Origin of the sequence: Rhizobium sp. BK098 (genome assembly GCF_014193155.1) — a bacterium.
In the GTDB taxonomy this organism is placed as follows: Bacteria; Pseudomonadota; Alphaproteobacteria; order Rhizobiales; family Rhizobiaceae; genus Rhizobium.
The window spans coordinates 1-55,907 of the sequence record NZ_JACHYY010000014.1 but is presented as its reverse complement, the minus strand read 5'-3'; the positions used below and the strand labels follow the sequence as shown (position 1 = coordinate 55,907).

At 57.9% G+C, this 55,907-nt stretch carries 57 protein-coding genes and 1 pseudogene (1 of these 58 running past the window's edge); 26 read left to right on the top strand and 32 right to left on the bottom strand.

Annotated features, from left to right (window positions below):
- A protein-coding gene (locus FHT73_RS26230) for a YqaA family protein (RefSeq protein ID WP_183715897.1) crosses the window boundary here: on the bottom strand, window positions 1-375 show its 5' portion. The gene continues 219 nt to the left of window position 1, outside the view; 375 of the gene's 594 nt are visible here — the first part of the coding sequence; its start codon is at window positions 373-375; its stop codon lies off the left edge, out of view.
- A 347-nt stretch (window positions 376-722) separates the two neighbouring features.
- Here FHT73_RS26230 and FHT73_RS26225 point away from each other — a divergent pair, with 347 nt between their 5' ends.
- Window positions 723-1,400 (top strand): response regulator transcription factor, encoded by a 678-nt coding sequence (locus FHT73_RS26225; RefSeq protein WP_183715895.1) that lies wholly within the window; start codon window positions 723-725, stop codon window positions 1,398-1,400.
- Window positions 1,387-2,745, top strand: a complete 1,359-nt coding sequence (locus tag FHT73_RS26220) for an ATP-binding protein (RefSeq protein ID WP_183715893.1) — start codon at window positions 1,387-1,389, stop codon at window positions 2,743-2,745. The genes FHT73_RS26225 and FHT73_RS26220 overlap by 14 nt, the downstream gene beginning before the upstream one ends.
- A gap of 200 nt (window positions 2,746-2,945) precedes the next feature.
- On the opposite strand, the gene FHT73_RS26215 is transcribed toward FHT73_RS26220, so the two are convergent.
- The 6 genes from FHT73_RS26215 to FHT73_RS26190 form a co-directional block, all read right to left on the bottom strand.
- Window positions 2,946-4,112, bottom strand: coding sequence for a glycosyltransferase family 2 protein (locus FHT73_RS26215; RefSeq protein ID WP_183715891.1), 1,167 nt, complete (start codon window positions 4,110-4,112; stop codon window positions 2,946-2,948).
- Between the two features lie 259 nt (window positions 4,113-4,371).
- Window positions 4,372-6,288 (bottom strand): glycosyltransferase family 39 protein, encoded by a 1,917-nt coding sequence (locus FHT73_RS26210; RefSeq protein WP_183715889.1) that lies wholly within the window; start codon window positions 6,286-6,288, stop codon window positions 4,372-4,374.
- A gap of 239 nt (window positions 6,289-6,527) precedes the next feature.
- Entirely contained in the window at window positions 6,528-7,133 is a 606-nt protein-coding gene (locus tag FHT73_RS26205; protein ID WP_183715887.1) for a dual specificity protein phosphatase family protein, read from the bottom strand.
- Window positions 7,134-7,233: 100 nt separating this feature from the next.
- The gene (locus tag FHT73_RS26200; protein WP_183715885.1) at window positions 7,234-7,605 is read right to left on the bottom strand and encodes a response regulator; all 372 of its coding nucleotides are present in this window, start codon (window positions 7,603-7,605) and stop codon (window positions 7,234-7,236) included.
- Window positions 7,606-7,746: 141 nt separating this feature from the next.
- Window positions 7,747-9,048 (bottom strand): ATP-binding protein, encoded by a 1,302-nt coding sequence (locus FHT73_RS26195; protein ID WP_183715883.1) that lies wholly within the window; start codon window positions 9,046-9,048, stop codon window positions 7,747-7,749.
- Window positions 9,045-9,704 (bottom strand): response regulator transcription factor, encoded by a 660-nt coding sequence (locus FHT73_RS26190; RefSeq protein WP_183715881.1) that lies wholly within the window; start codon window positions 9,702-9,704, stop codon window positions 9,045-9,047. The genes FHT73_RS26195 and FHT73_RS26190 overlap by 4 nt, the downstream gene beginning before the upstream one ends.
- A 1,187-nt stretch (window positions 9,705-10,891) precedes the next feature.
- Here FHT73_RS26190 and FHT73_RS26185 point away from each other — a divergent pair.
- Window positions 10,892-11,434: a phosphatase PAP2 family protein gene (locus FHT73_RS26185; protein WP_183715879.1), complete on the top strand. Its 543-nt coding sequence runs from the start codon at window positions 10,892-10,894 to the stop codon at window positions 11,432-11,434.
- 242 nt (window positions 11,435-11,676) lie between these two features.
- The gene (locus tag FHT73_RS26180; protein ID WP_183715877.1) at window positions 11,677-12,054 is read left to right on the top strand and encodes a hypothetical protein; all 378 of its coding nucleotides are present in this window, start codon (window positions 11,677-11,679) and stop codon (window positions 12,052-12,054) included.
- Between the two features lie 324 nt (window positions 12,055-12,378).
- Here the strand turns inward: FHT73_RS26180 and FHT73_RS26175 are convergent, their stop codons facing one another.
- The 7 genes from FHT73_RS26175 to FHT73_RS26145 all read right to left on the bottom strand — a co-directional run bounded on the left by FHT73_RS26175 (window position 12,379) and on the right by FHT73_RS26145 (window position 18,984).
- Window positions 12,379-13,170, bottom strand: coding sequence for a hypothetical protein (locus FHT73_RS26175; protein ID WP_183715875.1), 792 nt, complete (start codon window positions 13,168-13,170; stop codon window positions 12,379-12,381).
- A gap of 36 nt (window positions 13,171-13,206) precedes the next feature.
- The gene (locus FHT73_RS26170) at window positions 13,207-13,461 is read right to left on the bottom strand and encodes a hypothetical protein (RefSeq protein ID WP_183715873.1); all 255 of its coding nucleotides are present in this window, start codon (window positions 13,459-13,461) and stop codon (window positions 13,207-13,209) included.
- 484 nt (window positions 13,462-13,945) lie between these two features.
- Complete coding sequence (locus FHT73_RS26165) at window positions 13,946-16,462, bottom strand: ABC transporter permease (RefSeq protein ID WP_246712233.1); 2,517 nt, start codon at window positions 16,460-16,462, stop codon at window positions 13,946-13,948.
- 131 nt (window positions 16,463-16,593) lie between these two features.
- Window positions 16,594-17,268 (bottom strand): ABC transporter ATP-binding protein, encoded by a 675-nt coding sequence (locus tag FHT73_RS26160; RefSeq protein ID WP_183715869.1) that lies wholly within the window; start codon window positions 17,266-17,268, stop codon window positions 16,594-16,596.
- A complete protein-coding gene (locus FHT73_RS26155; RefSeq protein ID WP_183715867.1) occupies window positions 17,261-17,923 on the bottom strand; it encodes an ABC transporter ATP-binding protein in 663 nt (220 codons plus the stop codon). Before FHT73_RS26155 ends, FHT73_RS26160 begins: the two co-directional genes overlap by 8 nt.
- 12 nt (window positions 17,924-17,935) lie before the next feature.
- On the bottom strand, window positions 17,936-18,538 hold the full coding sequence (locus tag FHT73_RS26150) for a hypothetical protein (RefSeq protein ID WP_246712232.1): 603 nt from the start codon (window positions 18,536-18,538) through the stop codon (window positions 17,936-17,938).
- A 230-nt stretch (window positions 18,539-18,768) separates the two neighbouring features.
- A complete protein-coding gene (locus FHT73_RS26145; protein WP_183715865.1) occupies window positions 18,769-18,984 on the bottom strand; it encodes a hypothetical protein in 216 nt (71 codons plus the stop codon).
- A 357-nt stretch (window positions 18,985-19,341) separates the two neighbouring features.
- On the opposite strand from FHT73_RS26145, the gene FHT73_RS26140 reads away from it, so the two are divergent.
- The 9 genes from FHT73_RS26140 (at window position 19,342) to FHT73_RS26100 (ending at window position 27,632) form a co-directional block, all read left to right on the top strand.
- Complete coding sequence (locus tag FHT73_RS26140) at window positions 19,342-20,355, top strand: ABC transporter substrate-binding protein (RefSeq protein WP_183715863.1); 1,014 nt, start codon at window positions 19,342-19,344, stop codon at window positions 20,353-20,355.
- Window positions 20,356-20,712: 357 nt separating this feature from the next.
- Complete coding sequence (locus FHT73_RS26135; protein WP_246712231.1) at window positions 20,713-20,862, top strand: hypothetical protein; 150 nt, start codon at window positions 20,713-20,715, stop codon at window positions 20,860-20,862.
- Between the two features lie 769 nt (window positions 20,863-21,631).
- Window positions 21,632-22,072: an acetyl-CoA carboxylase biotin carboxyl carrier protein subunit gene (locus FHT73_RS26130; RefSeq protein ID WP_183715940.1), complete on the top strand. Its 441-nt coding sequence runs from the start codon at window positions 21,632-21,634 to the stop codon at window positions 22,070-22,072.
- Window positions 22,072-23,463, top strand: a complete 1,392-nt coding sequence (locus FHT73_RS26125) for an acetyl-CoA carboxylase biotin carboxylase subunit (protein ID WP_183715861.1) — start codon at window positions 22,072-22,074, stop codon at window positions 23,461-23,463. The genes FHT73_RS26130 and FHT73_RS26125 overlap by 1 nt, the downstream gene beginning before the upstream one ends.
- Window positions 23,460-23,885: an acetyl-CoA carboxylase gene (locus FHT73_RS26120; protein WP_183715859.1), complete on the top strand. Its 426-nt coding sequence runs from the start codon at window positions 23,460-23,462 to the stop codon at window positions 23,883-23,885. Before FHT73_RS26125 ends, FHT73_RS26120 begins: the two co-directional genes overlap by 4 nt.
- Window positions 23,882-24,589: a 5-oxoprolinase subunit PxpB gene (gene pxpB, locus FHT73_RS26115; protein WP_183715857.1), complete on the top strand. Its 708-nt coding sequence runs from the start codon at window positions 23,882-23,884 to the stop codon at window positions 24,587-24,589. The genes FHT73_RS26120 and pxpB overlap by 4 nt, the downstream gene beginning before the upstream one ends.
- The gene (locus FHT73_RS26110) at window positions 24,586-25,581 is read left to right on the top strand and encodes a biotin-dependent carboxyltransferase family protein (protein WP_183715855.1); all 996 of its coding nucleotides are present in this window, start codon (window positions 24,586-24,588) and stop codon (window positions 25,579-25,581) included. The genes pxpB and FHT73_RS26110 overlap by 4 nt, the downstream gene beginning before the upstream one ends.
- Window positions 25,582-25,612: 31 nt before the next feature.
- Window positions 25,613-26,380, top strand: a complete 768-nt coding sequence (locus FHT73_RS26105) for a 5-oxoprolinase subunit PxpA (protein ID WP_183715853.1) — start codon at window positions 25,613-25,615, stop codon at window positions 26,378-26,380.
- A 46-nt stretch (window positions 26,381-26,426) separates the two neighbouring features.
- The gene (locus FHT73_RS26100; protein ID WP_183715851.1) at window positions 26,427-27,632 is read left to right on the top strand and encodes a pyridoxal phosphate-dependent aminotransferase; all 1,206 of its coding nucleotides are present in this window, start codon (window positions 26,427-26,429) and stop codon (window positions 27,630-27,632) included.
- A 66-nt stretch (window positions 27,633-27,698) separates the two neighbouring features.
- Here FHT73_RS26100 and nac read toward each other — a convergent pair whose 3' ends face one another.
- Entirely contained in the window at window positions 27,699-28,604 is a 906-nt protein-coding gene (gene nac / locus FHT73_RS26095; protein ID WP_183715849.1) for a nitrogen assimilation transcriptional regulator NAC, read from the bottom strand.
- A 243-nt stretch (window positions 28,605-28,847) separates the two neighbouring features.
- On the opposite strand from nac, the gene FHT73_RS26090 reads away from it, so the two are divergent.
- The 6 genes from FHT73_RS26090 (at window position 28,848) to FHT73_RS26065 (ending at window position 33,558) form a co-directional block, all read left to right on the top strand.
- Window positions 28,848-29,627, top strand: a complete 780-nt coding sequence (locus FHT73_RS26090; RefSeq protein WP_183715847.1) for an SDR family oxidoreductase — start codon at window positions 28,848-28,850, stop codon at window positions 29,625-29,627.
- Window positions 29,624-30,331, top strand: a complete 708-nt coding sequence (locus FHT73_RS26085) for an amino acid ABC transporter permease (protein WP_183715845.1) — start codon at window positions 29,624-29,626, stop codon at window positions 30,329-30,331. Before FHT73_RS26090 ends, FHT73_RS26085 begins: the two co-directional genes overlap by 4 nt.
- Window positions 30,328-31,086 carry an amino acid ABC transporter permease gene (locus tag FHT73_RS26080; RefSeq protein WP_183715843.1) on the top strand — a complete coding sequence of 253 codons (759 nt, stop codon included), beginning with the start codon at window positions 30,328-30,330 and terminating at the stop codon, window positions 31,084-31,086. The genes FHT73_RS26085 and FHT73_RS26080 overlap by 4 nt, the downstream gene beginning before the upstream one ends.
- The gene (locus tag FHT73_RS26075) at window positions 31,083-31,853 is read left to right on the top strand and encodes an amino acid ABC transporter ATP-binding protein (protein WP_183715841.1); all 771 of its coding nucleotides are present in this window, start codon (window positions 31,083-31,085) and stop codon (window positions 31,851-31,853) included. The genes FHT73_RS26080 and FHT73_RS26075 overlap by 4 nt, the downstream gene beginning before the upstream one ends.
- A gap of 95 nt (window positions 31,854-31,948) precedes the next feature.
- Window positions 31,949-32,785, top strand: a complete 837-nt coding sequence (locus FHT73_RS26070; RefSeq protein WP_183715840.1) for an ABC transporter substrate-binding protein — start codon at window positions 31,949-31,951, stop codon at window positions 32,783-32,785.
- Window positions 32,786-32,883: 98 nt separating this feature from the next.
- On the top strand, window positions 32,884-33,558 hold the full coding sequence (locus tag FHT73_RS26065) for a 4-carboxy-4-hydroxy-2-oxoadipate aldolase/oxaloacetate decarboxylase (protein WP_183715838.1): 675 nt from the start codon (window positions 32,884-32,886) through the stop codon (window positions 33,556-33,558).
- A gap of 290 nt (window positions 33,559-33,848) precedes the next feature.
- Here FHT73_RS26065 and FHT73_RS26060 read toward each other — a convergent pair whose 3' ends face one another.
- The 5 genes and pseudogenes from FHT73_RS26060 to FHT73_RS26040 form a co-directional block, all read right to left on the bottom strand.
- Window positions 33,849-34,232 (bottom strand): type II toxin-antitoxin system VapC family toxin, encoded by a 384-nt coding sequence (locus FHT73_RS26060; RefSeq protein ID WP_183715836.1) that lies wholly within the window; start codon window positions 34,230-34,232, stop codon window positions 33,849-33,851.
- Entirely contained in the window at window positions 34,229-34,486 is a 258-nt protein-coding gene (locus tag FHT73_RS26055; protein WP_112339682.1) for a type II toxin-antitoxin system prevent-host-death family antitoxin, read from the bottom strand. Before FHT73_RS26055 ends, FHT73_RS26060 begins: the two co-directional genes overlap by 4 nt.
- A gap of 343 nt (window positions 34,487-34,829) precedes the next feature.
- Window positions 34,830-35,903, bottom strand: a pseudogene (locus tag FHT73_RS26050) (Do family serine endopeptidase); the annotation flags it as partial.
- 69 nt (window positions 35,904-35,972) lie between these two features.
- Window positions 35,973-36,482, bottom strand: coding sequence for an Hsp20/alpha crystallin family protein (locus FHT73_RS26045; RefSeq protein WP_183715832.1), 510 nt, complete (start codon window positions 36,480-36,482; stop codon window positions 35,973-35,975).
- Window positions 36,483-36,579: 97 nt separating this feature from the next.
- The gene (locus FHT73_RS26040; RefSeq protein WP_183715829.1) at window positions 36,580-37,056 is read right to left on the bottom strand and encodes an Hsp20 family protein; all 477 of its coding nucleotides are present in this window, start codon (window positions 37,054-37,056) and stop codon (window positions 36,580-36,582) included.
- Window positions 37,057-37,282: 226 nt separating this feature from the next.
- Between FHT73_RS26040 and FHT73_RS26035 the strand changes: the two genes are divergently transcribed.
- The gene (locus FHT73_RS26035; protein ID WP_183715826.1) at window positions 37,283-37,504 is read left to right on the top strand and encodes a hypothetical protein; all 222 of its coding nucleotides are present in this window, start codon (window positions 37,283-37,285) and stop codon (window positions 37,502-37,504) included.
- Window positions 37,505-37,540: 36 nt separating this feature from the next.
- Here FHT73_RS26035 and FHT73_RS26030 read toward each other — a convergent pair whose 3' ends face one another.
- From FHT73_RS26030 to groES, 5 genes are all read right to left on the bottom strand, one after another.
- Window positions 37,541-39,751 (bottom strand): amylo-alpha-1,6-glucosidase, encoded by a 2,211-nt coding sequence (locus FHT73_RS26030; protein WP_183715824.1) that lies wholly within the window; start codon window positions 39,749-39,751, stop codon window positions 37,541-37,543.
- A gap of 12 nt (window positions 39,752-39,763) precedes the next feature.
- Window positions 39,764-40,858, bottom strand: coding sequence for a glycosyltransferase family 4 protein (locus FHT73_RS26025; protein ID WP_183715823.1), 1,095 nt, complete (start codon window positions 40,856-40,858; stop codon window positions 39,764-39,766).
- Window positions 40,859-40,945: 87 nt separating this feature from the next.
- Window positions 40,946-41,368: a hypothetical protein gene (locus tag FHT73_RS26020; protein ID WP_183715821.1), complete on the bottom strand. Its 423-nt coding sequence runs from the start codon at window positions 41,366-41,368 to the stop codon at window positions 40,946-40,948.
- A gap of 95 nt (window positions 41,369-41,463) precedes the next feature.
- Complete coding sequence (groL, locus tag FHT73_RS26015) at window positions 41,464-43,092, bottom strand: chaperonin GroEL (protein ID WP_183715819.1); 1,629 nt, start codon at window positions 43,090-43,092, stop codon at window positions 41,464-41,466.
- Between the two features lie 54 nt (window positions 43,093-43,146).
- Window positions 43,147-43,461, bottom strand: a complete 315-nt coding sequence (gene groES / locus FHT73_RS26010; protein ID WP_183715817.1) for a co-chaperone GroES — start codon at window positions 43,459-43,461, stop codon at window positions 43,147-43,149.
- 277 nt (window positions 43,462-43,738) lie between these two features.
- Between groES and FHT73_RS26005 the strand changes: the two genes are divergently transcribed.
- Window positions 43,739-44,011, top strand: a complete 273-nt coding sequence (locus tag FHT73_RS26005; RefSeq protein WP_183715816.1) for an usg protein — start codon at window positions 43,739-43,741, stop codon at window positions 44,009-44,011.
- Between the two features lie 46 nt (window positions 44,012-44,057).
- On the opposite strand, the gene FHT73_RS26000 is transcribed toward FHT73_RS26005, so the two are convergent.
- Window positions 44,058-44,818, bottom strand: a protein-coding gene (locus FHT73_RS26000; RefSeq protein WP_183715814.1) for an IS5 family transposase whose coding sequence is annotated in 2 segments (ribosomal slippage) — window positions 44,058-44,494 and window positions 44,494-44,818 — 762 coding nt in all. Because the reading frame shifts where the segments join, the coding sequence is not laid out codon by codon here.
- A gap of 498 nt (window positions 44,819-45,316) precedes the next feature.
- Here FHT73_RS26000 and FHT73_RS25995 point away from each other — a divergent pair.
- From FHT73_RS25995 to FHT73_RS25980, 4 genes are all read left to right on the top strand, one after another.
- Window positions 45,317-45,649, top strand: coding sequence for a hypothetical protein (locus FHT73_RS25995; protein WP_183715812.1), 333 nt, complete (start codon window positions 45,317-45,319; stop codon window positions 45,647-45,649).
- A 293-nt stretch (window positions 45,650-45,942) separates the two neighbouring features.
- Window positions 45,943-46,308, top strand: coding sequence for a hypothetical protein (locus tag FHT73_RS25990; RefSeq protein ID WP_183715810.1), 366 nt, complete (start codon window positions 45,943-45,945; stop codon window positions 46,306-46,308).
- Between the two features lie 107 nt (window positions 46,309-46,415).
- Window positions 46,416-46,742: a colicin immunity protein gene (locus FHT73_RS25985; RefSeq protein ID WP_183715808.1), complete on the top strand. Its 327-nt coding sequence runs from the start codon at window positions 46,416-46,418 to the stop codon at window positions 46,740-46,742.
- 154 nt (window positions 46,743-46,896) lie between these two features.
- Entirely contained in the window at window positions 46,897-47,589 is a 693-nt protein-coding gene (locus FHT73_RS25980) for a hypothetical protein (RefSeq protein WP_183715806.1), read from the top strand.
- A gap of 591 nt (window positions 47,590-48,180) precedes the next feature.
- Here FHT73_RS25980 and FHT73_RS25975 read toward each other — a convergent pair.
- The gene (locus tag FHT73_RS25975; protein ID WP_183715804.1) at window positions 48,181-48,999 is read right to left on the bottom strand and encodes an alpha/beta hydrolase; all 819 of its coding nucleotides are present in this window, start codon (window positions 48,997-48,999) and stop codon (window positions 48,181-48,183) included.
- Window positions 49,000-49,270: 271 nt separating this feature from the next.
- Between FHT73_RS25975 and FHT73_RS25970 the strand changes: the two genes are divergently transcribed.
- Entirely contained in the window at window positions 49,271-50,152 is an 882-nt protein-coding gene (locus FHT73_RS25970) for a LysR family transcriptional regulator (protein ID WP_183715801.1), read from the top strand.
- A 508-nt stretch (window positions 50,153-50,660) separates the two neighbouring features.
- Here FHT73_RS25970 and FHT73_RS25965 read toward each other — a convergent pair.
- The 5 genes from FHT73_RS25965 to FHT73_RS25945 are packed head-to-tail and all read right to left on the bottom strand — an operon-like array spanning window position 50,661 to window position 55,687.
- Window positions 50,661-52,046 carry an ATP-binding cassette domain-containing protein gene (locus FHT73_RS25965; protein WP_183715799.1) on the bottom strand — a complete coding sequence of 462 codons (1,386 nt, stop codon included), beginning with the start codon at window positions 52,044-52,046 and terminating at the stop codon, window positions 50,661-50,663.
- Window positions 52,043-52,789, bottom strand: coding sequence for an ABC transporter permease (locus FHT73_RS25960; protein WP_210290492.1), 747 nt, complete (start codon window positions 52,787-52,789; stop codon window positions 52,043-52,045). The genes FHT73_RS25965 and FHT73_RS25960 overlap by 4 nt, the downstream gene beginning before the upstream one ends.
- Window positions 52,790-52,818: 29 nt before the next feature.
- Complete coding sequence (locus FHT73_RS25955) at window positions 52,819-53,763, bottom strand: ABC transporter permease (protein WP_348648164.1); 945 nt, start codon at window positions 53,761-53,763, stop codon at window positions 52,819-52,821.
- Window positions 53,760-55,262 carry an ABC transporter substrate-binding protein gene (locus FHT73_RS25950; protein ID WP_210290491.1) on the bottom strand — a complete coding sequence of 501 codons (1,503 nt, stop codon included), beginning with the start codon at window positions 55,260-55,262 and terminating at the stop codon, window positions 53,760-53,762. The genes FHT73_RS25955 and FHT73_RS25950 overlap by 4 nt, the downstream gene beginning before the upstream one ends.
- A gap of 35 nt (window positions 55,263-55,297) precedes the next feature.
- Window positions 55,298-55,687: a hypothetical protein gene (locus tag FHT73_RS25945; RefSeq protein ID WP_183715795.1), complete on the bottom strand. Its 390-nt coding sequence runs from the start codon at window positions 55,685-55,687 to the stop codon at window positions 55,298-55,300.
- Between the last annotated feature and the right edge of the window lie 220 nt (window positions 55,688-55,907).

The window sequence follows — 55,907 nt, the reverse complement described above, 5'->3', positions numbered from 1 at the left end:
CACAACCTTGATCGGCGGGAAATGTGTGAATCCAGAGCTCAAAAGAAGAATGGCGATCCATCGGGTGTCGACATAGGAACGCAAATGTTCAAAAGCATCCTGCTTTCCATAGAAGGCAAGCACCGGTCGAGCAATTGTTTCATAGGCGTAAAATCCCATCAGCCAGCCGGCAATTCCGCCCGCGACGGATGCAACCGTCGCGATGGTCGCCAATCGATAGCTTCGGCTGGGTCGAGCCAATACCATTGGAATAAAGAGCACATCGGCGGGCACCAGGAAAATGGAACTCTCGACAAAGGCTATCGCGGCGAGCCAGGCTTCCGCTGACCTGCTTGTGCTTAGAGCAGCTGCCCACCCATAAAGTCGCTGTAGCATTTTCTTCTTTCGACGTGTTCGCCGCTCGGACGCCGAGGCCTGCCGCTCATGAAAGAGGCGGCGAGACCTCTGGGCAGTGAGCCGATTGGCCTTTGATCACAGGATGATACGTGTGAGCGCGAAGATCGCTGACGTGATGCGGATCAGGCAAGCCGGGCATGCAGATTCTCGCGACGCTATGGTATTCTTCTTACAGGAACTTTGCTTGCAACTTACCGTTCTGTAAGAATGACCTATGGTCGCGTGGCGATCTTACGCTTTTGTAATATGCCGTTCAGGCAGCGGACATTTTCTTAAGGCAAATATCGCGGGTAAAGCAGTAGCACAGATGAGGGCCTTGGCTGGTCATGAAGATTCTCCTGGTGGAAGACGATCCGAGAACCGCGGACTATATCGCGCGTGGGCTCAACGAGGCCGGTCATAGCTGCGAGATCATCAAAGACGGCATCGATGCGCTTTTCCAGATCACCAGGGAGCCATACGACGTTCTCGTTATCGATCGGATGATCCCCGGCCTGGATGGGCTCTCGCTGGTGAAAGCGGCGAGGGGGGCGAGAGTCAAGACACCGGCTCTATTCCTGACATCGCTGAGCGGCGTTGACGATCGGGTCGAGGGCCTTGAGGCCGGTGGCGACGACTATCTCACAAAGCCATTTGCATTTTCCGAACTCATGGCACGCTTGAATGCACTTGCACGCCGACCGCCGGTCCAGGACCAGAAGACCGTTCTAAAAATCGCGGATCTGGAACTCGATATCGCCAAGCGCCAGGTCCGAAGACAAGGAGCTTCCATTGACCTTCAACCCCGTGAGTTTACCTTGCTGGAAGTTCTCATGCGTGGTGAAGGACGCGTTTTGACGCGAACGATGCTTTTGGAGCGGGTCTGGGATTTCCACTTTGATCCGAAGACCAGCGTCGTCGAAACCCATATCAGCCGGCTGCGGGCAAAGATCGACAAGCCGTTCGATGTGCCGCTTCTCCACACTGTCCGAAATACCGGATATTGCATCCATGCGCCGCGGTAGGTTGCTGCGCAGCACGCCGTTTCGGCTTGCGCTTTCTTTCGGGCTCCTCTTCATCGTCGCCTTTCTCATTACCGGGCTGGTTGCATATGGCCTTATGAAGCGCGAGCTCGCAAGATCGCTCGATGTCTCGATCAAGGATACATATTCAGTCGTCGCGTCGACTTTTTCCACGAACGACCTCGAAGACCTCGTTGCAGCGGTATCGACCTATTCGACCCTGAAGCGGCCGGAAGACCAAGTTTTTCTCCTGATCAATCCAAAGGGGGAAAAGCTTGCAGGCAACGTCAGTGCCGCGCCGATGGCGTCAGGCGTTTCGACCATAGCCGCAGCGCAGCTGGGCCTGGAAGACGGAGATCCTGTCAGGGTCATGGCCGGCAGCGTTGGCGGCAACAATTTGATTGTTGGTCAAAGCTTTCGTGAAATCGATCGTATCGAGCAAATCGCACTGATGAGCTTTTCCTGGGCCTCGATCATCATTGTGGCAACGGTGATTTTAGGAGGGACCTTGCTTGCAAGGCGCACGCAACGGCGGCTTGATTCCATTGAGCAAACCATGGTGGAAGTCTCTGCTGGAAATCTTTTGCGGCGAATCCCCATCCGCGGCAACGGCGATGACATCGACGTTGTGTCCGCGCATATGAACCAGGCTCTTGTGCGCCTTTCGGGGCTTGTCGAAGGGATGCGCCAAGTCAGCGCGGATATCGCGCACGATCTGAAGACGCCGCTCAACCGTCTGGGCTTGACGATCGAGCAATCGCTTCAACGGCTGGAAGAATCCAAAGACGTGGAGGACCTCATGTTCGACGCCAGAGATGAGATTGCCAGGATCAACGCGACATTCGAGGCTCTGCTTCGGATTTCGCAAATTGAAGCCGGGGCGCGGAAAACACGTTTCAAATCGGTGAACCTCTGGGAGGTGATGAAATCGGTTGCAGAGATCTACGGCGATGTCGCCGAAGATAACTCGCAAACCTTGAAACTAGCGCCCTTCGACGGCGGTGCTTGCGTGATCAATGGAGACTGGGAATTGCTCACCCAGCTCTTCGTCAACCTCGTCGAAAATGCGATAACCCATTGTCCACGCGATACCATGATTGTCCTGTCGCTCACGTATGAAGCGAACTTTTATCGCGCCAGTGTCAGCGACAGCGGAATGGGCATACCTGAAGGGGAACGCGAGCTCGTATTTCGACGTCTCTACCGGCTCGATAAAAGCCGAACGACGCCAGGCAGCGGATTAGGCCTCAGTCTTGTCAAGGCGATTGCTGATCTTCACGCGGCTCGCATTGAGCTTGAGGATAATAGACCGGGGCTGCTGGTCGCATTATATTTTCCAAAGGTTTGATCCGATCGTCGTTCATTCCGCTTGAGGTCATACCGCCGGGGCCAAAGGCGATCGCATGATCTCGCGCGCCTCATATTGACTAAGAAACCTGCGCTGCAGAGTGGAACCGTTACCGCATTCCTCAGCGCCGGCTCAAGATAAACACGAAGATCTTAAGAGAGGTGAGTATGGGCGATCTCCGCGTATTTGCGATCTGCAAGTCAGCCCGGACGTCGCCAGGTGATCATGGAGCTGGTAATATAGTTCCAGCCGGCACCGATGATGGCTCCCGCCAGACCGGCGAGCCACCATCGTGGCTCCTGGCTGTAAAAAAGCGACGACACTCCGGTTCCCGCGAAAATTCCGATGCTGCAGAGCGTGGAAAACAACATCAAACCTGTCAGAAAACGCACGCCGCCACGGCGCCGATCTCTGTATGTGATCGCATTGTTGAACGTATAGTTCGAGATGACCGCGGCCAACATGGCGGTAGCCTGGCTCACCGAAAACGCCAGCCCCCCGAGCAGCAGCAGCCGCAAAATGGTCAGGTGAACGACAAGGCCGCTCATTCCGACCAATCCGAATAATAGCATTCGTGAAGAAATAATATCGCCGGACCATTTTGCGACGAGGAGCCCGATGTACTCGAATATCACCGATGCATCGAGTTTGCTCTCGCCGTGAATCCGTGGCCGAAACACGTATGAAACCTCCCCTAATTTCAAAGGGGCGGGCGACGACGCTATAATATCCAGCAAGATCTTGAAGCCTTGCTGCGAGAGTTTTGGCGCAAGCTCCTCAATCAGCGCTCGCTTGACCATGAAGAACCCGCTCATCGGATCAGAGGTCTCGACATTCAATAGACGCTTTGCGATGCGGACGGCTATATGGCTCCCTGCCTGCCGGATGCGATTGAAGCCCTCCTGCGACGAGCCTTCTCCGCCATATCTGGTTGCGACCACCAAGTCGGTACAATTGCTTCGCATCATGGCGAGCATGTCCACCAGCCGCGTTTCATCATGCTGCAGATCGGCGTCCATAACCGCGACGATAGGCGCCGACGTCGAAAGCATGCCCTCCAGACACGCGCCTGCAAGTCCGCGTCGATGGATCCGCCGTATCCCTCTGATGCGCCGGTCGCCTAGAGAAAGGCTTCGCACGACATCAACGGTCTTGTCGCTTGAATCGTCATCAACAAAAATCACCTCCCATGCGATACCGACAAGCGCGGCACGAAGGCGTTCGATAAGCGGAACAATGTTCTCGCGTTCATTGAAGGTGGGTATAACAATGGAGAGCTCAATGCCGTCTTGTTGCGGGATTTTGCACTTTATGATTGCCCTGTCCCCAGGCCACGAGCCGAGGGGAGCCAAACGAGATGAAGTCATAGGCGTCTAATATTCCATGAAAGGAAGGGCGAGTATGATGTCGACGAATTCGCGGAAGGTTCGAGCCGAATACGTGCGACCGCTTCAGCGGCTCACGACCCAACTTCCTTTCACAAATCTTCGCCGCTCATTGGCTCGCCATGACACCGGAGCGACTTCGATGTAATTAATATGACATAACCACCTGACAATACTCTGAATTTGCATGGAAACTCTATATCCGCCCGCCCGCAGAACATGTAGCCGGCGCAGAAAACTCCTAACTGCCGGACGACGAAGTGCACCGTCCGCCAGCACTCTCGCATCCACTGAGATTGTAACCGATGCGATAGTAGAAGCTCCCGACGATGGCGCCATTCTTTCGCACGACCTGCTCCTGAATGTTGCTCAGCGATGAAAAGTATTGAGGCAGGTCGTCTTGCTGCAACTCGCTTCGTTTCAGGGAAACGAGCACTGCCGTACTTCCCAGCAGGGTTTCGGCCGGATACCATACGTCGTACATCAGGCTGCTGCCCCCGATGGCGCTCAGCCCTACTGAATTGGCTCGAATGCCCTGTGCTTGGCGCCCATAGAAGGCCAATTCGCTGGCAAGGAAGTACTTGTCCATACCAATCAGCACAACGGGAGCCGCGCTCTCTTTGGCTGCCGCGGCCTCCACCGCGTTGACCGCCTGGCCGAATTCGCTCCAGGCGACCGGCAAAGTGCGGATATTATGAATATAGCCGATTCCAGGGAAACCCAGAACCACGTAGTGAAATAGGAGCGCGTAAACGGCGGTTGTGATTCCGATCGTTGGTATCCATGCGCGTCTCAGGCGCTTTTCCAACCAGGTGTCTTTTCCCGTTGCTCCAATAAGCATGGATGCGACGAAGGGTAGGACCGCGAGCCACAGAGGTCCGGTCCAATTCGGTTTGTTCTCGTGGAAGAGGCTAAACAGGACAAATATGCTGAGCGGGATAAGTGTGAAGAGGAGTATGAAAAGCACCCTCGCTGTGGCAGGTCGTGATCGAGCCGCCGCCAGATTTGCCTTCAAGCTGGCCGCGGTGGCAATGAAGCCAGTTGGCGTCAAGAGGACAGCGACACTGACGATGAGAGATGGCAACGTGAATTGAAATGCCTCATCAACGCGTCTCGATCCTTGGAACGCAAATGACATCCATTGGTGCGTGGCGTTCCAATATAGAACGGGTGAAAAGAACAAAATGGAGATCGCTGCGCCAAGATATGGCTCTTTTCGACCGAGCCATTGCCGCGATCTGTGGTCTATCAGAATCAACAGCAATGCTGCTGGCCCCAAAAGTAGGATCGTATATTTCGACAATAGGCCGATGCCAAACGACAAGCCGGCGCCGAGCCACGCAAGACGCTTCTCACCAATGAGAGCTCGCTCCAGAAAATACAGCGTGGCCACCCAGGCTGCAGCCAGCGGCGCGTCTGGCATCATCAGAAAGCCGGTTGAAAAATAAAATGGGAGCACGGCAACCAGCAGAGCGCACGCTATTGCCGTCGCCTTATCGAAGAGATTCCGCGCGAGATAGAAGGAAAAACCGGCGGTCAATAGCCAACAAATATATGCGCCGATGCGAACACCGAACTCGTTATCTCCAAAGAGCGTGGTTCCCAGCCAGATCAACCATGCGACCATCGGCGGATGATCAAGATAACCGATGTCTAGATGCTGCGCATAATTCCAATAATAGGCCTCTTCAGGCAGAAGGTTGGCGAAACCGAGAAATACGAGGCGAAGTGAAAGAAGATAGATGATGATGCCGACCGCCGCGAACAGCTTTCGCCTTTCAACGGATATGGTCGGCCATAAGAAAAGCGTGTCGCCCAGCAAACCAATGGCAGCACTTGCAAGCACCACGGAGGCGCCGGAAAGAGCGACCGGAAGATTGAGGGTTGTCATTGCGACAACGAAGATCCCGCCTCTCAGACTAAGCGTCAAAATTCTGAGCAAAAGGAAAACTGTCAATTGCTGTGAGCTGGTATTGCTGTTGACAGTGGTATCGATCCGGCCCAAGCACCCTGTTACAAGACAGACAAAGTATAACAGGTTGCTACAGACGAAGCTCAAAACGTGAGCTTTCATTGGATCGATGCCAATTCGGATCAATACTAGGAAAGCCATAAGGTCGAGAAGCGCACAGATCATGCTAACGACAAAGAGGCGCATGACAGGCTGCTTGGGTGTGGCCACTAGAGCTTGAACTTGACGCACGATACTATCCGATCTCTAATTCTTATTTTGTTGTCAATGATCAAATGCGCGCCGGCCAGCTCTCAAGCAAGCAATGTCGTTGCATAACGAGCAGTCAAATACAGCCCAATGCATCTCTCAGCCGCGGCGATGACTCCCAAACTGCCATTGGCTTTCCGTTTCACACATTCGGTTTGGAGACGGCCCGATCGTAGCTATCGCAAAGTAGCACCGCTTGCGAGTTCGCCCGGCACCTGGTTGTTGTATCGAGCCTCGAAATCGCGCCAGCTCCTATCCATGGCATAGGCGGCTGAAACCAGGGGTATACCCACATGTCCATAATAGAAGGATAATTGACCTTCAGCTCGGGCTTCATCCAGCCCGGCAATTTTTCTGACATAAAGCGCGGCGGCCAAACCGCTACGATCAGAACCCGAGAGGCAGTGAATAAGGATCGGTTTCTGGGCAGAGGCCATCAGCTCGACGAGTCGCTGCGCCCTTTCAGGCGAAATAGCTTTCGTGGCCGACATACCGAAATCGATATGCGTTATGCCAAGGCCGCGAACTGTCGAAACCTCGTCGTCATACCACACGGTACCTGGATGCGCTCCGCGCAGATTAATGACTGTCTTGATTCCGTGTGCCTGTATATAAGAGGCGAGCTCGTCGGATGTCGGCTGAGCTGAGCGGTAAAATTGATCATCAATCACTGAATGAAAGTTACCGGTGACGTGCAAGAAGCCGGCATAGGCTGCGCAACTTCCGCCAAGGATTCCAATCGTGCCGAAGGCAGCGAGGACGACCTTGCGAAATACAGTCATTGCTCGTCAACCGTTCTCTCTGTGATTTTTCCATGACATGCCGAAAGAGCCTGACAGGCGCCTGAACAAAGCCGTTTAAAAACGCGAAAATTGTCGGTGCTCAAGAGCCAGGCGAATGTCGCTCGGGCGGAAAGCCAATCCCCCCGCCTCGTAGTAGGCTGATCCAGTGGGTCAATTTTTCCAGGCGAAAGGGCTTGATCAGATAGCCAGCAGCGCCCAATCGCTTCGCCTCGAGCCGATCGGACAGCTGATCCAAAGCCGACATAATGATCGTTGGGCACCGGACCAGTCCGTTGCGCAACAGATCGAAACCGTCGCCGTCCGGAAGCTGTCGGTCAAGGCAAATAATATCGAAAGACACTTGGCATAAAATATCCGCGCCAAGCCGATAGCCGGTCACCCACGTTACTTCCCATCCCATCGACGACAGGTGGTCCTGAAGAGCATCGCCCAACAGAATGTTGTCTTCCACGAGCAGTATCCGCAAACTGATACTCCCTTCATGCAGATACCAATGCTCCAGTTTACTGACATGCACATGAATCTCGTCGAATCATGCGTTGGCTCCAGCGGGCTTCCATTTTTCAGCCGATCGATTGGGACGTCTTCGGTTTTACGCGGCAGGAAATCCGACGGTGACGACAAGACCAGGTCCGTCGGTGCGATTCATCAGTTTCAGGGACAAGCCATATCGTCCGCATATGGCCTCTACGATTGCAAGACCGAGGCCCGTGCCCTCGTTTCGGCCCGAGCCGCGATAAAATCGCTCCGTAAGCCGCGGCAACTCATGGTCCGGAACGCCGGGGCCATTGTCGGAGACCATCAGTAGCGGAGATGCTCCGCCTTCTACCGTAATGTCCACTGCTCCCCCGTTCGGAGTGTAACGCACGGCATTGTCGATGATTGTCTCGATCAATGTATTCAGGTCTTCGCTATCGATCCGAACCCGGGCCCCATCGGCCAGGGCTGCAAAGCCGAGATCGAGCTGTTTCTCCTCGGCGGCGATCAGCAGCCCTGAAACCACGTCCTTGACCGTCTCCGCCAGATCAAGAACGTGGGTTGGACCCGCCTGGGGTACTCCCTCATATCTGCTAATCTTGAGAAGTTTATCGGTCAGGGCGGATACGCGTCTGGCGCCTGCACGTAGTTCGGAGAGCCGTTCCTCAAGATCAGGTCCCTTGGCCTGCGACAAATTGCCAATCTGCAGTGTCAATGCTGAAAGCGGCGTCCGCAATTCGTGCGCAGCATCCGAAAGAAACATCTGTTGCTGTCGAAATGCGACAGCAAGACGGGCTATAAGCTCGTTCATCGAACGGACGAACGGCCAGACCTCACGAGGCATCGTGCTCAGATCGACTGGAATTGTGTCTGCCGTTGCTTTCAACGAAAGCTCTTTGCCAAGATGTTCCAGATTGCGAAAAATACGCCCTGTTACAAAGGCGACAAGAATCCAGGAAAGAGGAATGGCCACCAGAAAGGGAATGGTAGCCCTCGCCGCGGCATCGGCAGCCAATTCCTTGCGGACAGCAATCTGCTGTGCCACTTGCACGCTCCTCTCCGGCGTGACCATTGAAAAGACCCGCCAATCCCTCTTTCCATCGGAGAATTCGGAAAATCCCGTCTCTTTCCGATCTGGAATGGCGATGGATTTGTCGGAGCTTTTGGCCGCGCGACCGTCCGCGTAGTTCACTTTGATGACATAATCGTCTTCGCTGTCGTGGGGAGGCAGGGCGGCCCGATCGGGTGCGATGAAGGTCAGGTCGCCGACATAGCGGGCGATCTGACGTTGCTGCAGATCGAGAAACTCACTGCTTTCGTTCATTGTGAACGCATAGGATACCGCCCCGAAGACGAAAGCAATGACGGTGAAAAGGATGGATAGCGAGCTTGCCGTTGCGGTGCGAAGCGAGATCATGACTTTGGAACCATCCAACCGGCACCACGGACATTGCGGATGACTTGTTTGTCAAAGCGCCTGCGAATGTAGAAGATCAGGACTTCAACCGCATTGCTTTCGACCTCCTCTCCCCAGCCGTATATTTTTTCTTCCAGCTGCGACCTTGATAATATCACGCCGGGCCGTTCTAGAAGCGCCCGCATGAGCGCAAATTCACGGTAGGGAAGGACTTCTGTCACGCTGTTGTAGGAAAGCTCGTGTGTAGCGAGATCGAGAACAACGCTTGATGTTCCGATCTTCGACGTGGCATGACCTGCCCGACGTCGGATGACGGCTCGAAGGCGAGCAATGATCTCCGACGGCTCGAAAGGCTTGAGTACGAAATCGTCCGCTCCGAGATCAAGTCCCTTCAACCTGATATCGAGATCATCGCGTGCGGTGATGACGACAATCGGTACGCTCGACCCTCGAAGGCGCGCGTCATGCAACAAGGTCAAGCCGTCGGGCGCGGGCAAAGATAAATCCAGGAGAACTGCCGCATGTGAATCATCTCTCATCGCCTCCTCGGCCAACCGACCGTCCGCGACCCAATCGACCGACATGCCGACATCCGTCAACGCACGTCGCAGGCCGAATGCCAGCATGGGATCATCTTCCACAACGAGAATTCTCATCTGCACTCAATCTCCCGCGCGCTGTCCGAGCTCATGAATTCGAGAATTTGGTTCAGAGTTGGCGCCAATCAAAATCACTAAGTCGCATCTAAGTATCGGATGCAATTTTTCCTCCGCTTGCGACCCGGCGCAAGACTTATACCACAATGTTCGCACAGCTGACTCGAGCCTCTGCGCGTAACGGCTTGCTGGTGAAGGACTTACCGGGAAGGCAGCGCGCCGCGATCAGCGCGGCGATATGCTACGCCTTTGGGTCAGCACTCAGTTCATTTGGAGCCGACGCCATGCGGCCGGATGTTACTGAAGTGGGGATCGGCGGCAAAGGTGATGCACGCCGGCGGAAACGCCGGGACCGTTCGCGCTGATGCTCGCCGGTGATCGGGCAAATAGCAGGCGGCGCGGACGAGGACGGAGTTACAGTGTCAATCGTTTCGCGCCGCCATTCTTCTGTCCTGATCGAGCAGGACGTCGCGGTCGAAAAGGGATCGCCGAAAATTCCATTCATCAATGTGAACCGGAGAAGGCTATGGCCAAGCGCGAACAATACTGCGTATCGCAGGACCGCGCCCGCAAGCTTAGCACCGGCGCGCATTGTCGACAGCTACTGATGGCCGCTCTCGAACTCTGTCTATGTCTACGACACAATAGCGATGAATCTGATTGGCAGCCACGGCAACCTTCATACGGCGGCCAACAGGATGCGGCGCGAAACTTAACGTAGAATTATGCGCGTCCAAGCAGCCTTTCGTGGATAGAGACCCTAAGTTTTCTCTAATTATCTGGAATGACCATGTGCCTTGAATTGATAATGGCGGAGATCCATACCGGTTTATGGCAGGCAATGAATTCAAGACCGAGGCATCGAGCTGCAGCAATCTCCCGAGAAGACGGGAAGCACTGCGAAAATTGTTGAGAAACGACCCTTCTCGAGCCTCTTCCTCACATGGAAACATCAGTTCGCCCGTGCAGGAGGTCATCGTCGAGCTCCTATGCAGGCCAGAGCGATGTCTGTTCGCCGTCGGGAGACCCTTGAGCGGCTCCGGCTCGTTCTGCTTGCTGAGGAAGGCGATTGACGATCGTTGCACCGAATTGCGACTGTCCGATGAGATCACCGCCTCCGCGCAATCTTATTCAATAAACCTTCTTGACGATGCCTTAAACTCTCTCTTCAAGGCCCGGGGATGAACATGGATGTCACTATTACGCACTGGATCAATAGCTGGGCGGGATGGAATTACATTCTAGATGCCGTGGTTATTGCATTGACACAGTTCGGAGCTCCACTGCTTGTGCTGTTTGTCGTCCTGCAATGGTGGTCTGGCCGGGATAAAAATCATGTCCGGCATGCATGCATAGCCAGTGGCCTGACCTTCCTGCTTGGACTTGGCTTAAATCAGATCATCATTCTCTTCATCCATCGCTTGCGTCCTTACGAGCTCGGCGTCACTCATCTCGTCATCAGCCGAAGCAGTGATGCGTCATTTCCGTCCGATCACGCCACCGCAACATTCGCGATTGCCTTTTCCCTTCTCGCGGAGGGACTAAGACGGCGCGCAATTGTCGCGACCTTGGCGGCGTTGCTTATCAGCTTATCTCGTGTCTATGTCGGCACACATTACATTTCCGACCTGGTGGGTGGAATTTTCATGGCTGCATTGTCGACAGCTGTCGTTCAGGCTCTTTATCGGGAAGATACGAAGCTCGATCGCGTGGTGAAATCGATCCTGTAGTCATGCCAAGGGTCGGCGAGACGGCGCCAAGCCCCAGATGCGGCGGGCGAACATGTTCAGACGGCGGAAAGGATCGATCCCGAGGTGCTGGGATGCAGGGTATTTTCGCCCGTCGTTAAAGCAAATCCCACCGACCACCAGCTGATCTTACGAAAGAGTATGGCTCAGGCAAAGGCAGGGTAATCAACATCGGCCAGTGTGAGCAGCGGTGCCACAACCGTGCAGGCATCGGAGTTTCATCCATGAAGAAGGCAATCATCATCGCTTCGCTGGCTCTTGCTCCCGCCGCCGCATCCCCCAACCCGGTTACGGAGATTGCTGTTGCCGCTTCACCCGCACCCGGTGATCTCGCGCAATTCGAGGCAATGGCCAATGATACGCTCAAGCTGGCTGAATCCGGCGATATGGCGGCTGCCGCAAGGCGCATTTCCGACTTTGAAGCCGCTTGGGATGCGGCGCAATCGCAGTTTTATCCGCTCAACAATGAAGAGTGGGTCGCAATCGACACAGCGGCCGACCGCGCCATTTCGTCGTTGCGCGCAAAAGAGCCGAGCCCGGCCGGCGCAAAGCTCGCGCTGAAGGGGCTCATCAAGGCCATGCAGAACCCATCGATGAAATGAGCAGCAATCGTCGTGATGAGCCTGTGGGGAAGTAAAACTGGTCGTCATTGCTGTCGACGGCGCGATTTGCTTGATAACCTGACTGACTATCGGGAGAGGCGCGCTATTTGTGCCTCGTAGCAGTGGTTTGGTCACGACGGCACATTTGCCGACGGAACGAACTTCACCGCCGCCTCTCTGCGTTCCAAACCTATTGGCCAACCGGCAGCGCGGTCGGCCATGTCGCACAGCCGGCGGGATATTAATGTCGGTAAGCGGCGTTAGGTCGAATTGAAAATTCGGTCCCGCTGGCGTGCATCCAAGACAGACGCTCCCACATATCGGCTAATCGCTGTCGAGGATCACAATGTTGTCTTTGCCCTGTCGGCGATTGATGCTCATATGGACGACGATGGCGACGATGGCGGCGAGGAACAGAACGCTGGTGACAGTGGTTCCGAACCCCAATCCCCCATACTCCTTCGGCTGAGAGAGAAGATCGCCAAAGGATGCCCCGAGCGGCCGAGTAAAGATATACGCCAGCCAAAAGGCAAGAATGCCGTTGAGCCCAAAGAGATAATATCCCAGCGCGACAACGGCGATAAACCCGCCGAAGATATAGCCTGTAGTCAAATAGCCGAGATCGAAGCGCTCGGCTACAAGATCACCCGAGGAAGTACCCAGCGCGAATGTAAAGAGGATCGCAAACCAATAGAAGATCTCGCGTCTTGTCGTGAAGATCGTGTGGATCGATAGCGTTTTCTCACTCGCGTACCACGCGCCGAATGTAACGGCGAGAGCGATGCTGAAGACGATCGTTGTCGTCTCGAGCGCAACGCCGAAGTTATCGACGAGGTTATCGCTGACCAATGTGCCAACGACGCTAATCATGACGACGGCAAGCCAATAAGACCACGGCGCGTACTTCTTCTGCGCGAATTGCAGGATAAGTGCGACCGCTAACAATCCGCACATGATGGCCGATGTCAGCGGCAGCCCAAGACCCAGATTGACAGAGAGATAGTCGGCTGCCGTTTCGCCCATCGTCACAGCCAGGAGCTTGATCAGCCAAAAATCGACCGTCACGTCCGGAACGCGATTGGGTGCCTGAGCAGTTGACGTTGTTGATGAAGGCATAGCCTCCTCCTTCTTTCATGTGGGTTGCGTCAAACGTCACTTGCCCAGGATCTTCATCGCCTGGCTGAAAAATTCGTCGGCGCGCTTATCGTCGTCGGCGTTGCAACGCTCGATGCCCTTTGCCTCAAGGTCAGAAATTTTGACCTTGTCGGCATCGCTCGGTTTGGCAGCGGCTTCAGCGGCTCGCAACTCTTTGAGCGCCTCTTCGCATGGCACAGGTGCAGCCAGTGCCGCATTTCCAGAATAAATGCCGGCCGTAAGCACAATGATTGAAACAAAAAGATTCTTCATGGGATTTGTCCTGTTGATTGATATTGGTCAGAGGCCCCAAACGTCGAGCCCGGTCACGACTAACCTTCATTTGTCGACCGCACCTGTCCGACAGTTTACAATTTCGTAAAGTCATGGGCGCAGTCCCGCAGGCGCTCGGTGATCTCGCTGCTTTCGGCACCGCGAGAAAATGGGGCAATAGCGCAGTTGTCGATCGGCATTCGTTGCTGCCGGGCGGCCAGCCCGCAGCGCCGGCGTCAAAGCCTGCATCGCAGCTGCCAATTTTGGATCGCGGAACGGATGGCATGACGCGCAAGCAGGTACGACAACGGGCCTCTAGAGACCCACTGGCAGGCTAGGGTGTCATCTCGACGGAATTACCCGCAATCGCACAATTTGTAAGACGCGGCTAACTCAGTGCCAGTCCAAGATCGTGGATTAATGAAGCCAAGATCGGCACCGCAGCGAATGATCGTTGGTCACGTAGAGGGGAACATCCAAACCTTCAGAAATCCCTCAAGTACTCAGCGTCGTGCCCTCGTGGCGGTCTTGCTGCCAGAACTGCCATGACGATGGCGATGGCCACCAGAGACAAGACGGTACCAAGATAGGCCCATGGGATCGACAAATTTTCGGGTGGTGGATCGAATACGCCAGTCAGCAGCTTCACCAGCATCCAGGCCGTTGCTATGCCGGACGGCACGCCCAAAACGACCCCTCCAACAAAAATGAGAAGACCTTCACTCCAGAGAAAGGCCGACAGTTGCGGGCGGGTCGCCCCGATGGCGCTCAGAATGGCGAAGTTCCTGCGCCGTTCGATCAGGCCCAGTGCCAGCATCAACCCACCGGCTGCGGCAGCCGCAGCGACGGCGAATGTCAGCTCTATCGTCGTCAGGCCGGCCAGATTGACAGCGGTTAGGCTTGAACCGATCAGGTGAGCGGCCTGCCCGATGTCGGTGATTTTCATCGACGGATCGGATACGAGGGTGGACGCTTCCGCGGCGAGAGTTGCCGGATCACCCTTGGCTTTCATCAATACATATTCCGAAGCGGTGCTTCCAGTCTTTTCAGCTACATAGCGGGAATTGGCGACAAGGAATGAATCCTTCGGTGCGGTCGGAAACTCACGAGCGACGCCGATGAACTTGAACGGCACCGGATGATACTGATGGTCTCGTGCGTCGATCAGCCTCAAGTTGATCGTGTCGCCCTGCTGGAGCTGAAAATCCTGAACCGTTTCCTCCGATACGAGCACGCCATCCGGCGTTGCGGCGAGCTCAGCGAGGGTGGCTGCAGCGTTGCCGCTGCTGAAATATGCATCCGAAAGGCTCGTGGCGCGCCCGATACGCTGCGGGTCGATGCCATAGAGATCTTGAAGATCGGATCCGACATAGGCGAAGCGATGCTGCATTGGTTCGGCCGCGGCAGCATCCGGCAAGGCAGCGAGCGCGGGCAGATGCTCCTCGGCGGGCTTTTCTAACGCGCCGGATATAGTGACGTCGGACCCATTTGTAAGTTCTGCATCGACACGCGACTGTGCATTGTATGTGCCATTGAATATCGCTGTCGAGGTGGCGAACGCGATGGCCAGCGCCGTCATAGCGATGCCAGCGGTGAGCCGGCGGGCCTGCCGGGATAGTGCGGCAGCTACGATTGGCGCGAGTGCACCGCTGGCAGGCCTTATGAAGGTCCGAAGAAGCACCCCATTGTTCGAAATCACGCTGTTCGACAAGCGCAGCGTCAGTAGTGCCAGCCCGAGCCACAACAAAGCAGGCGCGATGAACGCCTTATAGTCCACAGCGGTGCCAGCGACACCTTCCGGTGCCAGCACGATCTGATATCCGGTGCTTGATGTCTGCCAGAAGAACAGGCCTGCCGACGCAAGTAGGATTGCATCCAACCACAGGCGCCGCCAAACTGGCTCTGCGATCACGGCAATCGTGCGCCGCGCCGCGCTCACGGTATTCGCACGCAAGTCTCGCCATGCTGGATAGAGATATGCGGCAAAGCCCGCGACAAGCCCGCCGATGGTCACGAGGCCCAGGATTGGGGCTGCCGCTCCCGGAACCAAGCGCAGCTCCGATACCAGAGGCTCTAGCCATAACGCTGCGGCAATTCCAAGCGCCGTACCGGCGATCGCAGCCACCGTTGCCTCGGTGGCGGAGAAAGCGAGGACTGTCGCGGAGGGGGCGCCACGAACGCGCAGCAGCGTCTGCTCGATGCGGCGTTGCGTGGCGCCAGACGACGTGACCGCAAAGGTCAGGGCCAGAGCCAACGCGACGCCAGGCAGGCCCAGAAACAGAAAGAGCACGGAAGCATAACGCGCATCTTCGCGCACCGCACCGAGGCGGGAGCCTAGATTATCCGCGACCAGTGCCTGTCCCGCGGTCTTTGCTTCCAGGTTCCTGGCGGCGCTGGTGACGAAGGTGAGGGCCGATACCGGATCCGGTGGTAGGGCCTTGTGGACGAGCCTGACATGCAACTGTTGACGAGTAGTGTCGGGGCGCGCCTTCGCCTGAGGATCGAAGGCCTGCTTCCACTGAGCCATTGACAGGATGAGCACATTATCCGGAGGAGCCTGTGGAATTGCTTGGGGTGGCTGGCCGACCGCCTGAAACAGCGCATCGGCGTCGGGAAGATCGACCACGCCGTTCACCGTCACAGTCAGTGCCGGCAAGTCAACCCGCTTGATCGTCACCCTGTCTCCAGGCACGACATGCAGGTTGGCCGCTGTCTGCTGCGCGATCAGGACGCCGTCGCGACTGCCAGAAAGGAATCGGACTTCCTTGGCAAAATCGCGCAGATAATTGTCGTCGAACGCGATCACCTGTCCCGGCCCGGTCGTCTGGACAGTGTTGTTGGTGCTCGCTTCGAATCCGACGACATCGGCATAGCTTGTCCGGCGCACCGTCTGGATAGTCGCCGCTTTATCCAATGTGTTTCGCATCGCGTTCTGATCCGCGCCCGGTACGAGTTGGACCTGCCAGTCGATGGGGACTGCCGATACCGCTCGGGAAGTCATGGAAGCCCCCGCGCTGACCAAGAACAGGGCTAATATGGCCAGAAGCCCCACAGTAAGAGCGATACCCATCGCTGAACCAGCAACACGGACGAGCCGATGGGTAAGGACGCCTCGGATCCACAGAACAAACATCATGTTCTCGCCACTCTCATTCCATCGCAAATCAATCGGCCGTGACCCAGTGTCCAGCGCTTCGCCAGCCGTGTGGCAATCGCTTCATCGTGCGTGGCAACGACCAGTGCCGCCCCCATTCGCTCCACATACTCCAGCACCATATTCATGAAGGACTGCGCCGTGGTGCCATCCAGTTGTCCGGTCGGTTCGTCGGCCAAGACGAGTTTCGGCCGAAGGGCTAAAGCGCGTACCATTGCGACCCTTTGAGCCTGGCCGCCCGATAATTCCTCCGGCAGCTTGTCCGCAAGTTCGCCAAGACCGAAGCACGACAGCAAGTCGCGGCTGTGGCTGGGCGCTACCTTCACTCCCGCGAGGATCGCCGGCAGATCGACATTCTGTGCCGCCGTCAGGGCGGGAAACAGGCTGGGCGACTGGAACACGAAGCCGACCCGGCGGGGACGAAGCTGCTCGATCGTGCCAAAAGACGGCCATTCAATCTCGCCGTTTGTTGGGCGATCCAGTCCACCAAGAATATGCAGCAAGGTTGTCTTGCCAGAGCCGGATGGGCCGGCCAAGGCAATGCGATCAGATGTATGGATCTCGCAGTTTATGTCTTGCAGCACGGACAGTGGCTCGTTGCCGCTTGAGAATTTTCGGCCAACATTCCGGCAGATCGCTAGGATGTCAGTCATCCGCCACCTTCCCGTCATGGAGCCAGATTATTCTGTCAGCCTTCCGAGCCAATGCCTCGCTATGGGTTGCAAGCAAAGTGGTGAGACCGCCGCGGCGTCTGGTTTCGAAATGATCGATCAATCGCGACTCCGTGTCGGCATCGACTTCAGCGGTAGGTTCATCCGCAACAAGGATCGGCGGATCGGCGGCAAGAGCCACCGCAAGACCGGCGCGCGCCGTTTCCCCGCCGGACAGCTGCGTGACGAAAGCATGTGCACGATGTGGCAAGCCCACCATTTCGATAAGCTGACCTACGCGGGTGGCGTCGATCTTCCCGGCAAGGCTCATCTGAAATCGAATGTTTTGCTCCACGCTGAGATGAGCAAAGAGATTGCCCGACTGGAGAAGAATGCCGAAACTCGTGGCGCGGATGCGCGCCCGCGCCGCCTCCGATCGCCTGGTCAGTCGCATGCCGTCCACCAGGACGTGGCCGCCATCCGGTTCGTCCAACCCCGTCAGGCACGCCAGCAGCGTAGATTTACCGCTGCCGGACGGCCCCATCAAAACGACGAACTCTCCCGGCGACAGCGATAGGCTAACTCCCCGCAGCGCAAACGTTTCGTCCTCGCCCACGTGGAAAAACCGGTAGAGTTCATGCGCGACAAGCAGGAACATTCCACGACCGCCCTAGTTCCAGCGGAACGACTTCGACATCAATTGCCATTGATCGACATTATCCGCACCCTTCGGCGCGTAGAATTCGAGCGTGACCAGCTTGCCGTCCTTGAAATACAGATAGCGTTCGTTCTCCAGCCGAACCTGCCTATTGGTCACGGCGTTCGGCTGTGAGTTCGACGTATAGACGATGCGGATCGCCGGACCCGCTGGCAATTTCACGGACTCCACGGATGCCACCGTCACTGCCCGCTCGGCGGTCTTGAGGTTGGGCACCTCCTTTCCCCTCACGCTTTCGATGGTGGGGGCCGCCGTGGCATTTGAGATAGAGACGAGCACGCCGTCCAGCTTGTCGATGAAACTTTCACCGTCGGCACGATCAGAACGTGCCCAGCCTTCGGGGACCTTCATGGTGAAGCCATGCGGCGATGCGTAGTCAATGAAGACCTGCGTGTCCGGTATGTCGCCGGGAGGGTTCTTTTCCGCCGGAATGACCTTTTCGGCGGCAAGGGCTGGCGAGGTGTGGACAAGCACCAAAATTGGGCTAAGGCAGGTAAGCGAGAAAAGGGCGGCCCCGAGAGCCATCGGAGACTTGTTGGCGGAAATCTTTTTCATAACTGCGATCCTTCAATTCGAAGAGATTGCGTGAATGGTAGGATAACCAGTTTACGGGTGGTTCGCTCAAACCATACGGATCGGTAAACTCGCGCCATAATGCTGCACCGGTGATGGCCCATGCGCCGCTCGTTTCCGCTGCCGCAAGATCGCCGATGAGAGCCAGCCTCGACGTATGCTCCTTCAGTTTGGTCGTCGCGCCATGTAATCGGCGATGGTGCGCCTGGGGCTCACGCCAAACTGGCACTAACGTCTGGGAAAAAAACGATCGTGGACACCTCCAGCGCCAGGCCGAGGTTGCCTATGAGCAAGGTGTCAACGATGCTGATGAGCACGGCGATGAAGCCGGAGGCCCCATCTGGCAGAGCCGTCGTCGTGACAGGCGCAGTCATAGCGAGGCCAAGGCCGAGGTTTACGGCGAGACAATCCCTCGCGGCTTCAGCCATCGTCACTACAAGAAGCTTGATTAGGTGGAAGGCGATAGTGACCTCTGACGCTCGATTAGGCGAGGGTACAACAGCTGGCTGCATCGGATGCATGCGGGTGGTGTGCGGAGGTTATTTACCGGCTACCTTTATCGCCTGGGCAAAGAAATTGTCGGCATGGTTTGCCTCTGCATTGGCGACAGCGGCCTCATATCTTTCTCATGTTTCAAGCGCTGAGGAACAAAATGAACCCAGTTGATCTATCGAGGCAACGTTGAAAGCTAACTGAAAGGTTGCTCTCACTAAGCTCACTGGGCTTCGTGGAGGAAGCAGGCGCCTATGTCATGTGACGTGGTGCCGCAACAGGAGGAGACACTTATGCGTTCATCGCGCGTACTTTTTCATACCGCAGCCCTTTCCATCATCATAACTGCAGGCTCGATCGGCGCCACGGCAGCCAATGCTGCTGACAAGATTTCCATCATGGTGGGCGGTTACGAAAAGCAGATCTATCTGCCGGCAAAGCTTGCCGAAGGGCTCGGCTATTTCAAGGACGAGGGGCTGAACGTCGAACTTCTCAATGAGCCGGCCGGCGTCGATGCGGAAAACGAAATGCTGGCAGGCGCCGTCCAGGGCGTCGTCGGCTTCTACGACCATTGCATCGACCTTCAGGGCAAGGGCAAGTTCGTCGAATCCGTCGTGCAGTTCAGCCAGGCGCCGGGCGAAGTCGAGCTGGTGTCGGCCAAGCATCCGGAAATCAAATCCCCCGCTGACTTCAAGGGCAAGAGCCTCGGCGTCACCGGCCTTGGTTCCTCGACCAACTTCCTGACGCAGTATCTGGCCATCAAGGCCGGCCTGAAGCTGGGGGAATTCACCTCCGTTCCGGTTGGTGCCGGCCAGACCTTTATCGCCGCCATGCAACAGGATGCCATTCAGGCCGGCATGACGACGGAGCCGACGGTCTCGCGTCTCCTGAAGACCGGCGAGGCCAAGGTTCTCATCGACATGCGCACGATGGCCGGGACAAGGGCCGCCCTGGGTGGAACCTATCCTGCCGCATCCCTTTATATGAGCGCCGACTGGGTCGATGCTCATAAAGAAGAGGTGCAGAAGCTTGCGAATGCTTTCGTCAAGACGCTGCATTTCATCAACACGCATTCAGCCGCCGAGATCGCCGACAAGATGCCGAAAGACTTCTATGTCGGCGACAAGGAAGGCTATGTGAAGGCGCTTGAAAACGGCAAGGCGATGTTCACGCCCGATGGCGTGATGCCGGAAGACGGTCCGAAAACCGTTCTTGCCGTGCTTTCCGAGTTCTCCAAGAACGTGCAGGGCAAGTCGATCGATCTGTCGAAGACCTACACGACGGCGTTCGTCAAGAACGCCAAGTAGAGCAGCCCACCGCGCCGCTTCCGACAATGGTCGGGAGCGGTCTGCATTGCGAGGTTCTCTCCGATCGGCGTAACCGTACCACGGGCAGCGTTGGTTCGACCGAGCCGATGGCACGAAAGGATCGCGGCAAGCAGACCGGGATCTCCGATCTTAAAGGCTGCAATCCCACAAGAACGGCCGCGGCCCGCGGGATTAGAACTCTTTTTAGGATGCCGATTTTGCGGCGGTGTGAATCGGCGCGATGATTAGGGGCAAACCGTCGTCACAAGCTGTTGATATTTCAAGGATGGGCGGGGTCATTCGGCGACGCCGATTCACAATTGGGGCACCTATGCGTCGCCGGGCGCGCTCGATATCATGAGGACGAAGGCGGCGACGAAGATGGCTGGCATCGAGCTGATCGACGGCGCTGGTCATTGGATACAGCAGGAGCAGCCGGGTCGACTTGGCACGCTTCTGCTCGCCTTCATTAAGGATATAGGTAGGGCGGATCACATCCCCGGTTAGGGCGGGGAATTCTATTTGAGCTCGTGCGCCCTAGGTCCGTTCTATCAAACAGCCCATCTGGGTTAGGGGTCGCCAATTCAGATCCCAATATTTATCCGGCTAAAAAACAGATAAGACGAGTTATGAAACTTCAAGGCGGCCTGGGTTGTTGTGTTAATACCAACCGAGGGTATGGCAGCGTTTACAGAAGAACGTAAATCTCCATGCCGATCATTACAGACCGTCGACATGGTCGCACACTTGCCTCATCCTCCGAAGCCGCCGATGGTATCGGCTGAAGCGCGCCGCAAGCGGTCACGCGGCTCAAGTGAGCGGTTGATCCATCAAAAAGGTGCGGCTCTTCACCCCACCGACGAACGCGAGCGCGCAGGCGTATGCGCATTGGCTAGCACGCAACTGAAGGTCGCCAGCCCGAGCGACCGGATCGTCCTGTCGTAGGCCATTGTGTCAAGGCTAAGTCGATGTATGCTACTGGAAAATTTGTGAGGGGACACTTTGCAACCACAGGGTCGTCGGTTCGAATTCCATCAAGAGCATACTTAATGGCTTCCCCGGCGGATACCTAATCCCAGCGCAAGCGAATCGAAAATTCATGTGGGACAGGTTGTCAGGAGATGCCCCGCGGGTGGCCATAGCAACGCTTGGATGCCAGCGTCATCAAAAGTTCCTCTGACCCCATCGTGAGAGCCATCGTGTAGGGAGGAGCTCAGCCAAACGCAATCATCACTGATCGGATTGCGGGAGGTTCTCCGAAATGCCGAGTTCTCGCATGGACCTGTCGAAAATAAAGACACTGATCGATTTTGTTGGACGATCCAACGTTACCGAGCTCTCGGTAACGGAGAAAGACGTTACCGTTCGCATTTTCCGCACGCTGGGACAGGCTACCCCGACCGCGTCGTCGCAAGCGCTCGAAACTGTGCTCGCCAGTCCTGCCGAACAGGGGCGCGACGACGTTGTCCCTCGCAAAGCATCGATCACCACCGTGAGGGCGCCGATCTTCGGCGTCCTGCATCGAGGGCCAGCGCCGGGGCAGGAGCCTTTCGTTAGGGTTGGCGACATGGTCGAGGAGGGCCAGACCCTTTTCATCATCGAAGCGATGAAGGTCTTCAACAAGATCGTCGCGCCGAAGGCAGGCCGCATCGCGCGTCTCACCCAGATGGATGGCGGCGAAGTCGAGACAGGCGACGTCCTGGCGGAGATTGCCTGATGGCGAAATCTCTCGACAAGATGGGGTTGGCGGGGCGCCGTTTCGATACGGTCCTGATTGCCAATCGCGGCGAAATTGCTGCGCGAATTCAGCAGGCCTGCCGCGAACTCGGCTTGAAGACGGTTGCGATTTGCTCTGAAGCCGATAGGCAGGCGTCTTACGGCAAGGCCGCCGACACCTTACTGTGCATCGGTCCGGCGAACGCAGCCGGCAGTTATCTCAATCAAAATGCGATCCTCCTTGCCGCGCGTCTGACCGGAGCGGGTGCGATCCACCCCGGCTACGGTTTCTTGTCCGAGAACTCTGCTTTTTCCGAAGCCGTGGAGAGAGCGGGCCTCGCATTCATCGGCCCCGAGGCCTCCTCGATCGCGACCATGGGCGACAAGATATCGGCAAAACGGGCAATGATCCTTGCCGGTGTGCCCTGCGTGCCCGGCCCTGATATGTCCCTTCCGGATGATCCGGCTTCGGTCGAGCGGATCGCTGAGGAGATCGGCTATCCTGTGATCATCAAGGCCGCAGGCGGCGGAGGCGGCAGGGGGATGCGGGTGGTGCTCGAGGCAGGCGAGCTGCACGAAGCCATCGCCCTGACATCGGAAGAGGCTCGTCAGGCTTTCGGGTCCCCGGCGCTCTACATGGAGAAGTTCCTCCAGCATCCGCGTCACATCGAAATTCAGGTGCTCTGCGATATCCATGGCAATGCCGTCTGGCTCGGGCATCGCGATTGTTCCATGCAGCGCCGGCATCAGAAAGTGGTGGAAGAAGCTCCGGCGCCTGGGATTTCCTCGGAAACGATAAAGCCGGTCGGCATGGCCTGCGTGCAAGCCTGCCGGCAGATCGGCTACCGTGGCGTCGGAACCTTCGAGTTCCTCTACGAAAACGGTGCCTTCTATTTCATCGAGATGAACACGCGCCTGCAGGTCGAACATCCCGTCACCGAGATGACCAGCGAGATCGATATCGTCCAGGCGCAGATAATGGTCGCCCAGGGTTTCCCCTTGGAAGTACGCCAGGATGATTTGGCGTGTACCGGCCATTCCTTCGAATGCCGCATCAATGCCGAGGACCCAGAAAGCTTCCTGCCTTCGGCAGGTACGATCTCGGAATTAGCCCTGCCGGAAGGGCCGGGAATCCGGGTCGATACCCATATTCATGCCGGCTATCGGGTCTCGCCTTACTATGACTCCCTGATCGCCAAGTTGATCGTCCATGCGCCCACACGGGCAGAAGCGATGGCCAAAATGCGCGAGGCACTTGCCGCCACCCAGATAGTAGGGATTTCCACCAACCTGCCGCTGTTGCGCGCATTGTTCGAGGATCAAGGGTTTGCCCGCGGTGAGACGGATATCCACTATCTGGAACAATGGCTTCGGCAGAGGAGGGCGGCATGAGGGCGATCGACTTTAGCGACCCTTCGACCCTCGCGGCTCTGGCCGACGCACTGACGGCAGCAGGCGTCGATGGCGTAGAAATTTCGCGACCGGCCGGCAATCTGCGCATCGTGGTCTCGAAGGCCGGGGGCGCCCAAATCAACCTGACAGGAAATGCGCAGCCTGCGCCGGCGACATCGGTGGCGGTGGTCAAAGCGCCAATGGCGGGCCACTTCTATCCCTTGCATCCGTCGGATTCCAGCGAGACCGAGCGTCTGCCTCGCTCGGTCTCAAGCCAGGATGTGATCGGTTTTATTCGCATCGGTTCTGTCCTGCTTCCCATTCCAGCCGGCAGGGCCGGTTTGCTGGCCAGGCGATCGGTAGAGCCAGAAACCCTGGTCGGATTCGGTGATCCCCTGTTCGAAATCGAGCCGCTGTCATGATCGCCACATCGAACACCCTCACGTCACCGCGCGAAATCGTTCCTGCTTCCAAGGGCCGGGCCAGGATCTCCTGCATCGGCACCCGATCTTTCCTGCTCGAAGCACCCGGCGAATTCGATCTGCCTGCGCAGCGGTGGATCTGGGCTCTGGCGCGAACGGTGAAGGGCTGGACTGATATAGCGGAAGTGATCCCCGGGATGACCAATCTTCTGGCGATCCTCAGGGAGACGCCAGAGGATCCCGAGCTGATGACAGGTCGGCTTCTTGAGGCATGGAACAATGCCCAGAGCCTGGACCTCGTGGGAAAAGTCATCGAAATCCCGGTTCATTATGGCGGCGCTTATGCAATCGATCTTCCGACCATCTGCGACTTTTGCGGCTTGAGCGATCGCGAGGTCGTGCGCATCCATTATGAGGCGAGTTACCGCGTATTTGCCTTGGGAAGTGCCCCCGGTTTCGGTTACCTGCACGGGCTCGATCCGCGCATCTACATGCCCCGCAAGACCGTTCCTTCGCTAAGGATGGAGAAGGGCAGCGTGACGATCGGCGGAATGCAGACGGGGGTTGCGATGCTGACGGGTCCGAATGGATGGAATTCGCTCGGCCACGCGGAACTGCAGATGTTCGATCCGACTGCCGCGACGCCGGCTTTGATGGCGCCCGGCGATATCGTCCACTTTCTGCCGGCAAGGATCGAGCTATGATCGAGATCATCGAAACCGGCCCATTCAACACGATCCAGGATCTTGGTCGCCCCGGCTACCGCGACATCGGCGTCACAGCCAGCGGCGCGATGGACCCTCTTGCGGTGAAGATCGGCAATATCCTTGTTGGCAACGACGACGATGCGGCGGCCATAGAGGTTCAGACCTTTCCGTTCAAACTGCGGTTCGCGGCTCATGCTGTCTTTGCCGTCACAGGTGCAGATGGCAATCCTGCGCTGGACGGCCAGGAACTGCTTCCATGGTGCGCCTATGTCGCCGAGCCGGGCCAGATCCTGGAGCTGTGGCAGCCGCCGAGGCTGGCCCGCGCCTATATCGTGTTCGGCGGAGGGCTGGATGTGCCGGTCCTCATGGGATCGCGGAGCACCGCACTGCGCGGCGGATTCGGCGGAAATGCCGGTCGGCCGCTGATCAAGGGTGACCGAATTGAATTCGGCCCGCCAGCGGATGCGCTCCCCTTGCCGGCGAGCGGTCTCGCAGTGGTCGAGCCGGCCGTGGTGCTAAATGATGTCTTTCCGGCCCCGGTCGATGGCGTGCTGTCCATCCGCGCGATCGTCGCCGGCGAACATGAGCTGTTTGCCGGCGATGGCGAAGCTTTCTGGAGCCAGGTCTGGCGTATATCGTCGAGCAGCGACCGCACCGGCTATCGCCTGTCCGGCGAACCGATAAAACCGACGGTGACGGTCGAGATGCGCTCGCATGGCGTCGTGCCTGGCGTGATCCAGGTCCCGCCCGCCGGCGAGCCGATCATTCAGATGAGCGATGCCAATACCGCGGGTGGCTATCCGAAGATCGCCGGCGTCATCGAATGCGATCTGTGGCGGCTTGGCCAGGCTCGGATCGGCAGCAGGCTGCGCTTCGTCCGCTCGACGCATGCCGAGGCGCGCGCGGTGGAGCAGGCCGTTGCCCGCTATGTCGAGGATGTCAGGCGGACGTCGCAAATGGTCAAGCGTGCCTTGAAGGCAATGGCCTGACGGCAATTTCAACGATCAAGGGGAGGAAGCGGTGAAAATCGATCTGAATTCCGACATGGGTGAAGGTTTCGGCCCCTATCGGCTATGCGACGACGAAGCGATGATGAAGATCGTGTCGTCCGCCAATATCGCCTGCGGCTTTCATGGCGGCGACCCGGACACGATGGCGCGCATGGTCCGTCTCGCAAGGGAGAACGGCGTGGGTATCGGGGCGCATCCGGGCCTGCCGGACCGATCCGGCTTCGGCCGGCGCGAGATGCCGTTCCAGCCGGACGAGCTTCGCCAGCAGATGCTCTATCAGCTCGGCGCCTTGATCGCGATCGCCAGGAGCGAGGGCATGAGTGTCGGACATTTCAGCTTTCATGCGGCGATGGGCAATATGGTCAATCGCGATCCGGTGCTCGCCGATCTGATGATGAATGCCATTGCCGCGGTCGATCCGCGCCTGGTTGTCTTCGTGACATCGGGCAGTGAAATCGAAAAGGCGGCAAGGCGCGCCAAACTCAAGACGCTGGCGCTGTTTCTGGCTGATCGCGCCTATGATGCCGACGGCAGGCTCGTTGCCCGCGGTCTGCCGGGCGCGCTGGTGAAGGACGAGGCTGCGGTCCGCACACGGGTGCGTCGCTTTCTGACGGATGGAACCGTCGAGGCGATCGACGGAAGCATGCTTGAAATGCCAGCCCGATCGATCCTCGTCCACAGCGATACGCCCGGCGCGCTTGAGCTTGCCCGTATCATCCGCAGCGAAATCGAGGCTTCCGGCGCCACCTTGGCGCCCGCGGCCGAACTCGCATCTTGATGTTGCTGGCCAGCAAGTTTTTCATTTCCACTGAAAGAGCACGCCAATGCCCTCCACAGCCGATCGCCTGAAGAATGTTTCTATCTCCGCCTCTGCCGCCATGACCCAACGTGCCCGCGAACTGGCTGCCAAGGGCATCAAGGTCGTCAGCCTTTCATCCGGGGAGCCGGATTTTTCGACACCCGCCCATGCGATCGAGGCAGCCCATGCGGCCGCACTTGGCGGCGATACCAAATATCCGCCGATGGATGGCACGCCGGCGCTGAAAGCTGCGATCAGCAGAAAGTTCAAGCGAGACAACAATCTCGATTATGATGCAAGCCAGATCGTCGTTTCCGGCGGCGGCAAGCAGGTGATCTTCAACGCGATGCTGGCCACCTGCAATCCAGGCGACGAGGTCGTCATTCCCACGCCGTCGTGGGTCAGCTACGCCGACATCGTCAAGTTTGCCGGCGGCGTCCCGGTCGCCGTTCCCTGCTTCGAGCAGGCCGGATTCAAGCTGCGTCCGGAGGACCTCGAGGCAGCGATCACGCCGCGCACCAAATGGCTTCTCCTGAATTTTCCGAACAATCCGACGGGTGCCGCCTGCTCGCGCGCCGAAATGGCCGCGATCGCCGAAGTCATGCTGCGCCATCCGGATGTCTGGATCCTCACCGACGATATCTACGAGCATCTGGTTTATGATGGTTTCGAATTCTGCACGATCGCCGATGCCGAACCGAGGCTCTATGACCGGGTCCTGACCATGAACGGCGTCTCCAAGGCCTATGCCATGACCGGTTGGCGCTTGGGATATTGCGCGAGCGGTTCGAAGGAGCTGATTGCCGCGATCAGCAACGTCAACGGCCAGAACAGCGGCGGCATCGCAACAGTCACGCAGGCAGCGGCGATCGCAGCGCTGGACGGGCCGCAGGATCTCCTGAAGGAGCGGGCGGCGATCTACAGGGAGAGACGCGACTTCGTGCTCGATCAACTGTCGAAGGTCGAAGGACTGCGCTGCCACAAGCCGGAAGGCGCCTTCTACATCTATCCCAATATGTCCGGCCTGATCGGCAAGACCACCAAGGGCGGACGCAAGATCGAGAGCGATGTCGATTTCGTCATGGCGCTGGTCGATGATCACCATGTCGCGACGGTGCAGGGCTCCGCCTATGGCATGAGCCCTTATTTCCGCATCTCCTATGCGACAAGCATGGAAAAGCTTGGCGAGGGCTGCGCCCGTATCGCCGAGTTCTGCCGCGATATGCGCTGAGTGGTAATCCCGCGCGCCTGCGGCCCGCTTTACGGGTCGCAGGCCGTTGGCGTATGCCCCTAAGCTTTACACCTTCAACTGCTCCGTCAGCTCGACGAGGATGTCCTTGACGGCGAATGCCGGCTCCGACAACGAGTTCTGGTCGGATGTGCAAAGCGACAGCGTTTCCTCGATCCGCGGCGAAATCAGCCGGCATACCAGAGGCTCGGTCGATTCCGAGACGATACGGTCGGCAATCGCCTTCGGCATGATGGTCGCGCCAAGCCCGCTGCCGACGGCGCGCGCCAGCGTTCGCACGATTTCGACTTCGGCCACGACCTTGAGATTGATGCGGCTGCGCGTGAAGGCGGCATCGACGGCCCGGCGCACGAAATTGTAAGCCGGCGGCAACAGCATGGGCATCCCATCGAGTGCGCTGACGGGCACGGGTTTCTGGTCTGAATCGATCGCGAAATTGCGATGGGCAACGAGATAGAATTCCTCCCTTAGGATCGGCTCGAACCGCACGCCCTTGATCGGCCCCGTGCCGTGGATCAACGCCATTTCCAGCCGGCCGGTCATGATCATCTGGCTATAGGTCTGACCGACGCTCTCCGTCAGATGAAGCAGAATTCCGGGGTGCCTCTTGCGTGTTTCCGCCAGGAGATCGACCGAAAGCGTGGCGGCACTGCTGAAGGGCACGAGCCCGACCGAGACGCGTCCGGCAAGCGAATTGCCGGCTGCAGCGGCATCGGCCTGCGCCTGTTCCATCTGGCGCAGAATAATCTGCGCGTGCCGATAGACCGCGTGTCCGGCATCGGTCATGCTGACGCCCTGCTGGCTTCGGATCAGGAGTTTCTGGCCAAAATGTTCCTCGAGCGCCGCCAATTGCTGGCTGAGTGCCGGCTGGGCGAGATGCAGGATATCGGCGGCCCGCGTGATGCTGCCGCTATCGACGATAGCGATGAAGGATTTGAAGCGTCTGATATCCATGGCTTTGGGTACTGTTCTGTCTTTACGGGGCATGTTTGCAGACGTGCATCTGTTTTGCAACGCGCGCCGATGTCGGGACGCCATGTCGGCTCTTGCAAAAGAATCGCAATCGCCAGCGGCGACGGCCAGTCCGCTTGCTGCCGGCACATCTCCATAAAAGTTGCTTATTACTCCAAAAGTAATCGGTCTTAGGCAAGGAGTTGAAGCTCCGCTAATGTCCAAACCAACAAAAAGGGGATCAGAATGCCATTCTCCGACTACAAGACCGCGCTGGTCACCGGCGCCTCCTCCGGTATCGGTGCCGCGGTGGTGGAGCGGCTTTGCCGCGAGGGCATCGAGGTGCATGCGATCGCTCGCAGCGCCGGCGCCCTGAAGGAGCTGGCCGAGCGCACGGGATGTATCGCCCACGTCGTCGATGTGACGGATCGCGCCGCAATCGCCGATCTTGCCAACCGGGTTCAGTTCGACATTCTGGTCAACAACGCCGGCGTCGACCGGCCGAAGAAATTCCTTCAGGCGGATGAGGAAGACATCGATCTCCTCATCGATGTCAATCTTCGCGCAGTGCTGCACATCTGCCGTCTGGTCGTGCCGGGGATGGTGGCTCGCGACCGCGGACACGTCATCAACATCTCCTCGATTGCCGGAAACTACAACTTCGGCGGCAATTCCACCTATCATGCCGTCAAGGCTGGCGTCGCCATGCTGTCGAACCAGCTGCGCATCGATGCATTCGGCAAGCGGGTCCGCGTCACCGAGATCTGCCCTGGTCGTGTTGCGACCGATATATTCAACCACGTCCATGGTGATGACCCGAGCGTGCGCGAACGCTTCATCGACGGGTTCGAGCTGCCGCAGGCGGCCGATATCGCGGATGCGATCGCCTTTGCGATTTCAGCGCCGGTCGCAGTCAATATCGGTCATATGGAGATCACCCCGACATTGCAGGTGATGGGTGGCCTGCAGACGGCAAAGCCCGAGACATCCGCCGCCATCTATGATGCGGAAGGTGCGAAGCGGTGAGCGGGTTCGATCTGTCGGCCATCCTGAGGAATCCGGATTACGTCGCGATGCTCTTGCAAGGCATCGAGATGACCTTCGTCATCTATATCGGCTCCTGGCTGCTTGCGATGACGCTGGCCATCCTGCTTTTTGCCCTGCGGGTCTCGCCGCTTCGCATCGGTGATCCGATCGTGAAGGCCTACGTCTCCTATCATCGCAACGTGCCGACGCTGGTGCAGCTGATGTTCTGGTATTTCGGAATCTATACGCTGATGCCGCAAGGCATCACCGACTGGCTCGCCGACCACAATGCCGAGGCAATCTTTGCCATCATAGGCCTGGGATTGTGCCAGGCCGCTTATTTCAGCGAGGATTTGCGCTCCGGACTGCGGTCGGTCAGCTCAGGGCAGATGGAAGCGGCCAAGGCGCTCGGGCATGGCTACATCTCGGCCATGCGTTTCGTCATCCTGCCCCAGGGCGTGCGCAATGCTCTGCCGCCGCTCATCAATCACAGCGTTTCCTTGTTCAAGAACAGCAGCCTTGCAATCGTCGTCGGTGCGTCGGAGCTTACCCACGCCGTCAAGGAGATCGACAATGTCAGTTTCCGAACCTTTGAGATCTATCTGATCGGCACGGTCATCTATCTGTTCTTCTCGCTCATCATCATGGCCTTGGGCGCATATATCTCGCTGCGCAGCGATCCCGCACGGAGGGCGCGCGCGTGATCCAGGATATCATCAAGATCATCCATGAATATTGGCTGCTGCTGCTGATCGGCCAGTATCCCAATGGCCCGCTGGGCGGGCTTGCCAATACGCTGATCCTTTCAGCGCTGGCCATCGCGCTCGCATTTCCTGTGAGCATACTGTTGGCCATGGCTCGCCTTTCCAAATGGGCAGTCCTTAGATGGCCCGCAACTGGCCTCGTCTACATCACGCGCGGCGTTCCGCTGCTGATGTTGATCCTATGGTGCTATTTCATCGTTCCGCTTTGGACGGGGGCGGATGTCCCGAGCTTCCTGATCATGCTGGTAACGCTCGTGATCTATGAGGGCGCGTTCCTGAGCGAGGTCGTGCGGGCCGGCATCGTCTCGCTCGGCCAGGGGCAGATGGACGCTGCCAGGGCGCTTGGCCATAGCTATATCGGCGCGATGCGCTTCGTGATCCTGCCTCAGGCGCTCTACAACATGATCCCGAGCATGATCTCGACCTTCGTCTCGACGATCAAGGATACGACGCTCGGCTACATCATCAACGTGCCGGATCTGACTTTTGCGGCAAGCCAGGTGAACAACCAGCTGTTGTCGCAACCCTTCCAGGTCTTCTTCATCCTCGCCGTTGTCTATTATGTGCTCTGTTGGAGCCTGACCCATGCCGCAAACAGCGTCGAACGTCGAATTGCCCGCCGGCGAGCCGGGCCAAGGAAGATACGCCTGCGCAGCGACGTCGTGCCTTTAAAAACATTCACGGAGCAGCTATGAGCATCCCAGTTTCCGCGCCGCAGGACGGCGCTCGAGAGATCCGTCTTCACGCGGTCTGCAAGAGCTACGGTCATTACCAGGTGTTGAACAACATCAATGCCGATGTCAGCCACGGCGAAGTCGTCGTCATTTGCGGACCGTCCGGCTCCGGCAAGTCGACTCTGATCCGCACGATCAACCGGCTGGAGGAGATCAATAGCGGTTCGATAGATTTCGAGGGCAGGAATATTCATGCCGCGATGGGCGCTGTCGAGCTCAATCGGCTGCGCAGCCGGATCGGCTTCGTCTTTCAGAATTTCAACTTGTTCCCCCATTTATCTGTCGTCGACAATGTTTCCATGTCGCCGGTCCGGGTCAAGGGCGTGCCGGTGAAAGTGGCGCGCGACAAGGCGCTCGCACTGCTTGATCGCGTCGGTCTTGCCGACAAGGCGAATACCTATCCCGGCCAGCTTTCCGGTGGTCAGCAGCAGCGCGTGGCCATTGCCCGCGCGCTCGCGATGGAGCCGCCGGTCATGCTCTTCGACGAGCCGACGAGCGCGCTTGATCCCGAGATGGTCGGCGAAGTGCTCAGCGTCATGAAAAGCCTGGCGGCTGAAGGGATGACGATGCTCTGCGTCACCCATGAAATGGGCTTTGCCCGCGACGTGGCCGACCGGATTTGGTTCATCGATGCCGGTGAGATCCTGGAGACCGCGCCTCCCGAAGAGTTTTTCAAGAGCCCTCGTCATCCCAGAGCTCAGCGCTTTCTTTCCGATCTGCGCCATTAGAGCAATTCCAGGAAAAGTGTGTAGCGGTTTTCCGTCCGGAATTGCGAGAAAACAAAGAGATAGAGCACCACAAATCAATAACAAGGAGAACAGCTATGGACTGGAAATATCTTACCGTGACATTGGCGCTTTGCGGCGTCGCCATTGCCCTTCCGGCCAAGGCGGATCAGCTCGCCAGCATCATGTCGGCAAAGACGCTGCGCTGCGCGACCTATGCCGACGTGCCGCCGTTTTCCTCGCCGGACCCGAAAACCAGAGAAATGGTCGGCTTCGATGTCGATCTGTGCCGGGCGATCGCAAACGAACTCGGCGTGAAGGCCGAGATCAAGCCGATCTCGGTCGAGGCGCGCGTTCCCGAAGTGAAGCTTGGCCGCGTCGATATCACGGTTGCCAACCTTGCCTACACGCTGGGTCGTGCAGACCAGATCCAGTTCAGCGATCCCTATTATATCGCCAAGGAAATGCTCATCGTTCCCGCGGATGATGCTGGCAAGACGAAGGCCGATTTCGAGGGCAAGCGTCTTGCCTCGACCAAGGGCTCGACTTCGGAACTGGCAATCAAGCTCAACAAATCCGATCCGCTGACCTTCCAGGACACCGGGTCCGCCTACCTCGCCGTTCAGCAGGGAAAGGCGCGCGGTCTGGTCGCCAACACCATGACGACGACGCTGCTTGTCAACGAATCCAAGACGAAGGGCAAGCAGATGCGCATGATCGACGAACCCATGCTGCTGGAGCCGGTTGGCATCGGTATGCAAAAGGATCAGCCTGCGCTGACCGCAAAGATCAACGAAATCCTCCACAAGCTCGATGGCGCTGGCGAGATCAACAAGATCTGGGAGAAATGGCTTGGCCCGAACACCGAGTACAAAATGACCCGTACGGAGAAGGTCGTGCCGATCACCGAATTGAAGTTTGACCCGATTCCCTAGCCATAGGCCGTTTAGTCCGGCCAATCATCCATCCGAAAATTGTCGTTGATAACAGGCGGTGGGCGCGCCCGCCGCTAGCTTGACCATGGGAGGTTTCCGTGACCCACATCAAAGATATTGCCAACCGTCCGAGCAAGGCCGACATCGACGCACTCGCCAAATTCTCGCCCGCAACGATTCACGAGGCGCAAGGCCGCCGCGGCGCGTTGTCCTCGCGGCTGAAGCCCGTGGATTATCGCATGAAGCTCTGCGGCCCGGCATTCACGGTGAAATGCGCACCGCGTGACAACATCATGCTGCAGCTTGCAATCAACTTCGCCAAACCCGGCGATATCATCGTCGTTTCAGCAGGCGAATATGAGGAAGCCGGCTCCTTCGGCGATGTCCTGGCCAATGCTTGCCTTGCCAAGGGCATCGGTGGCCTAGTGACCGATACCGGCGTGCGCGACACGCTGCAATTGAGAGAACTTGGATTTCCAGTGTTCTCGCTGAGCATCTGCATCAAGGGCACGGTCAAGGAAACGATCGCGTCGGTCAACGATCCGGTCATCGTTGGCGGAGAGATCATCAATCCCGGCGATATCATCGTCGGCGATGCGGATGGGCTGGTCGTCGTTCGCCGGGAGGAGGCGCAGGATGTCGCGCGGCTCTCACAGGCCCGCGACGAGGCCGAAGCCGGATACATCGAGGCCTATAAACAAGGTAAGTCGGTCATCGAAGTCAGCAAGCTGGAGTCCGTGTTGAAGGTTAAAGGGTTGACCGGCAGCATTTGATGCTCTTTTGAAGCATCCGCTTATCGCATCGCCGCGCCATGGATCTCTGCAATTCAGGCAAGACTCGTCTGGACGAAGGCTATGACCGACATATGCGAGCTGTCTTGAACCATACTTAGCTGGAGCGAACGTCACCGTGTAGAGATCGGGATTTAACTTTCGAGGCAAAAGTTTAACGCTGAGACGATCGTATCCACAGTTCGAATCTCTTCAAGAGCATAGACGTGAATTGGACGCTCCACGGCTCTTCAACTGCCAGTCAGTTCACCCGTTTAGATTGGGAGGAGGTGCTAACGAGCCCGCCGAACGTCAGTCTGCGTGAAATCTTCCCCCACATAAAGCAGAGGACAATCGTGCTCTTTGGCGACTTCATACGAAAAGCAATCACCATAGTTCAGTCCAGCCGGGTGAACACCCTTGCCCCATCGGCCGTAGGCATGGGCCACTCGACGGGCGGCGGCAGCTGTTACGGACACGATCTCGAAGCCGAGGCCTGAAATGAGTAGGCCGACTTCTTCGCCGACATTGCGTCTTGAGGCTACGATGAGGGCCTCAGCGACGGTGCCGGCCGAAATCAACAGTCGATCAGCCTCCTCGATCGCCCTCATGCAAGCTTCGCCCTGCGGTTCGTCGAGGACAATCGCCAAGAGAGCCGATGTATCGACTGCAATCACGCCGGCATCCCGTCATCGTCATAAAGAAAGTCTTGGCTGCGGGCGGCCGCTGGTCCTTGAAGCGCCTTGGCTATGGCCGATGCCCTGGCTTTCTCCATCAATGCGCGCCGCCCCTTCAGGCCGGGTGAGACTGCAACGGCGACCAGGCGCACGATCTCATGGCCGCGACGGGTTAGGATGACCTCATCTCCTGCTTCAGCTCGCTTCACCAACTCAGTGAGTTGTCCTTTGGCCTCGCTTACAGACACGCGCATCAGTTGGACTCCCTTAAGCTTTCCCATATTCCTCCAAAGAAATGGTCTACGACTTGGTCTAAGTCAAGGTTGCGGCGCAACCTTGGCGAGGACAGACCGGAAGCGCCCCCAAATCGGACATCCCAATCGGGCAAAAGCCGGTATCTGTTACTTAGGAAATTCAGACGGATGGGGTTTGTACTAATGGGGTGGCCGGTTCGAATTGGTTCAAGGCGAGTGGATTCCGCTAGAGCTCGTCGAGTGCTTCTTGCGTTCCCCTACAGCCTAACGAATGATGAGCATTCCCGGCCGTAGACGAACCGCCGCCGGAAAAGATGCAGAGCGCCAGCTTCTATGATCCACTCACACGTGCCTTAATCGTACGCTCCGAGCCACTACTCCTGACTGTCAGCTCGATCTGCGAGCCCACTGGTGTCAGACCTATGCGATTGCGCAGATCGGCAGCGCCATGAACCGGCCGACCATCGACAGCCGCCACCACGTCACCCGGTTTCAAGCCCGCTCCAGCGGCCGGAGATCCCTGCTCTACCGCCGCGATCAGGGCGCCGCCGACGTCATCGAGCCCAAGTGAAGCTGCCATATCGGAATCGATATCCTGAATCGCCACGCCCAGCTTGCCGCGAACGACCTCGCCGTTTTGGATTAACTGAGTCATCACTAATCTCGCGATTTTGCTCGGTACGGCGAAGCCGATTCCGATGTTGCCCCCAGCCGGGCTGAGGATAGCGGAGTTGATCCCCGCGAGCTTCCCGTCAAAGGTTACCAATGCGCCGCCCGAGTTGCCTGGATTGATCGAGGCGTCCGTCTGGATAAAATCTTCATAACCTTCTCGGCTAAGACCGCTTCGGCCAAGCGCGCTGACAATGCCGGATGTGACAGTCTGCCCAAGACCGAACGGATTACCGATCGCCACCACATAATCGCCAACACGCAATGCGTCCGAATCACCGAAAGGCAACGCGGTCAGATTGCGGGCCGGTATCTGGAGAACGGCAATGTCGGTACCCTTGTCGGAGCCGACGAGCTTCGCATCCAATCGCCTTCCATCCTTGAGCGTCACGAGGATCTTGCGGGCATTGGCGACGACGTGATGGTTCGTCAACACGTAGCCCCGTTGCGCATCGACAATGACCCCCGATCCGGCGCTCAGGCGAGGTTCCGCCTGAGGCTGATCGGGAAGATTAAAGTAGCGGCGGAAATAGGGGTCACTGTAGAGGGGATTATCCTCTTCGGGCGCCTGCGAGACGACCGAGATGTTGACGATAGCCGGGGTTACCTTTTCCAGCATCGGAGCAAGCGTCGGTACGCTGCCGCCGATCCCGGGCACAAACTGTGCATGGGCGGGAACGCCACCAGTAAGCAGGGAGACGGCGAAGACGATGATCAATGGCTTGATGAGCCTTACGAGCGCAGTCATAAGTTTTCCGTCCTTCTTCTTGAACCCACTGACGCGGAAAAAGCCGGAGGACGTCCTCCGGCTTTTACGTTAATGTCTAATAGCGATGCGCTTGACCTGCGACTGCGCCTTCTCGCTCTTCGGCAAGGTCACGGTCAACACGCCGTTCTTGAAGCGAGCGTCGACCTGGTCATCCTTGACCTCGACCCCGAGCGGGATGCGGCGCTCGAAGCGGCCGTAATAACGCTCGGTGAACTGGCGATCCTTGTCTTCGGTCTCGGAGCGCTTCTCGCCCTTCAGGGTCAAGACGCCGTCATCGAGCAACACCTCGATATCTTTTTCCTCGAGGCCGGGCACTTCGGCTGTTACCTTGATCTCCTTGTCGGTATCGGAGATCTCAACACTCGGCCAGCCGGCGCTGAATGCGGAGCCATTGCCGAAGGACGTCAGGCCGGAACCGAAGCCGCGGAAGACGTCATCGAACAGACGGTTCACCTCGCGATGCAGCGATAGGAACGGATCCCGGTCCTCGTCGCGCAGGACACTCGGAACCTGGTTGCCGTTGTTGCGGCCCCAGGGAATCAGATCACGAACACTCATGGTTTTCCTCCTTTCTATTGGTTCAATCGGCAAAGCTTTTCCGTCGGCGCCGGACGATGTGCCCGGCGCCGCTTTTGCTAATTGCTGTTATTGGAGCTTATGCCGCCTGCTTGTCGGCTTCGATCTGCTTCGTCTCGGCCTTCGGCAGAGCCATGTCGGTCGAAATCTCGATCCGGCGCGGCTTCATCGCTTCAGGGATTTCGCGCTTGAGATCGATGGTCAGCAGACCGTTGACGAGGCCGGCACCGACGACCTTGACATGATCGGCGAGCTCGAACCGACGCTGGAACGTACGGCCGGCGATGCCGCGATGCAGATACTGCACATCGTCAGCATTTGCCTTCTGACCCGATACGAAGAGCATGTTCTGCTCTTGGGTAATCGTCAGCTCGTCTTGCGAGAAGCCCGCCACCGCCATGGCGATGCGGTATTCGTCCTCACCAGACTTAACGATGTCGTAGGGCGGCCAGTTGTCGATCGTCTCGACGCGGCTTGCAGCCTCGAGCGCATTCAACATTCGGTCGAAGCCGATGCTCGACCGGAACAGGGGAGAAAAATCGAGGTTTGTCCTCATAGCCATATCCTCCTTGTAAGCAACATGGATACAAGGAGACGCCAAGAGCACATGGCGCCTCCTGGACTATTCGATCCCCGTTGGGCAATCGAACATTATTTATATAATTCAGCTAGTTGATGGTTCAAGAGCTGTTGGAATTGCCCGGTGTAAAAAATTGATTTTCGTTTCAGTCCCAAGATCCGGGTGAGGCCAGATACGGATCAGTCAAGAAAGTAGCAATGGTATGCCAATGACTTCCGACGACGTCATCGCCGTCCTTGGACCTGTCGATGAAACGCTGGTGGCGGATGTCATCGCGACCGGCGCGACGCAAACTGGACTCGCCGAGGCATTTGCCTGGGCCAACAACGACGAAGCCTTGATGGGCGAAGGTCGGCGTCTGACGACGGGCAGGACTGCTGTCCTGATCGACCTGCTGGATTCGGACGATGACGAGGCCGAATAGGCAAGGCGGCAGCTATGCCGCCTGGCAAATGCTGCCTCAGGCCGTCGTGAGCACGCGGACATCGCCTCGACGATCGACGATGTCGACAACGACATGACGGCCGGATCGGCGGATGGTCACATCGGCCGAGCCATTCCCGATCTGCAGGCGCCGCAGGGTCACCTCATCGAGAAAAGAAGGCAATCGCGGTTCATTGAAGCTGATGTGCAGGGCGTTCGGATCGAAATCGAGGCCGAGGCACGATTGCAGTAGAAGAAGTGGCGCTGCAGCCGCCCACGCCTGTGGCGAGCATGCGACTGGATAGAAGGTCGGCCCCTGCGCGCGCTGACGCGGCAATCCGCAAAAGAGTTCCGGAAGCCGACGCAGGTCGATATAGGTCGATGCCGCGAACAAACCCTCGAAGATGCGGGCCGCTTCCGCCTGATAGCCATAGCGGGCAAGGCCGCTGGCGATCAGGGCATTGTCGTGCGGCCAGATCGAGCCGTTGTGATAGCTCATTGGATTATAGCGCGGCTCGGTCGACGGGATCGTGCGGATGCCCCAGCCGCAGAAGGACGAGGCACTCATCAGGGTGCGGGTTACTTGGGCGGCTCGTTCAGGATAAGCGATGCCGGTGAACAGCGCATGGCCGGAATTGGAGGAGCGAACGCGACAGGGGCGCTTGTCTCCGTCGAGAGCCAGGACATACGTTCCAAGGTCCTCGTCAAAGAAGCTCGTATCGAAGGCGCGGCGCAAGCCCTCCGCTCGTGCAAGAAACTTCGCCGCCCGTTCCGGCCGGCCAAGCCGCCGGAAGATGTCGGCCGCCGCCTGCCAGGCGCCGTAAACATAGGCCTGAACCTCCGCAATCGCGATCGGCCCCTTCGCCAATGTTCCGTCAGCATGGAAGACAGAGTCGTGACTGTCCTTCCAGGCCTGGTTGATCAGCCCTTCGTCCGTCATGCGTCCATATTCAACGAAGCCGTCGCCGTCACGATCGCCATGTTCATCGATCCAGGTGAGAGCGGACTCGATATGCGGCAGAAGGCACTCGATGACGGCGAGATCTCCGGTCCGTTTGAGATACTCGCCAGCCAACATCACGAACAGCGGGGTGGAGTCGATGCTGCCATAGTAGCGGCGGAAAGGGACCTCACCGAGTTCGGCCATCTCGCCATAGCGCACCTCATGCAGGATCTTTCCGGGCTCTGCATCGGAGGCGGGATCAATCTCCGTCGCCTGGTTGGCTGCCAAATGCCCGAGCACGCCGCGGGCGATCTGCGGATCGAGCCAGAGCGTTTCCAGCGCGGTGATCAGTGCGTCGCGCCCGAAGACGGTGCTGAACCAGGGAATGCCGGCATAAGGGTACGGCCCTTCCGGTTTGTCGGTCATCAGCATGTAGAGGTCGGAGATGCTGCGTCGCGCGACCTCGTTGAAGATCTCGTTGGATGTGGCGATCGACGCCGCGCGCGAGGACGAGGAGCGCAAGGCGCGGCGGGCATCCCGCATGGCCAGGAAGAAGGAGCGGTGGCTCGGCCGGTCAACTGCGGCCTGATCGCAGGCGATCTCAATGAAAAGCGACCGCGTCTCATGCGGCTCCAGCCGAAGGTCATAGACAGCCCCATCGTTGCGGATTTCATCGGGCCAAGGATTGAATGTGAGGGACGTCGATCGTTTCCGCTCATCTAATCCGATATAGGACAACACGACTGAACCCTGCTCCAGCACGGTAGGTAGAGTGCGCCCCTTCCTGGCTCTTGCGGTCCCCCGCACCTCGAACAGATCAGCGAAATCCGCCCCGAACGAGATTTCGATACGAACGTGTTGTGGCCGATCGTCATAGTTCCTGACGGCCAGCCGTTCATAGCAACGGGCACTCCACAGAAAACGGGACCTGCGCAGATGAATGAGATCATGCCCGAGTGTGAGCTTGCCCTTCTCGTCGAAAAGATCGGGATTGGTGAGGTCGCAGGTGAGCGTCGCGTTGTCGTCGCGCAGCGTCGACGACAACAGCATTGGCCTCTTGCCGTTGATGGTCAGGTAGAGATGCGAGAGATAGCGCGTATCGCGGTAGAAAAGGCCTTCCGGGCTACCCGGGCCGGAAAGCGCATCTCCATTGTGATCGAAGACGGCGAAGGTATCGCCGTGCTTCAGGGTGCGCGGTCGTCGCTCCTGCAGCGAGGCGGCCGCTGGGATAAAGAACTGCGCCACCGGCGCGGCTCGCTCTACCGGTGCGAAGGATGACTTGCTATCCACAAAAGCGGCCGTCATGGCGATCCCCTCCTATGCAACAACCTGGAGATCCAGGCCTTGGCCATTGGCGCGGCGTAGCGGGGCCGCCTTCGTGCGAACGCCAGGCAAGCTTCGATAGAGATCGATATAGTCCCGCGCCATCCGTTCTGCGCTGAAACGCTTCTCGAATGTCGCACGCACCTTCTTTCGATCCATTCTGAGCGCCCATTCGACGTTCTCGACCGCTTCCGTCATGCTGTCGACGAGAATACCCGACACACCATTGTCGATGACTTCCGGCACGGAGCCGCATCCGAACGCGATGACGGGCGTTCCACACGCCATAGCTTCGACCATGACCAGTCCGAACGGCTCCGGCCAGTCGATCGGGAACAGCAGTGCGCGCGCATTGCCGAGGAAGCCGGCCTTCTGGTGCTCGTTAATCTCTCCGATGAATTCGACATTCGGATGGCTCTTGACCATCGGCTCGATCACCGTCTCCCAATAGGCCTTGTCAGCATTGTCGATCTTGGCGGCGATTTTGAGAGGCATGCCGACCCTCGCCGCAATCTCGATGGCACGATCAGGCCGCTTTTCTGGCGATATCCGCCCGAGGAAGGCAAGGTAATTGCCCATGGGCTTTTCCGTAAACGGCAGCAGGCCGACGGGCAGCCCATGGTAGACTGTTCCGACCCAGTTGACCGGCGGCATCGGGCGGCGCTGATCATTGGAGATCGAGACCAGCGGAATATCGGGAAAAGCCTGGTAGAAGGGCTTGAGATCCGGCAGATCGAGGCGTCCATGCAATGTCGTGACGGTGCGATCGGCAAAGTCCCGGATCAGCGGAAAATGCATGAGATCAATATGAAAATGAAGCACGTCGAATTCGTGCGCCCGCCGCCGGATCTCCTCCAACATCACGACCTGGTGCGGCAGGTGATCCCGGACAGCCGGGCTGAGCCTGAGGGCGACATCCGAGCACGCCACCAGCTTGGCGTTGGTGGCGGAGTCGCCGCTGGCAAAAAGCGTGACGTCATGGCCCTGAGCGACAAGTTCTTCGGTGAGATAGGAAACAATGCGCTCGGTTCCCCCGTACAGCTTGGGCGGAACACTTTCAGCGAGCGGTGCGATCTGGGCGATCTTCATCGGCAAAATCTCCTCAGTTGAGCAAAGAATCGTCGGTAAAAATCAAGGCCGCATCCTCAAAGAGGCAGGCGGCATCAGATGAAATGGCTAGATCTCGAACGGCTGTCGGCGGCGATCTCCTTTCCGGAAGCTGCAGAGCCCGAGGCCGCCGAACCGGCGCGATCTTGGCCTGCGGCGGGGCGTCTGGCTGATGTCGAAGGAACTGGATGAGTCTCGCTCTTCGGATTGACGGTCGTCTTTGTCCAAGGTCTTCAGCGCTTCGATGATCTCATCGTAGGAGACCGCTCTGTCCGCACCAGGGTAAAGCCGAAGAGCCGGAATGGACTCGATGGCAAAGATATCGGATGCCCAGGAGGCAAGAATGGCCCGCTTTTCCTCGTCACCGATGTCAGCGGCGGCAAGCACGTCACGCGGGTGGTCGAAGTGTTTGGCCGGATGAAGCAGATGCGCGGCGCTGAGCGCGGCTGTGGCATTCTCCGGTATCGAATTGCTGATGCTTTCCTTTCTCATGGCCTGGCTCCATTGATCTTGACCGATGGAACTTATTCGATGGTTTGACGAGTCCCGTCTCTCAAAGGTGAGACGGGACTCCGGCGGCGATCGCCTTAGAAATCCATGCCGGCACCGGCGGGCAGGGCCGGAGCGGCCTCTTTCTTGGGCTTCTCGGCAATCATGGCTTCCGTCGTGACGAGAAGGCCGGCCACTGATGCGGCATCCTGCAATGCAGTGCGCACGACCTTGGCGGGATCGATCACGCCCTGGGCATAGAGATCACCATATTCTCCGGTCTGGGCGTTCCAGCCATAGGAGAATTCGGCCTTCTCGCGCAGCTTGCCGACGACGACCGAACCTTCGGCGCCAGCGTTCTCGGCGATCTGGCGGACCGGAGCCTCGATCGCCCGGCGGACGATCTCGACGCCGACCTTCTGGTCCTGGTTGGCGGTAGAGAGATTGTCGAGAGCCTTCACCGCGCGCAGCAGCGCCACACCGCCACCGGGAAGGATGCCTTCCTCGACTGCGGCGCGTGTCGCATGCAGTGCATCGTCGACCCGGTCCTTCTTCTCCTTGACTTCCACTTCCGTCGAGCCGCCGACGCGGATTACGGCGACGCCGCCGGCGAGCTTGGCGAGACGTTCCTGCAGCTTTTCGCGGTCGTAGTCCGAGGTGGTTTCCTCAATCTGCGCACGGATCTGCGTGACGCGACCGTCAATTTCTGCCTTGGAGCCGACGCCGTCGATGATGGTCGTGTTTTCCTTTTCGATCGCCACCTTCTTGGCGCGGCCGAGCATGTTGAGTGTGACGTTTTCGAGCTTGATGCCAAGGTCTTCGGAGACGACAGTACCGCCCGTGAGGATGGCGATGTCTTCCAGCATGGCCTTGCGGCGGTCGCCGAAGCCCGGGGCCTTGACAGCAGCGATCTTGAGACCACCGCGCAGCTTGTTGACGACGAGCGTTGCAAGAGCTTCGCCTTCGACGTCTTCAGCGATGATCAAGAGCGGCTTGCCGGACTGCACGACGGCTTCGAGAACCGGCAGCATAGCCTGGAGGTTCGACAGCTTCTTCTCATGGATCAGGATGTAGGGGTCCTCGAGTTCCACCCGCATCTTGTCCTGGTTGGTGACGAAGTAGGGCGACAGGTAGCCGCGGTCGAACTGCATGCCCTCGACCACTTCAAGCTCGGTCTCGGCGGTCTTTGCTTCTTCGACGGTGATGACGCCTTCGTTGCCAACCTTTTCCATCGCTTCTGCGAGATAGCGGCCGATCTCTGAGTCGCCATTGGCGGAGATGGTGCCGACCTGGGCGATCTCGGAGTTGCTGGTGATCTTGCGCGCGTTGTTCTTCAGTTCCTTGACGACGGCATCGACGGCAAGATCGATACCGCGTTTCAGGTCCATCGGGTTCATGCCGGAGGCCACCGCCTTGGCGCCTTCCTTGACGATCGCCTGGGCGAGAACGGTCGCGGTCGTCGTGCCGTCGCCGGCAAGATCATTGGTCTTGGAAGCGACCTCGCGCAGCATCTGGGCGCCCATGTTCTCGAACTTGTCTTCAAGCTCGATTTCCTTGGCGACCGATACGCCGTCCTTGGTGATGCGCGGAGCGCCGAAGGACTTGTCGATCACGACGTTGCGGCCCTTGGGGCCAAGCGTGACCTTCACCGCGTTGGCGAGCACATCGACCCCGCGCAACATGCGCTCACGGGCATCGGTGTGAAACTTGACTTCTTTTGCAGCCATTTCCTTAACTCCTCAATAGGCAGCTATCTGACTGATGGTCGTAGTGTCGATGGCTCAGGCAGCTTTTCGCTGTTCGGCCTGGGCTTCGATGATGCCCATGACATCGCTTTCCTTCATGATCAGCAGGTCTTCGCCGTTGATCTTGATCTCGGTGCCGGACCATTTGCCGAACAGGATGCGGTCACCGGCCTTGACGTCGAGCGCCTGGATCTGGCCGGCCTCGTTGCGGGCGCCCGGGCCGACGGCGATGACCTCGCCCTCCTGCGGCTTTTCCTTGGCGGTATCGGGGATGATGATGCCGCCTTTGGTCTTTTCTTCGGATTCGACCCGGCGGACGAGAATGCGGTCGTGAAGTGGTCGGAACGACATGTTTTCCTCCGTTGAGCAAAAATGATGACGTCGAAAACCCTAGCCGGACCGGATGACCAGCCCGGGCGGGTGCGAACCTCAATCGAGCGTTCGCGCGAAAAAATTTATTTTCGGCTTTTTTCGATTTCAAGGGGGCGAGAGGAAAAATTAGCACTCGACGTTTGCGGCTGCTAACATACTGGAAAGGAACAAGAAACAGCATCGAAGCGTTCAGAAAGCTGTTGATGGTTGCAAGATTTTGCGCCACCTTCACAATGTCATGAAACGGAGATGAAGCATGCAATTCTCATCGAATCTGGAACGGCAGCTCAACGGCTACGGCCTCACCACCGCACACATCCTTTACCGCATTCCCGATTTCGAATCCGTGCTGCAGACCTATGTCTGGCAGGACTACGATCTGGCGCCCGATTTTCCGGAGATGCACAAGTTCCTGGATTTCTGGAAGGCTACGCTCGAAGGGCCTCTACACTCCGTCCGCTACAGTCACCACCGGCTGATCGGTCCAAACGAATGGCGCCGTGTCGACGGCGAGTTCAAGCTGCACTGAGATCTTGATTTTGATTTTTCGTCTTCCTAGGCTCAGGACTCATTGCTCATAGCCAGAAGATGACGGTTGCGGCGAGAGCGATAGCGGAGAAGAAGGCCATCGAGCATCTGTCATAGCGCGTAGCGACACGACGCCAGTCTTTGAGACGCCCGAACATGATCTCGATCCGGTTGCGCCGTTTGTAGCGGCGTTTGTCGTATTTGATGGTCTTGTTGCGGGATTTCCGACCCGGAATGCAGGGCGTTATCCCCTTTGCTTGTAAAGCGTCACGATACCAGTCGGCATCATAGCCACGGTCGGCCAACAGCCATTTGGCCTTGGGAAGCTCATCAAGCAAGGCGGCAGCACCGGTGTAATCGCTGACCTGACCGGCCGTTATGAAGAAACTGATCGGGCGACCACTCGCATCCGTTACGGCATGAAGCTTGGTGTTCATGCCGCCTTTCGTGCGCCCAATTAGGCGGCCCGCGCCCCCTTTTTTACCCGCAGGCTGGAAGCCGTGCGGTGGGCCTTGAGATAGGTCGCATCGATCATAATGGTCTTGCGCTCTGCAGCTTCAGGCACAGCCAGGCCTTCCATTATCTGAATAAAGATGCCCTTGTCGCCCCAGCGTTTCCACCGGTTATAAAGCGTCTTGGAGGGACCGTATTCCTTCGGCGCATCGCACCACCGCAGACCGTTGCGGTTTACGAAGATGATGCCGCTCAGAACGCGTCGATCATCAACGCGCTGGCGACCATGGCTCTTGGGAAAATAAGGCTGAAGACGGGCCATCTGCTCGTCCGTCAGCCAAAACAAATTACTCATTAGTCGGGCTCCTATACGCCCGTCTGAATCACAGCCGTCAGTTCAAATCGATGGGTCCTGACCCTAGAAGTATTATCGGGGAGACTACGGGAGCTTCCAACAACGTCGCTGGCCTGCCCACGGGATATGTTCGTGTCATCGATGAAGCAGGCAATGTTGTCATCGTTGGGCCGAACGGCGAAACATATCGTAATGTTGCAGCTGCTCAGCGGGCGGCGGTTGGTGTTAATACCTCGGGTGGGCGACCAATAGAGTTCGATGGACAATTCTACAGTGCTGACGGGATTAAGTTTAGCAAATCATATTATGAGTATCTCTATAAAAACGGGAGACCGGCCCCTTTCTTGCAGGCGAGAGCAGTCTTGGATAGCAATCCCAAAATTATGCCCGATCCACAAGGCGCTGTCGGATATTTCCGCTATGAAGGGGCAGGATTAGAAATGATATATAATCCGGCGACGGGGCAGGTTGGCCATATCCAACCTATAAGGTAAGGCTATGGACATCTCATTATTGAAGCAAATCCTGGATGAGCGGCTAGCCAATTATTCAGAAGCAAAGACTCAACTCAGGCAGTCTTTCTCGGCTTGCGAGGACGCGTGTGATCGGCTGCTGGATGAAATAGAATTGGGAACACGAGAGGATTCTGATCAAAAGTTTGAGGAGCTGCTGGATCTTCAAGGGCGATTATCAAGGGCATTATTTATGTATGAGCTGGATATAGGGCCGAAGCTCACAAAAATTGTGAGAAATTTTGAGCGCCTTCACGATTCTCAAAGTCGGGACTTTTGGTTTAAGAAAATAAAGGAAGGGAAACGTGATATTAGCTAACGGTCGATATGGCGATTATCCAGAAACGATTTGCGTAATTCAGGGCCGCTAACGCAGTTTCGTTGTTTTTTCTAGGATTGGAGCGGCAGCTAAAATGGATGAAATAACGCTTTGAGACGCTTGTTGACGATCAATACAATTTAGATAAAGCAAAGGGGCGCGCTATTTCGCTTCCGGTGCCAGACGGTCTAGCGGTCAGAGTTAACAATCCTGACGGTTCATATAGCCTGCCAAGACCATTCGTCTGGTGCCAGGTGGTAAAGGCGTCAAAACAGCTTATCCGAAGCCCTAACATGTGGCATGTTACCCAAAGCGCGAAAACATATCTTAATCGGACCTTGAAGCTGCCTGCTTCAGGCTTTGAACAGGATTGGGAAATTGAACTATCGGATTCTAGTAGGATCGCGGAATTCATAGGCTTATTTAGCCAAACAGACTTGCCGCGCGAGTATTCCGAAGCACTCGCGGCTTTAATTTTGGCTTCATTTGAAGATGCCTCGTGGGAGATGAGTTTCAGCGAAGAGCTTTGGGAGAAATTTGCGACCATTGTTAGCTTGAACCCCAAACGATTCCAAGATGTACTGTTGTTATGGACTGCACGCAACGAAGGGGATGGCTTTGCTATATCTGGGCGCGTGAACCAGTTGTTAATAAAATGAGCCATTCACCATTCTTGGTCTTCGCGTCCGCTCACGAGTACCTATCTTGCGGTCTCGATAATGATTTTGACTGGTTTCCAGACAGTCGAATCTAGCGAAATAAGGCGATGAAAATCGATCCACTACGACGATACGAATCTGCCGATGATTTCTTTAATCTCGATGGAAGCGTCACGATGAAGGTTTCTGCAGACGCGGCTATCGCAATTTGTGAACGTGCGGTTGACCATGGATTGTTTGTTTCTCGAATTGAAGGCGGATTTTGGCATTCACCAGGATTTGAAGCGCGGTTGGATAGCATTTGGGACGGGGCCAATATTCCGGTTGATCGAAAGGTGGCCACTAAAAACAATCATGCGGCGAAGGAGTTTGTGCGTTCAGAAAGATCCAAGCACGACGTTTTCATAATTACATCAGAGCGCATAACAACATGAACTATGCTAACGTGTTTGTTCCAATTCGGAAGCGGAGCCTGAAACCGTTTATGGGCATTTTGCTCGATGTGTCAGCAATGTCGCATGGAGCAGATTGCCTGAGCATCAGGATATTCAAAAGCCAATTTCACAACAGGTCGTCTAAAATTTTAACATGCATGTAAAACTCTCTGCCACGATCGGAATTGGCTTGATTGCAGGCCTTTTAACAGGATGTGCCGGAAGGCAAGATCCGGCCAAAGCGGCCGCTGAACATAGCGCGGCTGTCGCGCAGATTGCATCGAAAAGAAGCCAGAAAGGTGCCTTGCTGCTCGTCCGGATCGTGGATGGGAACCTGATGGGTGATCAATATTGCTCAGGGCATATTCGCCTGCGCCGGATGGACAACGGCAAGCCTGATAAAAATACGCCGTTTGAAGACATCTATTCCGCCGAGCGGTGGCTGCTGCCCAATGAAAAGAAGCCGAAGGATATGCAGGCGACTTTCCTTTATCGCGTGGCGAACGCCAGCTCCTATGCCCAGTCTTTCAGGCCTATCGCACCCGGCCGCTATGCCATCACCTATGCGGATTGCCAGTACGGCATCAGCCAGTTTAGCAACGGCGTAAAGATCGAGGCCGGTGGTGACCATAATTTTCTGTTCAGTTACGTTAGCCCGCTGGGCGGCGCCAGCACGATTACAATTGGTGCCGGGCAAATTGTCGATGCCGGCTACATTCGGCTATTGGGACGACGCAGCAATCCGATTGTTGTAGCATCTGGAGCCTCGGGGGCAGAGCGAGATGTGATGAAGGAAGTTCTTCCTGAGGTGTACACTTCGATCACCTTTACTCAATTTACGCCTTAACGGGACGTTGCGCGGCCGCGCTTGATTATGCCTTTCGTGCTGCCTCGCAAAGGACCGATCGGAGTTCAACGCTCCACAAGTTCCAGCCACCATTACACCTCTGTCGTCCCGATCAGGCCAACCCCGGAGTGAATGCCCTCGCTCGATTGCAGCCACTTCACCCGCAACATCCAAACGGGACAGTCACCGCCGGCGCAAATTGGGCATTCCCCCAGGCTCAATGCCATATATGCTATTGAAAAGTCATGGCGGCGGCTCGTTACAATAACAACAGGGTCGCCGGTTCAGATCCCTTCACATCAACGGATCCGATCTTGTTGGCTGTGGGATCGTGGTCTTTAAATGTGACATGGCAGCCAAGCTTGGGACGACTGTTTTTGCGCACATGTCAGCCGTTCAGACACGGTGGTCAGTGTCCCAAAGCTGAGCACTATAAAACTCGTAGACGACGGCAACGCCGGCCTGAGGTTACCTAAAGGTCGGAAGCACAGTTCTGAATGGCTCCACGTGCCAGCGCCAACAGCTGTCACCCGGCAGTGCCGGGTGACAGATCCTCTGTCGTGGATGACGGTCGCGGTCCGGTCGATGTCGTCAAGACCTGATGAACGAGAGCAGGTCGGGGTTGAGGACATCCGCATGCGTGGTCAGCATGCCATGGGGATAGCCGGGGTAGGTTTTAAGCGACCCGTTCTTGAGCAGATCGACCGCACGCGGAACTGAACTTGCGAAAGGGACGACCTGATCGGCCTCGCCATGCATCACCAGCACCGGCACGGTGATCTTCTTGAGGTCTTCAGTATAATCTTCGAGCCAGGAGTCGATAGTTGCGTAGTGTGCCAAGACGCCGCCGGTCATGCCCTGACGCCACCAGTTCGCAATCACTGCCTCCGAAGGTTTGGCCCCATCCAGATTGTAGCCATAGAACGGATTCTCAGGGACGAAACGGAAGAACTCAGCTCGGTTGCCCAGCACGCCTGCACGGATCGCCTCGAACCATTCTGGCGGCTGACCGGCGGGATTGTCCTCGCTCCGGTACATGTTCGGCGTCAGTGAGGCGACCAGCACCGCCTTGGCGACGCGCTCCGGATGGCGAGCGACATAGCGAGCCACCTCCCCACCACCCGTCGAGTGACCGATATGGATCGCGTCGCGCAGGTCGAGGTGTTCCGTCAGGGCTGCGAGGTCGGATACCCAATGATCCATGTCGTTGCCGGTGCTGGGTTGGTCGGATCGACCGTGGCCGCGCCGGTCGTGGGCGATCACCCGATAGCCGTGATGTAGGAAGAACATCATCTGGGCATCCCAGTCGTCCGCGGTCAGCGGCCAGCCGTGGCTGAAAACGATCGGCTGACCTGAGCCCCAGTCCTTGTAGAAGATCTTTACGCCGTCTTTAGTCGTGATCGTGGACATCGAATTTGCTCCGTTTGCTGCTATCTGCAAAGCCATTGAAAGAAGACGCACGTGGTTGCTCTGGCTTCAGAAGGCAGCCGGCCCGTGCCGACGGGTGTCACCCTGCTGAAGCTCGAGCCGTCAGCACAGATGCCGCGGCAGAACACGATGATAGGTCTAATTTTCGGTATCTGCTCTTCCTGTTGAGACAGGTAGGGAATAACTGTTAAGGCGAGCGGCAACAAAGACTTTGTCTGGCCAAGCTATGCCTGAGCGGTATAGTACGTGCTTCATGGATCTTCGTCACCTTCGCTATTTCGTCGCGGTGGCCGAGCGCGGGAGCGTACTGGCGGCTGCGCAGCAGCTCAACACCTCACAGCCGTCGCTGAGCCGTCAGATCCGTGACCTAGAGGCCGAGATCGGCGTGAAATTGCTGGAGCGGCAAGCGCGCGGTGTATCGCTCACGGAAGCTGGGAAAGTCTTTCTGGATCACGCGAGGCTGGCGCTTGCGCAGGTCGAAGCCGCGGTTGAGGGCGCCCGGAGAGCCGGGATGCCGGAGAGGCCCGTGTTCGCTATCGGGTTTCTCGCCGGACATGAGGCTTGGCTTCCAAGCGTGATGCGCATTCTCCGGGAAGATGCCCCAGGCGTTGAATTCAAACTTTCAAGCCAGTCGTCTCCTGAACTTGCTCTCGCGCTAATGCGAGGAGATCTCGATGCGGCACTTCTTCGGCGAGAGAAAAACGCCGCCAATCTATGCTTCATAAGCCTGTTTGAGGAACCACTGGTCGCGATGCTACCCGCTGATCACCGTTTGGCGGAACGCGAGACGATATCGCCCCAAGAACTTGCTGAAGAAATCTATATTGGTTCCGCGACCGCTTCTCCAGCAGTGGATGCGGTTGTCAGGCAATACGCTGCAAGGGTCGGCATCAATCTGAAGCCTAAGTTTGATGCCGGAAGCCTTTCAGCGACGATTTCTGTGGTTGTGTCATGCGGAGGAGTTACACTGATCCCAGCATATGCCAAGGATCTTTTGACCCCGAATGTCGTCGCGCGCCCTCTGGCGGGCATACCCCCGACAATCGAACTCACCTTGGGTTACAACCCGACTAACAGCTCTCGCCCGCTTCAGAATCTGTTGTCTCAGAAAGGGCAAATCTTGAGAGCGAGGTGATCGCTTTATCGAGCAGCAAGCAAGCCAACGCCTGCAACAACGATTCAAGCACAACCGTCGGGCACGCCCCCGACTGCAGCCATCAATCACCGGCTTGAGGTTGTGCAGGTGTGGTGCATTGATAGTAACCGAGGAGGCTCATTCTACTAACGACAGAGAACATTGCCATAAAAATTCAACGCGCTGAGCAAATCGCAGATATGAGGCCGAGGGTTCAAATCTATTCAAGGCGAATGCTATCGCGCTTTTTGTTGAAACGCAGCGCCGCTTTCTGCGACGCTACCAGGTCGGTGGTGATTTCGTTGGCAACGCTGCGGAGCCATCGCGCTTATTTCGACACGTTCCTAAGCATACTGCTAGATGAAACTAGATTCGCTTTCCAAGGACGTTGACGTGTGGAAAGCTAAACTAACTCAAAAAGACGGGAAATTTGGAAGAACTTTGTTGGGAAGCTGAAGTTGCCTCCGAATGCGGCTGCTCATTTTCCATGAAAGGCTCGTCAAGGCACTCAGGTCACTTGCAGGCGGATGACCGCATCGGAGATAGCGGAAAGCAATGCCTCGTCATGGCTTACGACCATGATGGCCAGCCCACGCTCTGTCGCGATATCGACCATCAGCCGTATGGTCTGCGCCTGTGTGACCGGGTCCAGCCGCGAGGTCGGTTCATCCGCAAACAGGAAGACAGGGTCAAGTAGCAGCGCGCGCAACAGAGCGATGCGTTGGAGTTCTCCGCCGGAAACAGAGTTCGGAAAGCGCCCGAGAAGGTCGGGCGACAGCTTCAATCTGTCCAGCAGCGGCGGAATGCGCGCTCTGTCGATCTTGTGAAGGCGGATCAGGTCATCGAGGCCTTGCCCCAATGTGATTCGGGCTGGAAAGGCGGCTGGCGGGTCCTGCCAGAGCTTCTGATAAGCCAGCTTCGGCGCCGCCGGATCGCGCCATAGCGAGCCGGTATGCGGCAGCAGGCCGAGCAAGGCGTTGCCAAGGCTCGATTTGCCGCAACCGGACGGGCCGAAGACGCCCAGGATCTGGCCGGCAGACAAGTCGAAACTGACGGGAGCGAACAGGCGTCGCCCGTTTCGCGAAACCTGCAACTGCTGCGCCCGGATCAGCGGCGAGGACTCCGTAGGCGCAAGGCGTCGAGGCCATTTCGTCGGATCGGATGCGACAAGCGCCTGGGTATAGGGATGTTCGGGCTGTGAAAGGATGCGCTCGGCCGGGCCGCGCTCCACGACATCGCCGCCCTGCATCACCAGAATCTCGCCGCCCAATCCGGCGGCCAGTTGGAGATCGTGGGTGATGGTCAGTAGACCGCCACCGTCCGCGATGCCGCGCCGAAGCAGCGCCAGCACGTCGTCGCGGCGTCCGGCATCCAGACCCTTGGTCGGCTCGTCGGCCACGGTGATCGCGCCGCCTCCGGCGCGCGCAGCGGCGAAGGCCAGCCGCTGCGCCATGCCGCCCGAAAGCTCCCATGGGAATTTCCGTTCCGCGCCCGCCAGTCCAAGGTCGGCGAGATCCGCCCCCGCCCGGTCGCCGGGTTGGGGATCGGACTGGAGGAGCTCATAGACTTCCGCCACCTGCTTGCGTGCGGGCATCAGCGGGTCGAGCGCCAGCCACGGCTCCTGTGGCAGCACGGCAATGTGGCGACCCCACAATGCGCGATTGGCCTGCGGCCTTGCAGGATCGAACGGTCGATCATTCACGCTGAGCCTGCCGGCCGCTTCCAGCCCCTCGGGAAGGATACCGAGAATGGCTTGGGCCAGCAGGCTCTTGCCGGAGCCGCTTTCCCCAAGCACGGTGAGCGCTTTGCCTGCCTCCAGAGTGAGCGAAACAGGATTGACGAGCGCCTGCGTTCCCGCGCGAACCGTGACGTCTTCGGCGATCAACATCGTCATTTCCGCCCTCCGGCGATCAGGTTGAGGGAAAGAAGCAGCATGAAGCATGCGAGCACGGGCTGGATCAGCGCCATCGGCGCTTCGCGCCAGCTCGGCAGAAGCTCGACCATCATCAGCCCGAGTTCGGGCGTGGGCGCGCGCATGCCGACACTGACAAAGCCGAGCGCAGCGATGGCGGCGATGGCGTTTGCCACGCCGAAGGCGGCGGCGGTCCGCAGCATCGGTCCGATCTCCGGCCAAAGGATACGGCGGAAGATCCAGAAAGGTCCGAACCCTTGCAGGGTCGCGGCTTCCACCGCGGGGCTCGCCAGATGGCTGCGCGCGGCGCTACGGGTCAGGCGGAAGAACTCGATCCATTGAACCGCGGCGATGCCGGCCCAGAAGGCGAGCGGTGTCGAGGGAAGGATCACGCCCATCATCAACACCATCAAAAGCGCCGGCAGCGCGAGAAAGGAATCGGCAAGCAGCGACAAGCCGCGATCGATCCAGCCACCGCGCCAGCTCGCCAAAGCGCCGAGCGCGACGCCGATCACGGCGGCCGTCGCCGTCGTAGCAAAGGCGATCAGCAACGACAGTCGCAACGCATGCGCAAGGCGTGAAAACATGGAGCGGCCGAGATGGTCGTAACCGAAGGGGGCCGATCCATCCGCGCCAGCCAGCGCCTTCAAAAGGGACTGCTTGAATGGCCCGACGGTGTCGAAGACGGGAGCGATCACGGCAAAGGCCAGGAGGAGGATGAGCATTGCCCATCCCAGACGTGAGGAACTGATCGTCATGCCGGCGCCCCGCGTGGATCGATGCTCCGCGCGACGAGATCGACGATGGCGTTGGTCGACACGAAAGCCAGACCCATGATCAAAGCGGTCCCTTGAACCATCGGCACGTCCCGGTGAAACACGGCATGGATCAGCGCGTGGCCGATGCCGGGCCAGCCGAAAATCGTCTCGACCACCACAACGCCCTCGGCGAGCAACACGAATTGCAGACCGAGATACGTCACCAGGGGCGCTGCGATGTTGCGAAGTCCGTGACGGAACAGGATCTCCATATCACTCAGGCCTTTGGTCCGAGCGAAAGCATAAAAGGGGCTGGCTGCGACGGCGGCCATGGCGTCCCGGGCAATGCGCGCCGAGGCGGCGGCAAGGCCAAGCGCGAGCGTGGCCGACGGCAGCAGGAAATGATGGGGCTGCCCGTAACCGGCAGAGGGCAGCAGCCGGAACTGAACGGCGACGATCACGATCAGCACGAGACCCAACAGAAATTGCGGGATTGCGCGAAAGGCCGATGCGACAATCAGAAGCGCGCGGTCAAAGCGGCCGCCTGCGTTGAGGCCGGCATAGAGTCCGAGCGGCGGACCGATCATCAGCGACAGCAGCAAGGCTGCGGCCGCCAACTGAAGGCTGGCGCCGAGCTGATGGGCGATCTCGTCCCAGACATTTTGTCCCGAGACCAGCGATTTGCCGAGATCGAACCGGGCGAGATCGCCCATCCAGCGCAGAAACTGCGTGACTGGTCCGGAATCGAGGTTCAACTCATTGCGCACCGCTTGGGCGAGTTCGGCCGAGACGATATCGTAGCCATAGCGGGCGGCTGCGATGCGGTAGGCCATGTCTCCGGGCATGGCCTGCATCATCAGAAACGACATCACGCCGACCACGAGAGCAACGCCCGCCGCCTGTAGAAGGCGGAAGGCAATCACGCGGAAGACTGAGATCACTCGACGAACTCCGCCGATTTCAGCCCCAGACTGCGTTCATAGGGGTCGATGACGATGCCTTTGACCTTCTTGGAAACGGCGGCTCTTTGCTGATACCAGGCGATCGGCAGCACCGGCAATTCGGCATTCAGCGTCGCGGCAAGAGCCGCGCGGTCGGCATCGGTCCCGCCTTCAGCCGCCATCTTCTGCACGGCCGCCGCGAACGCGTCGTTCCGCCAACCCATGGCGCCCCAGTCGCCCGTCGGCGCATAGTCCTGCAACAGCGTGCCGATCGGATCGGGCACCAGAGCAAAATTGCGGGCAAACAGAGCCATCTGCAGCGTGCCGGCGGCATGCTTGGCGGGTATTTCCGAGGAATTGGTGGAATTGATCGTCACGGCAATGCCGACGTCGCGGAACAATTGTTCAAGCACAGCCGCCGTCAGCGGCAGTTCCGGCCGGTCGGGATAGGTGAGAAGTTCGACCTCGAAACGCTGGCCGTCCTTCTCCAGAATACCGTCCGCCCCCGGCTTCCAGCCGGCAGCTGCTAAGGCGGCCTTTGCGGCCTCCGCGTCATAAGCAAGCCCTTCAAGCTTGTCGTCATGCCAGCCAGCCATGGCTGGCGGGAATATCTGCGTCGCCGCGGCTGGATAGCGAAGAACTGCTTGCGCCAGACCTGCGCGGTCGATCGCCAGAGAGAGCGCCTTGCGCTCTTCAACCGTATCGAAGAAGGGCAGTCCGATATTGACCTTCAGGAGCAGCAAGCGCGGAAGGGAAACGGATTCCACCGTAAGGGTGTCCACCGATTTCAGCCGCGAGACCGAAGCCGGATCGAGATTGACGACCACTTCCGCATCGCCGGCTTCGGCCATCAGCGCGCGGGTCTCGGATCGGCTGATGCCGCTATAATGCACGGCTGGAATCTTGGCCGCGCCACCCCAATAGGCCTCAAAACGGACCGCTTCCAGCGTCATCGGCGGCTCGATCTTCGTGGCCTTGAACGCTCCTGTGCCGATCAGCGCCGTGACGGCTCCGTCCGGGGCATAGGCTGCCGGGGCGAGGATGCCGGCTCGGTATTCGGCCAGAAACGCCGGCAGCGCCGCGAAAGGCTTGGAGAGCGTGATGACGACGTCGTCGCCCTCGGCCGCGATCGACGCAACCGGAGCTCGCGTCAGAACGCCTTCCTTCTTGCTGGACCAGTTCAGGGCGAGTGCGGCCGCCTCTGCGGTGAGCGCGCTGCCGTCATGAAACGTCACGCCGGGGCGGACGTGGAAACGCCAGACCAGCTTGTCGTCGCTCACCGTCCAGCCATCCGAAAGGCCGGGCAGCAATTTGCCGGAAGCATCGGCATTCACTAGCGTCTCGACGACATCCATTTTGAGAAAGATGTCGCCCGACAGGACCGGATCCGGCGACTTGATCTCGAAAGGCGCGGCGATGTCCAAGGAGCCCGAATCAGCAAGTGCCACCATGGGAACGAGGGTAGCGAATAGGGCGGCAATCGAAAGATGGCGCAGCAAGAGAGAGCTCCGTAATGTTATATGATAACGTCTCTCTAGCTGTCCCCGGTGACATCTTCAAGATGTCCGATCGAAAATGCTGACATGAAATATTCGGCCACGGCACTTTCAAAATCATAGCCAAACGATGGGGGTTTGCCGCGCCGGTCGAGTTCCGAAGTCGTATCAGGCCAAATCATCGCTCTTCGGCGGGCTGACGGCGCGTCTATGGTCGACACACCAAACGACAGCCTCTGCGCCGTTTGCGGCGTGCACACGCCAATAACTCCCATGTTCGCTTTCCGCGTTAATTGCCGACTTGTGAATAGTCCGCTTGCGGCCCCCTTTTGGACATCGGAGTTGACTAACTGCTTGATTTGCAGCGTATATTTTACGCCGCGAAGTGGATAGCGGATCCCAGGTTCATATCCCTTCAAGGCGGTCATTCTGACTCTCGTCGAGTTGCTCCTTTCAATGCAATCGGTCGTCCAGCAAGAATCGCGCAGGCTATGTTGCCTCGGAGCGAAACCAGTAGAGCTATTCATCCTGCTGAGGCTCGGCATTGGGATGGGGTGGTCAAGAGCTTCACCTTTTGTTTACACGGGGACGAGATAAGGATATTTGTTATCCTTGATAGCATGTGCCGAGGCCTTGGAAGTGAATTCA

Coding starts and splice junctions, on each gene's coding strand:
- FHT73_RS26225 (WP_183715895.1), top strand. CDS start 723: ATGAAGATTCTCCTGGTGGAAGACGATCCGAGAACCGCGGACTATATC.
- FHT73_RS26220 (WP_183715893.1), top strand. CDS start 1,387: ATGCGCCGCGGTAGGTTGCTGCGCAGCACGCCGTTTCGGCTTGCGCTT.
- FHT73_RS26215 (WP_183715891.1), bottom strand. CDS start 4,112: ATGACTTCATCTCGTTTGGCTCCCCTCGGCTCGTGGCCTGGGGACAGG.
- FHT73_RS26210 (WP_183715889.1), bottom strand. CDS start 6,288: ATGCGCCTCTTTGTCGTTAGCATGATCTGTGCGCTTCTCGACCTTATG.
- FHT73_RS26205 (WP_183715887.1), bottom strand. CDS start 7,133: ATGACTGTATTTCGCAAGGTCGTCCTCGCTGCCTTCGGCACGATTGGA.
- FHT73_RS26195 (WP_183715883.1), bottom strand. CDS start 9,048: ATGATCTCGCTTCGCACCGCAACGGCAAGCTCGCTATCCATCCTTTTC.
- FHT73_RS26190 (WP_183715881.1), bottom strand. CDS start 9,704: ATGAGAATTCTCGTTGTGGAAGATGATCCCATGCTGGCATTCGGCCTG.
- FHT73_RS26185 (WP_183715879.1), top strand. CDS start 10,892: ATGGATGTCACTATTACGCACTGGATCAATAGCTGGGCGGGATGGAAT.
- FHT73_RS26180 (WP_183715877.1), top strand. CDS start 11,677: ATGAAGAAGGCAATCATCATCGCTTCGCTGGCTCTTGCTCCCGCCGCC.
- FHT73_RS26175 (WP_183715875.1), bottom strand. CDS start 13,170: ATGCCTTCATCAACAACGTCAACTGCTCAGGCACCCAATCGCGTTCCG.
- FHT73_RS26170 (WP_183715873.1), bottom strand. CDS start 13,461: ATGAAGAATCTTTTTGTTTCAATCATTGTGCTTACGGCCGGCATTTAT.
- FHT73_RS26165 (WP_246712233.1), bottom strand. CDS start 16,462: ATGACTTCCCGAGCGGTATCGGCAGTCCCCATCGACTGGCAGGTCCAA.
- FHT73_RS26160 (WP_183715869.1), bottom strand. CDS start 17,268: ATGACTGACATCCTAGCGATCTGCCGGAATGTTGGCCGAAAATTCTCA.
- FHT73_RS26155 (WP_183715867.1), bottom strand. CDS start 17,923: ATGTTCCTGCTTGTCGCGCATGAACTCTACCGGTTTTTCCACGTGGGC.
- FHT73_RS26150 (WP_246712232.1), bottom strand. CDS start 18,538: ATGAAAAAGATTTCCGCCAACAAGTCTCCGATGGCTCTCGGGGCCGCC.
- FHT73_RS26145 (WP_183715865.1), bottom strand. CDS start 18,984: ATGGCTGAAGCCGCGAGGGATTGTCTCGCCGTAAACCTCGGCCTTGGC.
- FHT73_RS26140 (WP_183715863.1), top strand. CDS start 19,342: ATGCGTTCATCGCGCGTACTTTTTCATACCGCAGCCCTTTCCATCATC.
- FHT73_RS26135 (WP_246712231.1), top strand. CDS start 20,713: ATGAGGACGAAGGCGGCGACGAAGATGGCTGGCATCGAGCTGATCGAC.
- FHT73_RS26130 (WP_183715940.1), top strand. CDS start 21,632: ATGGACCTGTCGAAAATAAAGACACTGATCGATTTTGTTGGACGATCC.
- FHT73_RS26125 (WP_183715861.1), top strand. CDS start 22,072: ATGGCGAAATCTCTCGACAAGATGGGGTTGGCGGGGCGCCGTTTCGAT.
- FHT73_RS26120 (WP_183715859.1), top strand. CDS start 23,460: ATGAGGGCGATCGACTTTAGCGACCCTTCGACCCTCGCGGCTCTGGCC.
- pxpB (WP_183715857.1), top strand. CDS start 23,882: ATGATCGCCACATCGAACACCCTCACGTCACCGCGCGAAATCGTTCCT.
- FHT73_RS26110 (WP_183715855.1), top strand. CDS start 24,586: ATGATCGAGATCATCGAAACCGGCCCATTCAACACGATCCAGGATCTT.
- FHT73_RS26100 (WP_183715851.1), top strand. CDS start 26,427: ATGCCCTCCACAGCCGATCGCCTGAAGAATGTTTCTATCTCCGCCTCT.
- nac (WP_183715849.1), bottom strand. CDS start 28,604: ATGGATATCAGACGCTTCAAATCCTTCATCGCTATCGTCGATAGCGGC.
- FHT73_RS26090 (WP_183715847.1), top strand. CDS start 28,848: ATGCCATTCTCCGACTACAAGACCGCGCTGGTCACCGGCGCCTCCTCC.
- FHT73_RS26075 (WP_183715841.1), top strand. CDS start 31,083: ATGAGCATCCCAGTTTCCGCGCCGCAGGACGGCGCTCGAGAGATCCGT.
- FHT73_RS26070 (WP_183715840.1), top strand. CDS start 31,949: ATGGACTGGAAATATCTTACCGTGACATTGGCGCTTTGCGGCGTCGCC.
- FHT73_RS26055 (WP_112339682.1), bottom strand. CDS start 34,486: ATGCGCGTGTCTGTAAGCGAGGCCAAAGGACAACTCACTGAGTTGGTG.
- FHT73_RS26045 (WP_183715832.1), bottom strand. CDS start 36,482: ATGAGTGTTCGTGATCTGATTCCCTGGGGCCGCAACAACGGCAACCAG.
- FHT73_RS26040 (WP_183715829.1), bottom strand. CDS start 37,056: ATGAGGACAAACCTCGATTTTTCTCCCCTGTTCCGGTCGAGCATCGGC.
- FHT73_RS26035 (WP_183715826.1), top strand. CDS start 37,283: ATGCCAATGACTTCCGACGACGTCATCGCCGTCCTTGGACCTGTCGAT.
- FHT73_RS26030 (WP_183715824.1), bottom strand. CDS start 39,751: ATGACGGCCGCTTTTGTGGATAGCAAGTCATCCTTCGCACCGGTAGAG.
- FHT73_RS26025 (WP_183715823.1), bottom strand. CDS start 40,858: ATGAAGATCGCCCAGATCGCACCGCTCGCTGAAAGTGTTCCGCCCAAG.
- FHT73_RS26020 (WP_183715821.1), bottom strand. CDS start 41,368: ATGAGAAAGGAAAGCATCAGCAATTCGATACCGGAGAATGCCACAGCC.
- groL (WP_183715819.1), bottom strand. CDS start 43,092: ATGGCTGCAAAAGAAGTCAAGTTTCACACCGATGCCCGTGAGCGCATG.
- groES (WP_183715817.1), bottom strand. CDS start 43,461: ATGTCGTTCCGACCACTTCACGACCGCATTCTCGTCCGCCGGGTCGAA.
- FHT73_RS26005 (WP_183715816.1), top strand. CDS start 43,739: ATGCAATTCTCATCGAATCTGGAACGGCAGCTCAACGGCTACGGCCTC.
- FHT73_RS25995 (WP_183715812.1), top strand. CDS start 45,317: ATGGACATCTCATTATTGAAGCAAATCCTGGATGAGCGGCTAGCCAAT.
- FHT73_RS25990 (WP_183715810.1), top strand. CDS start 45,943: ATGTGGCATGTTACCCAAAGCGCGAAAACATATCTTAATCGGACCTTG.
- FHT73_RS25985 (WP_183715808.1), top strand. CDS start 46,416: ATGAAAATCGATCCACTACGACGATACGAATCTGCCGATGATTTCTTT.
- FHT73_RS25980 (WP_183715806.1), top strand. CDS start 46,897: ATGCATGTAAAACTCTCTGCCACGATCGGAATTGGCTTGATTGCAGGC.
- FHT73_RS25975 (WP_183715804.1), bottom strand. CDS start 48,999: ATGTCCACGATCACGACTAAAGACGGCGTAAAGATCTTCTACAAGGAC.
- FHT73_RS25970 (WP_183715801.1), top strand. CDS start 49,271: ATGGATCTTCGTCACCTTCGCTATTTCGTCGCGGTGGCCGAGCGCGGG.
- FHT73_RS25965 (WP_183715799.1), bottom strand. CDS start 52,046: ATGACGATGTTGATCGCCGAAGACGTCACGGTTCGCGCGGGAACGCAG.
- FHT73_RS25960 (WP_210290492.1), bottom strand. CDS start 52,789: ATGCTCATCCTCCTCCTGGCCTTTGCCGTGATCGCTCCCGTCTTCGAC.
- FHT73_RS25945 (WP_183715795.1), bottom strand. CDS start 55,687: ATGACCGCCTTGAAGGGATATGAACCTGGGATCCGCTATCCACTTCGC.